Here is a 57,671-nt window from a genome sequence, read left to right as displayed (position 1 = left end):
TTAGTGTAATGTTAGCATTAGGGCTGGCAATTCTTGCGGCATTATCACTTTCTCAATTGCAGTTATACATTTCGCAGCGTTCTGGGTTTGGTGGGAAAATGTGGCATGCCATAGCTGCTATATTAATAGTAGTTGGTCTAGCCGAGAATACTAACCATTCGTGGTACTGGACAATGACTGAGGTAACTACGCCTGAAATATATCATACGATAGCAGCGGAACCGGGCAAATTCCTAGTAATGGAATTACCGCTTGCTCCTTTAAGTTTGCCAATGTATTACCAGATAGAGCATCAAAAACCACTGGTAGGAGGATACCTAGCCCGTAGTTCCAATCAAATGAGCCTTTCATTTGACCAGACCCCTTATTTATCTATTTTTAATCCTGCCGAGAGTAGTGCGGTAATGGATGGTTCCGCCGCCAAACTGGCTAACCCGGAAATATTTGCTATTGATAAAGGATTCAAACAGGTTTTGCAAGAGCGAAATATCCATTATGTAATACTACGCAGTTATGAGGGAGGGAACCGTTTTTATCGCTGGATGAGACCTTATCTTGAGGCTCAATTAGGAGCGCCAACCTGGATAGACACAACCACCGCTGAAGAAAATCCGCTTGTTACCTGGAAGGTTGATATGAACCCGGTTATCGAGCAACTCAAACCCGGACAATTAAGAATCAGGTTGGGTGAAGGTTGGAATGCGGGTTTGGCTAAAGGCGAAGATGGTCGCTTACAACGTTTTATGATTCAGGATAGCAAGCTGGAAATAGATGCAGTAAACTCTGGTAAATCTGCGCTTAGTCTTCGCTTTACCCCTGTCATCCGCCCACAAACTCTGCAGGTGCGATTAAACGGGCAAGTGATAGGACGGGTGGAAGGTGGCAAAGAATGGGCTAGTTTCACTGCCTCTTTCCAAAATCTAGCGTTAAAAGAAGGTCATAATACTCTAGAATTTTCTTCCCAAGAAGGGTGTTTGATAGTCAATCAATATATACCTTCCAGCCCAGACTCACGCTGTATTAGCTTGGCAATACAAGATGTGAAAATAGATTTAAGTTAACACAACTTTAATGGTTTTGAACAAAAAACCAGCATAATTTGTCAAGCCTCTAGGTCTTTTGCCAAATTTTTGGCACCAACCCAAACCTTTTTAGGTTTAACCAAGATGATTTCAGACAAGAGGCTTATGAGCCTTAACAATTAAATCCGTATTTTTCCAAAACCTTTTCTGAATATCTATAATAAACCTGTCCAAATAATCTAGGTCTTTTGGACAGTTGACAGAGTTTGGGGGCTTTGCTATACTCCATATAGTAAATCCATCTAAGCAAGTATTTGCACGGTTTTACTTGGACAATCACCTCATGTTAAAGGAGTGCAGTTGATGAGAGCTTTGCCATTTTTCCCGGAGTATCGCGATTAATTATCGCTGCCCGAAGGCATAAGCCGGTTTCCGGGTTATGATGCAAACCGAATTTTATATCCTGTTTTAGTTTGCATGCTTAACGTTGGAAATCACATCAAGCTAACGCACTCTTCTTTCAAGCCAGTTATTTTCAAACAAATTAGGCAAAGAAGAGCTTTATCCTTCAGACGGCGAATTTCAAACAAGCGCTGTGATGGATTTTTTGCGCCTGTTTATCAAGCACAAATCTCAAATTTTTGTAGATACATGAAAGCTAAATATATCCTCACGAGGTCTTATAAAATAGCAGGAGGAATTTTCAGAAAATGAAAACAATTATAGAGACACAGGATTTAACTCGCATTTTCCGAACCTATAAAAAGCGGGAAGGTTTGAAAGGTTCGGTAATAGGTCTGTTCAAGCGTGAATATACCGAAAAAAAAGCCGCTTATGACCTTAATTTTAAAATTGAAGAAGGCGAAATTGTAGCTTTCCTCGGACCGAACGGCGCAGGCAAAACCACCACGTTAAAAATGTTGAGCGGTTTACTCCACCCCAGCGGAGGCGATGCACAGGTTTTGGGTTATCGCCCTTGGAAACGCGAGTACGCTTTCTTGAAACAGGTTTCGTTGGTAATGGGGCAACGCAACCAGCTATGGTGGGACTTACCGGCAATCGAAAGCTTTAATCTGCAACGCGATATTTATGAAGTGCCGAACGAGGCATACCGCAAACGATTGGATGAGTTGGTCGAATTGCTTGACCTAAGCAAAATATTAAATACCGCAGTGCGTAAGCTCAGTTTGGGCGAGAGAATGAAATGCGAAATGGTGGCGGCTTTGTTGCATCGCCCTAAAGTATTGCTGCTAGACGAACCGACTATCGGGCTGGACGTAGTGATGCAGAAAAAGATTCGCAACTTTATCAAGGATTATAACCGTGAGCATGGCGCAACGATTTTGCTAACCAGCCACTACATGGAAGATGTAGCGGCGTTGGCTAAACGCGCGTTGGTAATTAACTTTGGAAGACCCGTTTATGAAGGTAGCCTTGAGGCACTTACCGAAAAGTATGCCCCTAACAAGTTGCTGGTGGTATCTTTCATGAGAACGGTTGAATCTGCCGAACTAGCCTCAATCGGGCAGGTTATCTCAAATGAAAGCGGGGTCATTCGGATTCAAGTGCCACGCGCTACAGTAGCAGAGCGTGCCAGCGTGCTGTTCAACCGTTTCCCGGTGGCGGATTTGTCCATAGAAGAGCCACAGCTTGACGATATTATACATGACCTTTTCACCGATACCAGTCATAACCAAGGCGAAAAGATTATTGAAACCGCCCAGCCAAGAGATCAACTGGCAGGAATAGCCTGAAAGGAAGACAAGCGTGTTGGTCAATAAAAAAATAGAACCATTAACACCATGGCGTTGGCGTTTTGTATTCCGACGCTACTGGACACTCTGCAAAGTGGCGTTTCAGGAGCGCATGGAGTACCGCTGGAACGTCCTATTCTATGCCATGTTGGCTTTGCTGCCCGTGATGGTGGGCATCTACCTGTGGACAACGATTTTCAACAATCGTAATGACCCGCAAGCAGTAAAGTATATCACCACCTATTATCTCGTAGCAGGCTTTCTGGGCTGGCGCATCGCACAATATCAGTGGACTATCATGTTTGAAATCCGCGAAGGGCGAATGGCTACCGGGCTGTTGCGCCCGATGTCCTACCCCGCTAAAACCTTCTGGTTCGAGGTAGGCGGACGCACGTGGAGTACCATAATCACGATTCCGGTATTTGTCCTTGCCGCTATTTTTCTGGGTGAGAACTTCCGAACGCCTGAAAACGGTTGGATATGGTTGCTGGTGTTGCTTTCTTTTATGCTGGCATACGTGCTGAACTTCTTCATTACCGCTTCTCTCGGATTACTGACAGTTTGGCAGAACCAACCGGAAGGCTTTTTCGCGCTATACGGCTTTGGTTCAGGAGCGTTGGGCGGCACTATGGTTCCACTCGCGCTAATGCCGGGCGGTATTGGCGATATTTTGCAATGGCTACCTTTTGCCTACATCTACAGTTTACCTGCCCGTATTTTTCTAGGCATTTCGGCGGAACAACTCGCGCAGGGGCTTGCTGTACAGGTGGTGTGGCTTGTCATAGCGGCCCTATTTTTCAAATGGATGTGGCAAAAGGCTATCAAAGGCTTTGAAGTTTACGAGGGATAAAATAAATGCGTGTTATTAAGCGTTATGTAAAGTTATATGGCTCTTTTGTACGCATTAACCTGATGCGTGAGATGGAAGCGCGGGGCAACTTCGTGGCAAGTTGTCTCGTTATACTTTGCTTCCCTATGTTCTCGCTAATCTTCGTGGGCGCAATATTCAGCCAAACCAAAAACCTAAACGGCTGGTCGGTTAACCAATATCTGGTGCTGGTAGGCTCATATATGATAGTGTCCTCGCTGGTGTTCACAATATTTTTCAAGAATGTGTTTGAACTGCCGGAGTATATCCGCAAGGGACAGCTTGATTTTATCCTCTTGAAACCGGTAAACAACCAGTTTTTCGTTAGCGCTCGCTATGTGTCATTCGGTGAAATGATGCAAGGCATCCCCGGCGCGGTTCTTATATTTGTGGGAATCAGCGGCGGCAATTTGAGTATAGATTGGTGGCGTTGGCTCTTATATCCTGTTTTCGTGGTATGCGGGGTAATAATTGCCTATTCCACTTGGTTTATAATGACTATACCCTGTATCTGGTGGATTAAGATGGATTTCGCTGAGTTCTTCTTCAACCTGTTTGACTTGGGGCGATACCATCCCGATATGTTCGGGGGCTTTGCGAAAACTATTCTCACCTTTGTAATACCCTTTGGAGTAGTAGCGGCAACTCCGGCGGATTTGTTGCTAAATAGGCTTGGGTGGCTGTCGGCGATTTGGGCATTGGTACTGGCGGGTGGGCTTCTTTATATATCCCACCGCTTTTGGAAATTCGCGCAAACCCGCTATTTTGGGGCAAGCTCATAAACGGGCAAACCCTACGGCTCTCCCTTAATCCGGGAGAGTTTTTTTATTTGTTCTTGTAACTACACAACCCGGACACAGAATTAGCGAAAAGGGTTGCAGGGGATTAGGGTGTGGATAGAGCTACTTTGTACTTTTTGTTATTCTCTGAATCGCTTTGTCATATTGGGTTGGATAGTAGAAAAGGTACTGAACTTGGGATATAATTAAACCGCAGTCGCATTATAGATAAACTATACTCTGGGAAAAACTGATGCCAAAGCTAGTGCGTAAACATTCTGAATGGTTATTGTTGGCGTTGTTACTGCTGTTTGCCTTTGCGCTGAGGGTTTGGCAAAGCGACAAAACCCCTCCTGGTCTTCACTTTGATGAAGCTGCTTATGGCTTAATTGCGGATACCATCCGAAAAGGCAATTTTGGCGTTTTCTTCTCCGAATTCACTGGGCGAGAACCCATTTATATGTATCTGGTAGCGCTGTCGCAATTGTTTTTCGGTAGCACGGTTTTGGGAGAGCGCCTACCCGCGGCATTTATCGGGATTGGCACTATTGCTGCTATCTTTTTTGCCTTCCGCAATATTTTTGCCGACCTGTCATCTGAAAATAAGGAAGGTAAGCACATCAGCAGGGAGGCGAGGCGGATTGCGTGGCTGGCGGCTCTGGCGGTGGCTTTTTCTTTCTGGAATTTACACCTCAGTCGGGAGGGCTATCGAGCTAATCTAGTTCCACTTTTCGAGGCGTTGTCTTTCGGGGCGGCTTGGCGAGCCTATCGCTTGCGAACTACTAGCGCAGTAATTCTGGCAGGGGTACTATGTGGGCTGAATTTCTATACCTATCTTTCAGCCCGCTTTATGCCCTTTGTGTTTGTGGCTTTTGGGCTATACTTTTTATTTTTCTGGTGGGTTTTCTGGCGCAAAAAAGCGGGTTTACCCCTCAATCTAGCCCTTTCTAAAAATAGGCAACTTGGAGGCTCACTTGATACGGGTGCCGAGAACCTTCTAGGAAAAAGGCTTAGTGTAATCAGGCTATTTTTCTATTGGTCAGGGGTAACAATTCTGGTGGTCGCACCTCTAGCAATCCATTTTGCCCTACATCGGGGCGATTTTTTCCAGCGTAGCGCACAAGTTAACGCCCTATCCATAGGCGGGTTAGAGAAGGTCTGGGAAAATACGAAGGTTGCAGTTCAGATGCTAACTTTCAAAGGAACAGACGACCTAAAATACAACCTGCCGGGTCGCCCGATTTTTGACCTTATTCCCGGACTGTTTTTCTATCTTGGGGTAGCGTTTAGCCTCTGGCGCAGCCTGAAACGTCCGGCTTATGGCTTTTTGTTGTGCTGGCTTGTGGTGCTGTTCCTACCCTCGATTTTGTCAGAGGATGGCAATCATCCCCTCCGAGCTTACGGTATTCTGCCAGCCGTAATGGGTCTGTGGGCAGTAGGAATGAACGAGGTCTGGAACTTTTTAGAAAATCGCTTTAAAATCAATGGGTGGCGCGTAGGGGCTGTGCTGGCAACGTTGGTAGTAACCTTGGCTTTTTACCAGTCTTATACCGATTATTTTGATAAATGGGCTAAATTTCCCCAGCTTTACGAGGCGTTTGATGGCGAATACCTTAACCTTGCTAATTATCTGAATAGCCTGCCGGAAGATGGCACAAGTCGCGTAGTAGCCTCCGAGTTGCTAGATTATCCCACCACTCTTTATTTGTCGCCGAAATCCATAAATTACCATTGGCTAGACCCCACTCAGGCGGTAATTATTCCAGCCCAACTGGCAAATGGCGGAGGCAAGTTAGATTATATTGTGATTGATCGGGTGGCGCGGCTTGGGCTTGCTCCTGATTGGTACAAAGCTTTGGAGGTGACTCCCAAAGTGGAAGAAATTAAGACCGCCGAGGGACGCATACTGGGTAAAAATTATAGTTTCCAACTAAAAGGCGGCTTTACTCCTGAACAATTAGCCATCCAGAAGCCTGCCTGTAGCGATGTGAATTTTAACAACGATGTGAAGTTGTTGGGCTGGAAAATTAATAATCAGGCAAAGGCGGGGCAATCGCTCTCTGTAACTTTATACTGGCAAGCTCAACGTGCCAGCGCAGAACCTTGGCAGATTTTTGTGCATCTGGTGGATAAACCAGACGCACCTAGCAGACTGGCACAGCAGGATGCCAATGGGGCTTTCGCTCAGGGTTGGTTTCCCGGCGATATTATTATCGGGCAGTATAATCTGGCTATTAACTCGACAACACCGCCCGGAAATTATCTCTTACAAGTGGGAATGTATAATGTGAATGACCCTAGCTACCCACGTGCTACGATTGTGGGAAAGTGTGAGAGCCTGAACTCAGCCCATGACTCATTCATCATTCGAGACATAAAAATCGATAGCCTTTAAGAAATTTGGGCAAACAGTTCATAGTGGCGACGCGCTACCTGAGATTGGGTATAGTTAGCGTTGACTCTCTCCAAACCGCGCTGCGCTAACTCTGCTCGCAAGGCGCTATCATCCATCAGCTTTTGGAGATTTTCCGCCAACGCAAGGGCATTGCCTTCAGGGAAAATTAACCCGGCATCGCCAATAACGTAGGGGATTTCACCGCTGCTGCTGCCCACTACCGGAGTTTCACAAGCCATCGCCTCCACCAGCACCCGCCCGAACTGCTCTTTCCAATTCGAGGTGGTAAGCGAAGGTAATACCAGCACATCCAGCCCACTCATATAAGCGGGAATTTCAATGCTACTGACAGCCGGAATAAATTCGACCTTCTTCTCAATACCAAGCCTTTGCGCCGCTTCCTCGATAGCCGCTTTTTGCGGACCTGAACCGATATATACGAGCCTGAAACCACCCTTTAGACGAGCGCACGCTTCAACCGGCGTAACCAACCCTTTTTCCGGCACAAGCCTACCGATATAACCCACCGTGAATACACCCGGCTTTTTGAATCCGACAGGCGGTTCGCAACGTTGGAATAGCGTGGTATCTACTCCGAATTGAGGGCAAACCGCCAACGCTCCGCTAAAACCTCTGCGCCGAAGTAGGGCGCGGGCTTCATCGTTTCCGGCGAACGCTCCGGCATTATGCTTGAAATTATAGCTCTCGAAGTTTTTGAAAGGAGAAGGATAATCTCTATAGGTGTTAGCCCAATTAAAAAAGACCGATGCCGCCCCATATTTATCGGCAAGCCAACTGCCATGTGCGGTGGCAAAATTAAACGACTCTTCCTCCATAAATACAATATCGGGACGGAGGCGTTTTATCCATTTTCCTAGACCGGGGTAAAAGTGGAGATGGAAATTTCCGTTGAGCGCCATCGGCTCAACAATAAGTTCATACCCACCGGTGTAAAGCTTTTCCAGATAAGTACGCCCAACTCTCGGTTCTTCCCAATAGGACGGAACAATAAGAGTAAGCTGCTCTACTCCGGGTATGGCGGCAAGTTCTTCGAGCTTGCGCTGCCCTACACCAAGCGCAGCTTTCGTAACAGTTAGAATTTTCATTAGGTCTTATACAGCAGCCAATTGTAGTGCCGGGACATGATGCGCCCTTTTACGGCGTATTATTTCGTTATGCACCAATTTGGCATAAGTTTGCACTACCTGTCGGGCTTTAGGACGCAATACATACCAGCCCATTTTGCCCAACAACCCGCCAAGACCTACTTCAATCTCAAGTGTAACCTTCGAGCGGTTTTCCCCCAAGGGCAAGGTTTGGGTTCTGGCATTAGCTTTAAAGTACGCCCCTGTCATAGAGTCATTTGCTCTTCCCTCAATATCAACCCGGCAGGTTTTATGATCAATTAGGATGATATGCATATTTCCGGTAAACATAAAAGTAAAAGGTCCAATATGAACCTTTACTGCCCCCAAATAGTGAAGCGGGCTAGTTTCGGTAACTTTAATTACACCGGGGATAACAAGAATAGGGGAAGGGAAATTAGATAAAAACTCCCAAGCATCCGCATGGGGACAATCAATGATGAATTCTTCCTTAACAATCATTTTGAATTTTCTCCAAAAAGAGTCTGACTCAACCGTTAATAACGGGAACCAGCTGAATTGAATCTGTACGGTTCAATCAGGCTGAGCCATTGCTATCCCGCTCCATGCTTCCTACTGGCTTTAAAGAGCGGATGGGCTTGGAATACCCCTTTGATAACCTACCATACTCCTTTGGATCCTAGAATATTTCCCTCTAACTCTAGTGTACTAGAATTGTCAAGATATTCACAAATAACTCTAGCAAGTGGGTATCCAAGAAAAATGGTAAGCACATTTGCTAACCTATAATGCTAACCAATTGAACTACTCATAAATACTTATGAACGGCACAATCCAAGAATAACCCAAATCAAGCGCGACTGCAACTTGACCAATTGCATTTTTGCTATCTTTTAACGTCAAGGAGTATCAAGTTAATTTTTCTCTAATCCTCAGTTCTTAAAAACTTCAACACTTCTCTATTGAAAACATAGCTTTGGTCAAACATCAGGCTGTGAGTGCCGTTTTCGATAAGAGCCAAGCGAGCATTCGGCATTAAAGCTACGGTGCGTTGTCCTAACTGTGGCGGCAATACCGAATCGGCAGTACCCCATATCACCAGCGTAGGTGTAACCACTTTTCGCAGGGTTTCTTCTACCTCCGAATCATTGAAAATTGCATAAATGCTCTGCCCCAATGCCAGCATATCGGTACGCATTGTACCAATCGCAATGGAAATGGTTTGGTTCAGCGGTACTTTCACTTTAGGCACTTTGCTAACATAACTTGACCAATCCTTAAAGGAAAGCGGTATGCCATTGGGAGCAACCAGTACCAGTTTTTCCAACATTTCAGGATGCTTCGCCGCTAACCTTGCCGCTATCTGCCCTCCCATGCTATGCGCTACCAAATGAGCCTTTTTTAATCCGATTAAATCCAGCCAACTTTTTACAAAATCTGCGCCCCGATTAATGGTAAACCTGCCGGACAACCTTTTGCTCCTGCCAAAACCGGGCAAATCCAGCGCGTAGGTGCGATAGAACTTGCTGAACATGGGCATGTTCTCATGCCACCAGTTCAACTTACCACCGATGCCATGTATCAATATTAGCGGGGGCTTATCCAACGCGCCACTGACCTGATAATGAATTCGTAGCTCAGCCACATTACAATAAACATCTTCTACCGGGTAGATTTGCCCTAGCGATTCCTTTATTTCTTGATTTAATGAAGTTTCATTGAGCGTCTGGGACATCTATACTCCAATTATCGGATACAATTATGCTATAATAAAGGGGCTGTGAATTTCTGTACAATATCCTCCATTAGTAATTATAGCGTAGGATACTTAATGTGTACTGTAGCAAATATATCAATAGCATTACAATTTTTTTATCTCAATGAAAGAGGTGAATAGCCTTGTCAAAAGTAATTGGAACAGCTTTATTGTTAGGTTTATTGTTCGCTGCCGTGTTAAGTTTGGTTTTGCTAGGAGTACAGTGGGTGCGTTATGCTGATATAAACTCCGCCCCTAAAAAAGCTGTTATCTATGCTCCTTCTTCGAGCGTAGCCGATTACACGCTAGTAGATAGTAGAATAGCTTACAATTGGAGCATTAACTAATCTCAATGCGGGTTGCAATAAACGGGCAGTTCTGGAATCAGGAATTTACCGGAAGCGGTCAATATACCCGTCACCTTTGGAACGAACTTTTAGACCTCAATACGGGGATTGAAGAAAATTCGTATTATCTGCTTGGCGATGGCGCACCATTTAAGGGAGTTGCCGCCGACCAACAATTCCAGATACAACCGCCCGCTTCGATACAACGCGCTGGGGATAATGTTCAAAAGGTGTGGTGGGAACAAATAGGCTTACCCACCCTGATACAACGCAATGCTACCCTCAAACAAACGCTCGATGTAGCGCATTATCCTTATTTTGCTGCCCCACTGCTCGGTTTAAAAAGAAATGCTGCTCTAGCAGTAACCATCCATGACCTCATTCCCCTTGCCCTACCGATTTACAGTTCTGGACGCGCTGCTTCGTTATACTTTCGTCTTGTAAGCGCGGCAGCCCGGCGTGCTGACCTAATCTTTGCAGACTCTGAGTACAGCAAACAAGATATTCTGAAATTTCTAAAAGTGCCTTCCTACAAAGTAGCCGTTGTCTATCTAGGGGTAGAAGCGCGTTATCAGGCGGGGCGTGTGCCTGAGCAAGAACGGCAAGCCCTCTTAAAACGCTATGGCTTGAACGGGGATGAGCGCATTATATTTTATCTGGGAGGCTTTGATGTGCGAAAAAATTTACCCATGTTGGTAAACGCTTTTGCCCGCGCTCTCCCCCGTTTAAAAGAACTGGAACAACAGGACGGCGGCGGACGTTGGACGTTGGTATTGGGTGGTAAGCGACATAGCAGCAATCCGATTATGTATCCAGACTTGCAAGCGCCTATCCGCAAAACTTTGGGTGAGGGCGAAGATGCCAAGCGCATCCATTTTACCGGGCTTATAGACGAAGCCGATAAGCCTTTGTTCTATCGCGAGGCGGATATTTATGTCTTTCCCTCCCGCTATGAAGGGTTTGGACTCGATCCGCTAGAAGCCTTAGCCAGCGGTGCGCCTGTTATCTGCTCAAATGCCTCTTCATTGCCGGAGGTAGTGGGACAAGCAGCAATGCTTGTTGCACCCGAAGATGAAAAGGGCTGGACAAACGCTATCATAAAATTGGCATCCAACCAAAGCACATGCCGGGAATTGTCAGAATTGGGAACACGGCAAGCACAAAAATTTACGTGGCGCAAAACCGCCGAACGTACCCTCGAACTTTACCACATGCTAGGGTGTATCAAAACCAGAGGTAACTAAAAAGCGGCGCATCCTAAAGAACGAGCCGCCTAGATTCCTATTGTGCCAAGAAGGTGAATTTACCGCCGCGCATAATCTGATTGCCATCTACCCAGATATTGCAGTTCTTAGCAATGGCATCCACATGGGTAGGTGCGCTCCAATCGGCGCCAGTCTGGCTACCATAGGGGTCGCCAAGCGCAATGTGCATACCCGGCAATTTCTCATCTTGCAACAGGTTGTAAATCATCTTCTTTACGCCGATATTAGCCCCGATTGCCCACTCCCCAATGCGGTCGCTATTCTCGCTCAGATGCACATAACGCCAGAACTCGGTTTGCAGGTACTTGTTATCGCAGTGTGCCGAACGTAGCCGATTATTTTCAATCTCCAGTGTAATCGGAAATTCTTCAAGATTGCCGTATTTCTGGGAAAAGTAATCGCCGATTGTTCCGTCCACTACATAGATGCCGTTCACATTCTGAGGGGCAGTGAAAACCTCTCCGGCGGGCAGATTCGACCAAATTTGCGGGGTAATCATCCCGCAGGTCTTGATCCACTTAATATCAGGGTCAAAGGTAGCTTCAATATCGGTTCCTGCATCGGTTTTACAATTGATAGTGTGGCAAGCAGATACCATAGTATGGATTTTAGTCCCAATACTATCTACCACAGTATAATCAGCCCGCATACCTTGCAGCATTATTTCGGGCGAAATCATCACCATATGGGCGTAGCGCACTTGGCGCTGCTCGATAACGTTTACGAACTGTCTGCGGGCAGGCAATTCGCCCTGCTGAGATTGCACCGCATAAAGCGCGACCTGACTTTTGGCAATAGCCTCAAGGATTGGCTGAGGCATGTTTACCAGCGAGCGCGTGCTATAATCCTCAATTACATAGGGCGTAACAATAGCCCCTGCTTTTACCGAAGCCTCAAAAAGCGATGCTCCGATTTCGATTGTCTCTTCATCAGTTACAACCGTCATTACCTCGCCGGGTTGAACCTTAAGGCAAGTATTGATCGCGTTAAGCGCGCCCTCACGATAATCAGGGTTAAAGGGTAATTCTTTCAGACTGTCGCTCAAATGGCGCGTAGGATAACGATTAATTTCTGTCAAACTTTCAAAACCTCGCATTCAGGAGTAGCCCCTACATCAAAACACATGCGGTAATTGAGGATTATTCTACCATATAAAGTTAGTTAACCAAACCCCCAATGATAATTCGCTACTCCCCGATTATTTTTATTATGATTCGTTTCTGGCGGCGACCATCAAATTCGGCATAATATATCTGTTGCCACGGTCCGAAATCGAGTTTGCCATTAGTAACCGGACAAGTTACGGAAGAATGTAGCAACAGGTTTTTAAGATGGGCATCACCGTTGGTTTCGCCGGTGCGATGATGAAGATAGTCTGAGCGAGCAGGCGCAAGCTTCTCCAACCACTGCTCAATATCGTGGATTAAACCATCTTCTGCATCATTTATGTAAACTGAACTGGTAATATGCATACTGCCCACATATGCCAGCCCTTCCTTAATACCGCTTTCACGAATTACATCCGCAACCTCACGGGTAATATTGATATATTCATGCTCGTTACGGGTATTGACTGTCAGATATTTTGTAAGACTTTTCAAGTTGGATAACCTCCTGCTGAATTCTAAATACAGCCTAATAAATAAAGGCGAGCCTATGACTCGCCCTCACTAAATTCTTGAGACTTTTCTACTTCTTCGCCACAAGGCGAGTTTTATCAAAGTGAAAATAGTCGAGTATGGGGCTGCCAATAAGCGGTTTGGCATAATCAAGAAAAGCTTGAGTAACATTATTGCCCGCGCTATTAATATAATCGGCAGGCATTTTGCGCTCGCTATGTGCAACATTCAAAAGAGGGGTTGTTCCGGTTGTTATTGCATATTCCTCGTTTGGCGCATTTACTCGCTGGATAGTAACCATCAAGTCTGATTGTTCCGAAATAGCCAAGCGTACTCCTTCAGTCCCTACCAACCAAGCTTCCTCTAAGTCAACCTCGCTCACACAGTTCATACTCATGCGCTGAAGTGTGCCGGGCTTATCAAAACGGCTGGTCAACCCCAGTTCCTTCATCACCAACCCGGTCAGATAACTGGCGGGACCTTGATAATAGCGATGACCGAAACTATCCACGAAATAAGGCTCACCCCTCCCGGACAGAGGCTTACCGTACTGGTCTTTGACCGTTTCGCCGATTACTGCCACACAATAGCCGTATAGCGCATAGGTGCGTTTTACGTCCCGCAGAAAATCATCGGGATTCAAGCCGCGTTCGGGGGTATAAATCAGATGCGGTGGGTCGTCCTCACGCACCCTTGCCATAGCCGCGCTGGCAGCCACCCACCCGGCATTGCGTCCCATCACTTCAAGCAACTTGACTGGATGTACCACTGCCGCAGCCGCAGTATCTATCGTGGTGTCGCGCGTCGCTTGGGCAATATAACGCGCAATACTTCCGTAACCGGGGCAATGATCCATATCAGGCAAATCATTATCAATGGTTTTGGGTATGCCGATTGCGAAAAGCGCATAACCTTCAGCTTTAGCCAGCATAGCAAGGCGGTGGCAAGTATCGGCGCTATCATTGCCGCCAATGTAAATGAAATAACGGATATTGTGTTTCTGCAGAATTTTCAATACCCGTTCGGTTTCCGCTTCGCCCAATTTTAAGCGGCACATCCCTAACGCTGCAGAAGGGGTGCGTTTGAGATGTTCAAGCGCGGCGGGAGTACCTACCTGCGCTCGCAAGTCAACAATGCGTTCGTTCAATAAACCCTGCACGCCTTCGAGCATGCCATAGATTTCGCCAACCTTGTCGTTGGTTAGAGCTTCACTGATTGCGCCCGCCAAACTGCTATTTATCACAGCGGTTGCGCCACCTGATTGCCCGATTAGCAAATTACCCTTTTTGCTCATTTAAGCTTTGCGCCTCTTTAATGTTATATAAAGCCTGATTAATCTCCGATTGCAACTCTAGGTCATCACCCGATTCCAAGCCTTTTAATGCTTCTAACGCCTCATCACCGGGATAGATAATTTCCCCTAACCGATGAATTGCCACTCTACGAGCATCCCGGTCTGAAGATTTAACTTCATTTAGCAAGAAATTGCGATATAAGTTCAGGTAATGATTCTCAAAAAGCGGTACACGACTACAGATTTCACGCAATGCTTCGCGGTCTTGTGCTTCCTGTGGTATTAAATAATGCCATAGGTTTCGACCCTTATAAAAAGCGTCCTCTACAAAACCAGCCCACTCATCTGCCACCAGTTCAAGGTATAACCGCAAGCAGTTTTCCTTGCCAATGGCAACTCTACCCGTTTTCATGGCGATAATTGCAGTAGCCATCCAGCCCACGGCTGCTACCATTTCTTTGATACTATGCACATGTTCACCATCCGGTAAGATTAGTTCGCGCTGCGTATAGCCATAAAATTCCTCAGCCGGATTTACCGCATCAAGCGGATAGCGCAAAAATTGGGGAACGCCACGCCAGAATAGCATGCGACTAATCGGGGTATGCGCTGCCCAGTGTACATATTTTTCGGTGGGTATTTCTAGAATTGCTTCCCGAATATCTTCACCATAGATAAAGTGTCCCCCCCACTTTATAAAATAGTTGACCTTTTCTTGCAAGGAACTTTCACCTTGAGGTTGTATATCTATGAATATCTGAGCGAGCAAAGAAAGTTCCGCGCTTATATCTCTAACTAGGTCACGCTCTTGAGAAGTCAAATCCCCTTTGAAAATTAGCTCTATATCTAGGTCGCTTGTTTCAACTTGGCTACCATCGGCGTAACTTCCGGTAAGGTAATAGCTCAAGATTCTACCGGGAAAAACAATTTCCAGCAAACCGACTACCCCACCTAAAATATTATCAATCCGGCGGTTACCGGTATTAGAAGCTAACTCTATCATATTCGAGCATCTCCCGGTTCTAATGGTCAGAAGTTAATCAAGCTAAAAGCCCTTACCGCTTATTCCGGACTCTTTTCGAGTGTCCCGGAGTTCTCATCCTCTGTCAACATATGATAAACGTCCGGCATACGATTGTAAACCACGTCCGTACCGGGTGCGCTTAATTTATTGCGGCTCAAGCCTAATATAAGCTGTGCGCTAACCGCCATCGCAGTATCGGGCAAAGCGGGGGCAATTACCGCGCCGGAGGGGTCAGCAATTAGCGAGGAACCGCGTATGCTATTTCCAGACAAATCTTTAAGCGTTTCTAAGGGAGTAGCTGCCAGCACATATACCCTGTTTTCAGAGGCACGCGAACGTACCAACTGTGACAGGCTGAAATCGTTAGTAGGCAAAACCGCGCGGGTTGGATACAAAATTACGTCTGCCCCTTTGAGCATCAAGCACCGAGCGACTTCCGGTCCATAGCCATCTGCGCCCAACATCACCCCTATACGCGCCGCGCTACCGTTCAACCTAACAACAGGACCAATCTCGGTGGCGGGTGTCCAATAACCTTCATCTTGCACGGTAAAATGGGTTTGCCGCCATACGCCCAGTTCCATGCCATTTTGGAATAGCCGTGCCGTTTTATAACGGCGGTTGCCTTCGCTTTCAACAGCGGTTGCCAGTATAGCCACCCCACGTAGTTTACTAAGAGTGCGATAAAAAGGGAAAACCAAATCGCCGCGCTGTGCCGCTTCTTCGGCAAAACCGGGCGCAATATCCGGTAACGCCACCAAATCAGCCGATTCACGCTCCAGTTGCTTAACCAACGTCCGCGTGACTTCGCCCATCTGCTCGGTGCTAGTAAAAGAGCGATATTGCGCTACCGCTGCCCGAATATGGGCGCGGTGTGGCACAAGCGCTTCTTGCAAAATAAAATGGATGGGCTGATTTTCAGTGGGTTCTACTAAATCGTGATAGAGCTTTGGGTAACGTGGGGCAGAAGGCAAGGGACGCGGCTTCAAATCGATTTCAGCAAAAACAATTTCTTCTTTATCGGATGAGCCTACCGCTACTTTCTTACCTTCAGGGCTAATAATGCTGCTCCGTCCGGCGTAAAGCACCGTGCCGCGTTCTAAACCAATCTTGTCCGAAGCCACACACCAAACGCCATTTTCAAAAGCGCGGGTTGCCAGCATAAAATCGGCTTGCGGGTTGGTAAGAGCTTGGCGGTCTGTGCCGTAAGTAACCCACGCCGTTGGGTCAACGATGATTTGTGCGCCTTGCAACGCCAATATACGGCTGATTTCGGGCTGCCGTCCATCGGCACAGACAATCATTCCAATACGCCCGATTTCCGTATCAAACACCGGATAACTTGTACCGGGGCAAAACCATTTGCTATCAAAATGCCATAACAGGCTCTTGGCAGTCCGCCCGATTACATCCCCAGCCGGGGAAAACAGTACCGCTTCATTATATAGCAGCAACTTGCCTTCCGGGTCTTCGGTGGGAGTGGCAAGACCCACTATGATATGGCAATTATGCTGACGCGCTTTCTCGGCAAAGTGGGGAAGCGGGTCGCCGGGATAATGTGTCTTGAATTCTTTCTCATTACCCAACACATAGGCGGGATAGGTACATTCGGGGGTAACAATCAGGTCGGGCTGATATTCGGCAGCGGCGCGGTCAATCAAAGCCAAAGCGCGTTGCAATGCCTCATTCGCCCGTGGGAGGTCGAGTGCCTCTAGTTGCAGGCTCGCTACCCGTAGTTTTCGCAGGTTATTTTCCGACATCAAGGCTTACTCTTTTGGTTTTTTGAAATAAAGGGAGTGATGTTCAGTACCGTTGTTACCAGCGCCTACCATCTCCCAACCTTCTAAGCCTAAGCGGGCTATTACCTTGGCGACATCATTGCCTTCGGTTTTGCTCTTAATATCCACGATTTCAATACCATCCTCACGAAAAAACCAGATTGCAGGAAAAGAAGGTTCGAGATTTCGCATTAATTTACCCATTCCAATTACGCAGCAATATTCCCATTTAGCCATTAGGAAAAACTCCTTATGTTATTTACCAAAAGTAACCTTGCAATTAGGAGGGTTAATGTTGGGCATAATACTTGCCCAACATTATATTCCGGCTTAACTATTCATCACTAAGCCTAATACTCTACCAGAGATTTTACATCGAAACGGCTTAACTTCTCACGCCCGTTGAGGAATCTTAGCTCTATCAGGAAAGTCATACCCTGCACTTTCCCGCCCAACTTCTCTACCAGATTGGCAGCGGCTGTTACCGTACCGCCCGTAGCCAGCAAGTCGTCCACGATTAAAACATTCTGACCCGGTTTGATGGCATCCTCGTGAATCTCAATCTTGTTGGTGCCGTACTCAAGGTCGTATTCCTCGAAGATAGTGCTGTAAGGCAACTTCCCAACCTTGCGAATAGGTACAAAACCTGCTCCCAATCTATCGGCAAGGGGCGCGCCAAAGATAAAACCGCGTGATTCAATACCAACTACCAAATCAATCGGTTGACCTTTGAATAAACCCGCCATCTGGTCAAAAGCGAACGTCATCGCTTTGTGGTTTTGCAGCAATGGCGTAATATCCTTAAAAAGGATACCCGGCTTGGGAAAATCTGGCACATCGCGAATCCAGTCCCTTAAATCCACGTCTCATTCTCCTTTGCTAAAAAACGGAGCAGTAGCGCCCCCATCAAACACTACCGTATTGCCTGCACGTTTATCTTATCACAAGTAATTGTAATTGACACCTTCGGCTCAATCCACTATTCTCAGATAACGCCGGGCAACGGTGCCCGGTTTAAAAAGACCATATAAAATCACATTGGAGAGTAAGAATGATTTCCTTTGCGCCAACTGAAGAGCAACAGGCAGTTATTGATACTATCCGCCGCTTTTCCCGCGACAAAGTAAGCCGGGCGCGTCATGATGCGGACGAAAATAATGCTTTTGCGCCCGCACTGGTACAGGAAGGCTGGCGACTCGGTATAGTAGGCGGCTGGCTACCCGAAGAATTTGGCGGTCTGGGTGAGCCACATTCCGCAATTAGCGCAGCTATTTACGCGGAAGAACTGGCTTACGGAGACCTTGCGCTGGCATTGCAAGTGCTTACCCCCGCGTTGTTTGGCTTGCCGATGCTTAAATTCGGCAGCGATGCCCAAAAAGCGCGTTGGTTATCACTGCTAGGCGAGGACAAACAACCCGCCCTTACCACCGCTTTCACCGAAAACGGCTGGAGTTTTGACCCTAATAGTATGAAAACCACCGCTCGCCGTGAGGGTGATGACTATATATTGGACGGCGTAAAGGTACGGGTTGCAAACGCGGAAGGGGCAGATGCCATTCTGGTCTATGCCAATGAAAACGGCGCAACCCAAGCCTTTATCGTAGAAAAAGGCACAGAGGGTTTGCAAATAAGCCAGCGCGAATCGCTGATGGGCTTACGCGCCTTGCCTACTTACGGCGTTACCTTGAATGGTTGTCGCGTTCCGGCAACGGCGCGGCTTGGTGAGGATAACGGGTGCGACATACGCCACTTGCTAAACGTTTCCCGCGTAACGGTAGCAGGCCTGGGGGTGGGAGTAGCCCGCATAGCCCTTGAGCATGCCCTTGAATATGCCAAACAGCGACAGGCATTCGGTAAATTTATCGCCCAGTTCCAAAGCATCGCCTTTATGCTGGCGGAAATGCAAATGGAAGTTGACTCGGCGCGACTGATGACATGGGAAGCCGCTTGGAATCTGGATAAGGGCAACGAGGCTACCCGCGAATGTGTGCTAGGCTTCAACTATGCCAATGATACGGTTATGACGGTGGCAGACCGAGCAGTTCAGATTTGGGGCGGGCATGGCTACATTCGTGAGAATCCGGTTGAGCAACTTTTACGCAACGCCCGCGCTTTTGCCAGCCTTACCGGCGCGGCAATGCTATAGAAAGAAAGAGGCAAAACGATGATTGATTTTGAAATTCCAGCCTCTTTAGGCAAACAGTTACAAATTCTAGAGCAGGTAGCGTTGAACGTAATGCGCCCCGCTTCCCGCCATTTTGATGTGCATGAGCATGACCGACCGTGGGATTATATCAAACTGATGTGGGATGGCGGCAATAACGCCGGGCATCGAGAACGTGCTAGTAGCGGCGATTTGCTCTCTATGTCGGGTGGCGAAAGTGGCGAAAAGGTCAGCGGTCCTAAAATCCGCAACCTCGCGCTGATGTACACCGTGGAGATGCTTTCCTACGGCGATTGCGGTTTGTACCTCTCCACCGCCGGGGGCGCGTTAGGGGCAGCAGCGGTAGAAGCAGCCGGAACCCCCGAACAGCGCGAACGCTTCCTAACTCGCTTCAAAGGGGGCGAACCTAAATGGGGCGCAATGGCGATGACCGAACCGCAAGCCGGAAGCGATACCGCCAACATTCGTACCACCGCCAAGCTGACCGAAGACGGCAAGGAATGGATTCTTAATGGCGAGAAGATTTTCGTCACCAACGGCTTGATGGCAGCCCAAGAATCGCCCGGAATCGTGGTGGTATGGGCTACCATTGCCCCCGGTACGGGACGCGCCGGGATGCGGGCTTTCGTGGTAGAAGGCAACACTCCCGGTATGACGGTGGCACGTTTGGAGAAAAAACACGGGATTCGCGCCAGCGATACTGCTGCCCTCACCTTCGCCGATTGTCGCATCCCCTACGATAATATTATCGGTAGCCCCGAACTGGCAAAAGCGGAGGGAAAAGATAGCAAAGGCTTTGCCGGCGCAATGAAAACCTTTGATGCCACCCGCCCCTTAGTTGCTGCCAGCGCCATTGGAGTAGGACGCGCCGCGCTCGATTTCACCAAAGATTTCTTGTTCAAACAAGGCGTTACTATTCGCTACGATGCGCCCCCTAATGTGCTGACGGCAGTTGAGCGCGATGTGATGCGGATGGAAGCGCAATTGCGAGCTGCTTGGTTGCTGACCATACGGGCTGCTTGGCAGATGGATAGCGGCATCTCCAATTCGCTGGAAGCCTCGATGTGCAAGGTGAAAGCGGGCGAAGCGGTAACGTGGGTTACGCAGAAAGCGGTGGAATTGCTAGGCGCAGAGGGCTACGATTGCAAACTGTTGGTCGAAAAGTGGATGCGCGACGGCAAGATTAACGACCTATACGAAGGCACAGGACAGATTAATCGTCTGGTAGTAGCGCGACGCATGCTCGGTTATTCCAGTAAAGAACTATAGGTGATTTCAGGCAAGGGGTTTAAACCCCTTGTCTTTACATTCTTACTACTTTAAGCAAAAGACCTATTCATCCGGTTTTTGAGACTCTAGGGCTTTCCACTCTTGGCGAACCTTCTCAATATTCCAAATCAAAATGCGATTATCGGTGGCGCAAATCAAGCGTTTGAGGTCGGGTGAGAAAATTACCCTAGTCTTACGCCCGGTTATACCCAATTCCAGCAAAGCCGCCAGACGCGGTGGATTAATCACGCTGCCTTCCGGCATAATATCCCACAGCTTCAAAACCCCTTCCTCATCAACCGCCGCGAGAACCAGATTGTCAGGGCTAAAAGCGAGGTCACGGATGGGGCTGGCTCCAACCACAATATCAATGTAATCTGCTGCCCGTAAGTCCCAGATTCGTACTACTGAATACCATGTCTTACCGGAAGAATCTGCACTACCGGGCGGCAATTGCTGGAGAACAGGTTGGCGGCTATATTTGGAACGTTTCGGAGGTCGGCGAATCGCATCTTCCAAAATCATTATACCGATAGCCATTTCAAACCCATCGTGATTGAAAGCAAACGTAGTCAGTTTCTCTACGCTTGTTTTTAATTCGGCAAACCAACGCCAGCCAGTATAAACATTTTGGAGCAATACGCCTTTCTTAGCAATAGCCGCAATTTTTGTACCGTCCGGACTGAAAAGCAAACCCCAAATTCCTTCTTCATTGCCAAGCTGTGCATTGTGCCGAATGGGATAAGAACGCAAAGGACGGGTCTGGTCGGCTACCACATCCCAGAAAAAGATTTGACCTGTGGCATCGCACCACGCAAATTTTGTGCCTTCAGGGCTGATAGCTACGGGCGCAAACCCCCCGTATCCCTTTAAGAATAGCTCACCTTCCGGCTTTAAAACTTTGACCGAATCATTTTGCCAGTCACCCAAATAAACCGTATTGGGAATAACCCAAACAAATTTCCCGCCCCCAGCCGGCACAAGAAAAGTATAATTAAGTAGCGATTCAGGTACTTGCTTATTTCGAGTTATAAAAGATTGGGTTTTGGCAAGAGTGGTAGTTTGTATCTTATTGGTATGCCAATCCCAGAACTTGATTTCGGGGGGGAATAATACCCCTTTTCTACCGCCTGCTTGGAAGTGTGGAACTGAGCCATCGCTGGCAGCGAAAATAACCGATGCATTAGCAGTAATACCCAAAGTATTTACGTGCCAACCGCCTTGCCCAATCATTGTTTTTTCCAGAGCGGGATGAACACCTACTTTTTCGTCATGGATAATAGCATGTAAATCTGACTCAAACGCCAACGGACCATGCAAAAGACGTTCTGATTGTCCCCTTGATAAGTCTCCAGAAATCATTTTTATTCTAAATTGATTTAGCCAGATAGCCCAATTCAAGAACCACGGTATTTTCTGCCTGTTCGGTTTATCAAACAGCATAAGAAACGGCTCAAAATTATATATAGCAGCAAGCAGTAAATAAATACCAAATACCAGTACCCCTATTGCCGTAATGAAACCCCACACAAACATTAAATCCTCAAGTGAGGTTGAGAACAAATAATATATCATCACTACCAAAGTAAAAAGGCTGAATAAAGAACCCAGCAAAAGAGTAGTCCCCATAACAACGGGAGCAGAGCTATCCAGCCATTTGGGCGGGGTTTTGGGAAGTCTCAAGAATATTTTTAGGGCAAACCGAAGCCCAAATACCAGCAAGCAGAGAAAAAAGAAACCGATGACAAAACCGGGTAAGCGGAAACTCAAAGGGGTAAACAAGTTTATAAAGTAGCCTACAAAGCCAAAATAAGCCCAAACAGGCACAGTAATAAGCCATAGCACGGCTAACAAAAATTCGTCAAGACGTGGGCGGGTTACAGAAGGCATATAATAACCCCAATATATTAAAATAAGAATGAAAGTAGATAGCTTCTAGCTTTTGGTACGATTGCTATTGGGTACGTCCCGCCGTACCTCAAGCGCATCCTTTACACCCTGTAGCTTGTGAAACACACGGTAGAGTTGGTCAACGCTGGTAACATCCACATTAAAAAGGATAGGTATAATGCCACGCGAATTGGTCGGAAGCGTCCGAAAATCGCTCATATTGATGTTTTCGTCTGCTACAAGTACCGAAATATCCCGCAATAAGCCTACTCTATCCATTGCTTCCATGCGTATAGGCACACGGTAGTATTGAACGCTTTTATCTCCCCAGTTTACCCGCATCAGACGACCCTGATCTTTCTCCGGGATATGGAGAATATTTGAGCAATCCGAGCGGTGTACTGAGATGCCTTTGGTCATAGTGACATAACCAACCACCTCATCACCGGGTACGGGATGGCAGCATTTAGCCAAGCTGGTAAGTAACCCATCCATCCCCGATACCTGCATATTAGCAGTTAGTATCGGCGCTTTGTCATTGCCGCTGGTAACAATGCTATTGGGTTGAGCAAATTCTGGAAGGCTCTGTTGAGTTTTCTTTTCTTCCAACAAACGATTAGCTACGGCATTTATCGTGATACCACCATAGCCGAGCGCAGCCAGAAAATCATCTGTTTTATCATACTTGGGGAAATGGCTGGCAACATTCTCAAAGCTGATGTTATCCAAGCCAAGCCTTTTGAGTTCGGTTTCAAGTATATCCCGACCGTGCGCGAGGTTATCATCACGCTCTTGCTTGCGGAACCACTGTTTAACTTTATCCCGCGCCCCAGCCGTTTTGATGTAGCCTAGCGCCTGATTCAACCAATCACGGCTAGGTCCCTTACGGTTCTTCACCTGAACAATTTTTACCACTTCGCCGTTTTGCAACTGATAGCTGAGCGGTACTAAGCGATCGTTAACCCTTGCGCCGCCGCAAGTATGCCCAATATCGGTATGAATCCGGTAGGCAAAATCAATCGGAGTTGCCCCGGCAGGTAAATCAATTATATCGCCGCGAGGGGTAAAGACATAAACCTGATCCTGAAACACATCAGACTTGAGGGTTTCAACAAAATCCATTGCATCCGAGTTATCGCCGGAATCCTCGCGCCAATCTATCAGGCGGCGTAACCAAGCGATTTTTGCCTCAAACTCAACATCCCGTTTGCCACCCTCTTTATAGCGCCAGTGTGCCGCAATACCGTATTCTGCCACTTCGTGCATCTGTTTAGTGCGTATCTGCACTTCCAACGAACGCCCGTCCAAAGCCAGCACCGCCGTATGAAGCGATTGATACATACTCTCTTTGGGGTTAGCTATGTAATCATCAAACTCGCCGGGTATAGGTCGCCAGAGCGTATGAATCACACCAAGCGCGGCATAACAATCGCGCACATCCTCAACCATAATGCGAATTGCCAGCAAGTCATAAATCTGGTCAAAAGGACGATTCTTACGCATCATTTTTTTATAGATGCTGTAAATGTGCTTAGGTCTGCCCGTTACTTCCAGAACGTGGATACCCTGTTCTTCAAATGCCTTTTCAACCGTGTTTATAACCTTCTCAAGATAGCTTTGCAGAGTCTCGCGCTGGTCATATATAGCAACAGTTATTTCTTTGTAATTGTCAGGATGTAGATAGAAGAAGCAAAGGTCTTCTAGTTGCCATTTAATATTCCAAATACCAAGGCGATTGGCGAGTGGAGCGAAAATTTCGAGGGTTTCGGTAGCAATTTTTATCTGTTTTTCGCGTGACTTAAACTGGAGAGTCTGCATATTGTGAAGGCGGTCAGCCAGTTTTATCAACACAACCCGCACATCATCTACCATCGCCAGAAACATTTTACGCAGGTTCTCAGCCTGTTCCTGTTTCTCATGCATAGCCTTAGTGGTATGCTCAGTGCCGGGATCCCATTTGATTTTCCCTAATTTGGTTACACCGTCAACAAGCTTGGCAACCTTTTCGCCGAAAACATCATGGATTTGTTCGATGGTAACGTGGGTATCTTCTGGAACATCATGGAGCAGCGCAGCAATTACCGAATCGCGGTCGAGTTTCATTTCAGCGATAGTGATTGCTGCTGAAATTGGATGTGCTACATAAGGCTCACCGCTGGCGCGAGATTGCCCGGCATGCGCGGCAGCAGCAAAATGAATAGCTCGTTCTATAATTGCAATGTCAGACTGAGGCAAACTGGCAGAAACAGCCGCTATCAATTTAGTAGTATCAGGTATCTCTACCGCAGTTCCGCCGACTTTTTTTTCAGTTGAGCGACCATTCTGCTCTACCTGAAGCTCAATAACGCCGGATTTTACAGTTGGAGGCGTTTTATCAGAATCATACATCAACTATAATCCTTCCGCTTCAGCCGTATTTATCAGGGGGAAAGCTCGGAGTAATTATCAATTAAAAGAAGCCCGGCTACAAACTATTAACTCTGCCGAGCAACTACAATAGTAATACCACCCTAAGTTCGGATGCGGCAAAAGAGGCAAATATCTCAACCTAGCATATTTAACCGAAAAATGAACCCAATTAAAATTATATTCTTCACCTTGTGATATGTCAATTGCTTGGCGCATTATTCCAAAATAGGGTATAATTTACTTTATTGCTGAATATTACAATACTAAAAATATATGAGCTTCAATTCGGAGTTGACCACTAATAAATGTCGGCGGAGATACTAGCTAAAATAGCGGAGGAGGTGGCAGAATGTACCAAATGCCATCTTTGCAAAGGACGCACTAAAACCGTTCCCGGAGAAGGAAGCCCCGAAGCAAAAATTATGTTTATTGGGGAAGCACCCGGTTATCATGAAGATATTCAGGGCAAGCCTTTTGTTGGGCAATCCGGGCAATTGCTGGAAAAAATGCTGGTTGCGCTTGGCTATACCCGCCAAGATGTGTTTATCGCCAATGTCATTAAGTGCCGCCCGCCCGATAACCGTGACCCGCAGGACTCTGAAATAGCCGCTTGCAAAAGTTTTCTCGACCGTCAGATTGCCGCGCTCAATCCTCGCTTAATCGTTACTCTCGGTAGATTTTCGATGCGGCGTTGGTTTCCCAATGAACGAATCAGCCAGATTCACGGCAAGCCTAAAGAAGATGATGGGCGTATTGTTATGCCGATGTTCCATCCCGCTGCCGCCCTGCGCGACCGTATCCGCACTTACAATATGTTCAGAGAAGATGCCTTTACCATTCCCGATTTGCTAAAAAGAGCAGAGGAATTAGCCCTTACCGAATTATGGAGCCAAACCTACACACCCATAGAAAAAGCCACTCCTGAAATATCGGTACAAATTGCAGAACAGCGGACAGAACTGACCACCCAAAGCGTTAACGCGGAAATCGTAGCAGATATTGCTAAAGAAGAAAAACCTCCTAAAATCGCGAAACCGCGCAAAAAAAAACAGGATGAGCCACCCGCCGAGCAGTTAACCCTGTTCTGATTGAAACGAGTCAAAGTTATGAAGGTGTACAGGGTTTCAAACAAAGGTAAAGTACGGGCAGAAATATTGCTGATAACAATCGGAATTCTTTTCTTGTACACCGCACGAAAAACGCTTGGTCTATGGCAAAACTCACAAAAAAAAGATACCGATTTATTGCTTTTTGGCATAAACCTGAATAGCACCTTCCCTGCTCTATTATTGAGCCTTATCGCACTTGCCTGTATTCCGGTGTGTTGGTATCTGCTAGTAGAACTCTTTACCCATATCGAAATTTCTGATAGTGGAATTGGCATCTCCGCTCCCGGTTATCGAATTTACTATCGCTGGTCTGAGGTCAGCAGAATTGATGTGCTGGAGTCAATTCAAGAAGATGCGGTTGCACGACTCGGTATTACCACTAACGATATACCCGGTATAGCCTCAGAAGAAAAGCACTCAGATACATTTCTGAGTGAACCGGATCGCAATTCAATTCGCGAAGAGCGCAAGCTAACTCGTCAGCGACACAAGCAACGCTTGTCTCTTATTCAAACACACGCTACCCGTGCGGATGGGCGAGCCTTAAGCCCTTGGACTCGATTGCTCTACCCGCAAGCGCGTCGCCCCGACCAGATGTTGTTATACCCGGCTTTGAACAACCGGGCTGACCTTCTTGCCGAAATCAAGGGCTATCTCAAGCAATAATCAGGTAATTCAAGGTAGTTGGGCTGCCACCTGAAAGCTGCTTGTTCTTGGAAATTGGAGGTTAGTAACCTCACATTGTTTTTTTTAACCCTTATTTTTATATTTTGGAGGTACTTAAACATTTTGGATACAACTGATCGAATAAAAGTTATTCCACTTGGCGGTGTTGGAGAAGTGGGTAAAAATATGACTGTCTTCGAATATGGGGACGATATAATTATTGTAGATGTGGGTTTGGGATTTCCCAGCGAGGAAATGCATGGTATTGACCTCGTAATTCCTGATATTGCCTATCTTGAAGATAAAAAGGAATATATCAGAGCAATTATCCTTACGCATGGTCACGAAGACCATATCGGGGCGTTAGCTTTCCTGCTTCCCCAACTTGGGATAGAAATTCCAATCTACTGCACCACTCTAACCGCCGGGCTAGTCAAAGTAAAACTAAAAGAGCGCAAATTAATTGAAACCGCTAATCTGCGCGTTATAAGCCCAGATGACAAAATTATAGCGGGAAGTTTTACGATTGAGCCATATCGGGTAGCGCACAGCGTGCCGGATGGGGTTGGGCTGGCTATTTCCACTGCGGCTGGAACAATTATCCATACCGGAGATTTCAAATTCGACCAGACTCCAGTGGATGGCAGAATCACCGATTTCGGCAAAATCGCCGAGTTTGGACGGCGCGGCGTATTATTGCTGATGAGCGATTGCGTTCATGTAGAGAGCAAAGGCATCACTCCTAGCGAAGCCGCTGTAACTCAAACCTTTGACCAGATTTTCCGGGAAGCAGAAGGGCGCATAATCGTGGCTACCTTTGCCTCGCTTATCAGCCGTGTGCAACAAGTGGTGGATGTAGCCTACCGTTACGGGCGAAAGGTAGTCGTAGTAGGGCGAAGCCTTGAGAACAACGTTGCAATGGGGCGTGAGTTGGGTTATCTGGATATTCCCGAAAACACCTTGATAAAAGCCGGAGAAGCTTCCAAATATGACCAATCGCAATTGACCTTTGTTGTAACCGGGGCGCAAGGCGAGCCAATGGCAGTTTTGAGCCGAATTGCCAACCGCGAACACAAGAACTTAACGATTCAACAGGGCGACATGGTTATAATCTCCGCCACACCGATTCCCGGCAATGAAACGGCAGTTGGTAATTGCATAAACAATTTAATCCGGCAGGGGGCAGATGTAACTTATAGTACCATCCAGCGCGTCCATGTTTCCGGTCATGCCAGCCAAGAAGAACTCAAATTGATGATAAACTTGGTGCGTCCGCGTTACTTGATGCCAATACATGGGGAACCACGCCACCTAGCCCTTTATTCCAAACTGGCGCAAGAATTAGGCTATACCACCGAAAATATCTTCATCTCTGAAAACGGCAAAGTGGTAGAAGTTGGTCCAAACTTTGGAGGGATTACCGGCACCGTACCGTCAGGCGCAACCTACATTGACGGCAATAGTATTGGAGAAATCGGCGATATAGTTATCAAAGACCGTGGCTTACTGGCACGCGATGGCGTATTGATGGTGGTGCTGGTAGCAGACCAAGAGTCCGGTTTGCTGGTAGGACCTGCCGATGTGGTGAGTCGCGGCTTTGTCTATGTGCGGGAAGCCGGAGAATTGATGGACTTCGTAAAGCAAAAAGTAGAGCAACGCTTCGGCGATGAAGACCTGCTGTCTGACCAAGCTGGCACAATCCGCAAGGTTAAAGATTTTGTTGGCGATTTGCTCTATATGCAGACTAAACGACGACCGGTTGTTTTGCCTGTCGTGATGAAAATCTAAGCTAATGCAAAATAACAACGAACCTCCCAACCAGACGAACGCTGGCAGGAAACCGCCGCGTTGGGCTAGAATTGCCAGTTATATTCTGGTGGGATTGGCTTTATTCCTCACTCTAGTTTATGACCGACTAACTGACCAATTGGGTATTCCTTCCACCATGTTAGAGGTATCAGCCTTAGCTTGCTTGGTGGTAGGAGGGGCGCTTTTTCTTTTTGTGAAAGAGCGCCACCCTGTTGACCGCTCAAGCGCATATAAAGAGATATTTCGCCGTGAAATAGAAGATACAAAAAAGAACGAGCCAAAATAAAAAGAGGATGGTCGGGTTATATGCCTGACCCCTCTTTTATTTTGCGTAATTACGGTTAGTTAGTTAGTTGCCCATGGCTGCTTGTTAAATAGATTTGGCAAGGTGCCAAACATATATTTAGGGCGCGTATAGTACATGGTCATCATCCGGCGTTGCGAGAACTCTACCTCACTTGGAGATAGGTTATCTAGCTTCATCACACTGTGATAAACATCGTAATGCCGCCAGTTTCTGTCAAAAATGCGATCCTGATACAAATCCCAATCATCTGTACCAATATAGGGAGTAAGAATATTAATCCAGAGCATTTCAGGGGCAAGCTCCATCAAATAACCGAAGTTACGGTTAATTGATTCATGGGTTTCTTGAGGTGTCCCCACAATAGTAGATGCCAAGCTGATAATATTATGCTTCTTGAGATTCTTTACCGCTTCAAAGTTGTGGTCAACAGTAGCGCGTTTGCGATAAAGCGCAAGAGCATTTTCATCCATACTCTCTACTCCCAACAAAACCGCTTCGCAACCCGCCCTTGCCATCATTTCTACCATATCTGGATGTTTCGCTATCGAGTCGCATGAACACTGGCAAGTCCAAGAGAACTTCATGTTCCGGCGCAAAATTTCCTCGCAAAACTCCATAGTCCGCTTGTAATTGATGCTAAAGATGTCATCGGTAAAAAAGATATTTTCAAAACCGAGCCTCAAAGCTTGTTGAACCTCATGCAAAATACTATCGGGGCTTCGATGCCGCCATTTCGCTCCATAAATCGAAGTAACGATGCAGAAAGAACATTCATAAGGGCAACCCCGACTGCCGGAAATCTGGAATTGCGGCTTGCCAAGTTTACCGAAACGGTTAAAGCCTTTCTTGCGATACAGTTCCATATTGTTCAGGATGCTGTGATCCGGCAATGGCAAAGCGTCGAGATCTTGAATCCAGTGACCGGCAGGGTTGTTCACAACCACATCCTCTTTTTTGTTGTACCAACTTATGCCATTAATTGTGCTAGGGTCACAGCCATCTTTCTGAGACAGGGCATTAACCAAGTTAAGTATGGTTACATCGCCCTCACCGCGTACAATGAAATCCACAACCCCGGTTCGCAAGGTTCTTTCGGTGTCAAAAGACACATGATTTCCGCCCATAACCACGATTTTGCCCATCTTTTTAGCAAGTCGAGCAATGGCAATAGCATCGTAATAGCGCACAGTATCGGTAGTGATACCCACAATATGTGCGCTGCGCGGAATCTGAAGCTTTTCACCGGATTTCACATCGTTAATTGTCACATGGTGTCCGGCTCGCTTGAGAACTGTAGCAGGATACAATAACCCCAACGGAATAGTGTTGAAAGTGAGTAACTTTGCATAACTTTTATCTAAAGAAGGCACAGGCGGGTTAATGAAATGTACATGTAAAGAACGAGCAGGTTTGCTATCGTCCAATAGAGAAGCCAAAGGTAAGCTTACATAATGGGAATGGTTTTTCATATAATCTCCTTGAGACAAATACCACGAACAAGGTTTATTTATGTGAAGTGGAAGAAACAACATTACTTATGGTTTATCTTAAATCCTTAAAATAGCATTGTAAGTAGCTATAACTACACTTGTACGGTATTTAGTTATAAGTGTAGTTATAGTGGGTTCTAAAGAGGCTTTTCGATAAACACGCGGGTTTTTAAGTCAAGCGGCATTTTCAGCCCAACCCAAACCCCTTTCAGATTAGCCTTCAAAGCGCGTAAGCCTAAAGGTCGTTGCCTTTTTAGCAGGCGCAACGTCAGATAACTTACCGAATTCCACAGCAACCCAGTAAGCAATAGCATGCCCTTTAGCTCTCCTGCCCTTACATACTTCATGCACACCGCGCTACCGCTTAGTTGGTAGCCATCTATCAGCTTTGAAAGTTCTTCTCCAGCACGAAACCCGTCATGCCAGATAGTACAGGCAGGTGATTGGAATACCAGAAACCCGTGACGTACCGCTCTGAAAACCAAATCAAAATCATCGGAGGCAGGGATAGGAGTACCGGGACCGATTTGTTCATCAAACAACCCGGACACTTCAAACACTTCGCGGCGAGCAATCATATTTGCACCCATACCCGCGCCTCCCGGTTCTAATAAACGTTGCATGCCACAATAACGCGCGTGAGGTAGCAGAAAGCAGGGAATGTAACCCAATTGGGGGTCATATGCGGAAGGTAACACTTGCCCTACTAGCATTCCCACTTCCGGGCGGTTGCGGAAAATTGCCGCGATATTGTTTAGCCAGCCTTTTTCAGGTCGGCAATCATCATCAATTATACCGATTATAGAATGACGGGCAAGCGAATATGCGGTGTTAAAGGCTCTACTCCTGCCCTTGCTGTCGAGCTTAAGGTAACGTACTCTGCTATCGGTGGAAAATTCTTGAAATACAAACCCTGAGTGATTATTATCGCTCTGGTCAATTACCAGCAAATCAAGTTCGGGATATTCATCCACAAGGATTGAGGAAAGGCAAGTTTGGAGAAAAGCGGGACGGTTGCGAGTGCAAAGAATAAGGCTGATACCCGGAGTAGAGCCTGAATTTTCGATTGGAAGAGCCTTTGCATATGTTCTGAAGGCTTCAATAGAACCTAGACCTACCGCCATTCCTCGATAAAAGCTAATCGTCTCAGCCAATTGGCGGGTTTTGCCTTCCATTGCCATTAGCAAGAACAAAGTAAACCGATATAGACTTTTGAAGGATATGATTTTTAATAGCAGAAAGCGAAGAATAGGAGAATAGAGATTAAAGCTCTGACAGATTCGCCAGAGTTTTGAGCTTCCAGAAGTAGCCGCCGCCAAATCCTCACATGCTAAATTCAGCCCTTCCTCGTATTTACTTTCACAACTATGTTTATAAGTAGTTAAAATAGTCAAAATCATCCACGAACCTATAGCATTACTGTTTCTGGAAACACTTCCGGCACGTAAGTTGCGCCGATAACATGTGCCAGCACTCTATCCTTGAAATGCCCCACCGTCATTACTTCATTTACTACCAAACTAGCATTGCGTCCAATCTCTTTTGCCTTTTCAGGGTTTTCTAATAAATACGCGATAGCCCTTCGGATTTCCTCAACTTCACCGGGGTTCACATAAAACCCGGTTTGTAACTCGCTGAGTTCATCTGAGGCAAACATACGAAGGAAGGTGCTAAGTGAAATTCGCTTGAAATCGCCTCTACTATGGGAACGTTTATCGTTTATTACATCCGATTGTCCAACGCTACGAGTAGAAATCACCGTTTTCCCCATCCCCATAGCTTCGAGAATAACAGTGATACCTGCCGCATGGTCAACATCGCGGGTAGGCACTACCACTAAAGCAGCGTTTGCATACAATTCGCGCAATTCGGTGTAATTATAGAATTTCACTTTAACATTGGGTGGCAATTCGCCTTCCAAACCCGCGCCTGTAGTATGCGACCAGTGGCTACCAACTGCCAGTTTTAATTCAATATCAAGACCCTCAATCGCTTTGATTAGAGTACCATAATCACGACATTCCAACCCGGCGCTGCAAATATAAGGCTTCTTAGGTATAGGTTGGGTGCGGTTCTCTTTTGCCAATTGCGCTTCGTAGGCTTGCTGGCTCCAGAAAGCGGTATCAATCTGGTAAGGGATAAGTTGGATTTGTTTGGAGGTAAAGCCGCAGCGAGCTATAGCGACAGTTTGCTGTGCTAAGGTATGTACAAAAACGGTATCAATTTGCTTCTGCACTTTTAAATAATCAAGGAACACAGTCCGAGAGAAGGGAGTAAGCCAATGGGCGATGAATAAAAGTCTTTTTTTTCTTTTTGACAATTTGAAAAGGAAAGCAAGAGGTAAGCCAATTGGTTCACAATCAGCATAAACTGTATCGTATTTTCGACTCTTCACAAAAGCCACCAATACCAAAGCCACTGCATAGCCCACAAAGCGTCGTATCAGCCTAGCCCACAAAGTAGAGTCAACTGTTTCTCTATCAATGTAATCAACATCAACATTTTCGGTCAACGCAATATAATCAGAATACGGAACAGCACCCCTGCCATGTTTTTGAAGTTGCTGTTTACGTTCTTTTACTTTAGCATTGAAAACCATCAATACACGGTTTTGACGACTCATTGAAATTTATAACCCCTTTTAGTTAGTAAGTAGTAACATTGATTAACATATATCCTCAAACAAACGCGGTTTGTGTCGGGAAACCCAGCGCCTAGATTTCATTTTAAGGTTTTTTGGTGGCAGTTAACGCTGTTGTCGTTTTTGGCGCAACAGTAGTAGTTGCCAACTTACCCGTAGGACTTGCGGGGGGCATTGTAACAACACGAGTCGGCGCGGGGGTCGTTGAAGCTACTGTAGTTGCAACCGGCTCAGTTGTGGCAACGGTGGTACTTTCGATATTAGGCTCAATCGTTGCCACAGTAGTCTGCACAGGAGCAGGTGTGGAGGGCGCTACTTCTTGCTGAACAGGCGGCAATCCCTGATTAGGGGGTGGCGTAGGAGTAGCCCGTTTAAGGTCATTAGTTTGTACTGTATAATCAAGTAGCTTAGCACTATTGGTAAGCATTTCTAATCCAACCTGAGTAGCCCGCGCAATTACAGTAGCTTGTTGGATTTTAGCCTGATTCAATTCCTGACCTATCGCAGTTCTGGTAGGCTGATTTTTAGCCCGGCTATCGGCATTATTCAAATTCGAGATGTTAGACGCGCCTACGGTCAAATCCCCAATCGAGACATTTCTGGTCAATTCAATATCGGTTGTAATTCTCAATTGGCTGGGTGTATGCTCATTAACAATCGCAGAGATATAAGCCACCAGCAAAAATAAAAACAAAGCTACTATCATAATCCCCAAAGAGACGGGCTTAAAAAAATATCGAAGTCCATATCCAAAAAGATTCAAAACCCAACCAAAACTAAACCGCCGCTTTGAAACGACAAACTCCTTAACCACCATCGCAAGCGTGCAACGGTCATTCCAATAGCGTAATACTTCTGATTTGAAGTTGACTTCTTCAACGCCAGATTTTTTTATTTGCAATTCAGGCGTGCGAGAGGGAAAGCCAGCAGCGCAAGAAAAAGTTAAAAGATAATTCTCATAACCGGCAGGTTGAATTTCAAGCCTGAAAAACTCTTTCAATTCTTCTTTTTGTACTATGTGGTGTCCATTTTTTTCAAGCTTGCTGATTTCATTTTTCAAGCGCAGGCTTGAAGGAGTCGTTTCGTACCACCTGAAATGATTGGCGGAAGAAATCAAAGGTTCTTCGACAGGGATATATACTTTATTTTCTGTCTTATTCAATCTTCAAAATCCTACTTTTATTACTCGCTCAATTAGCCCTAAATATCAATCACCACCTACATGACAGCAAAATGGTTACTAAGAAAAGTATAATTTGCACGATTAATAAGGATGTGACATAGCCAATATGCCAGATTACATTTCCGAAATCTAGCTAAAATCTGAGCTTGCCCCAGTTCACCGGCATATTAACCGGATTACAATACCATATAGTACCCATGGCGCAAGCCTTAAAGTGTTTTAAGCTAACTACTAAGGAAATAATTGGACTATTTGGTTGTTACTGCAAAAATGATACCCTTAGTTATAGCCTTATAGAAGGGTTTATGATATTCTCATAGAAATCAGATTCAAGTATGTACAAATACAGGAGAGGGAAAATTGAACGGACATCAGGCACTAGGTTATCTTTCTCGCAATGATAAATGGTTTCTGGGTGGCGGTAAAATGGTCATCTGGGCTCCTGAATTTCCTTTGTGGCTGGATAAACCCGGCTTTTGGGATTACGCTTGTTTTCTGGATTATCGGGTGGGTCCGATTTTTACGCTGGCAATTATGGACGATAAGCGACACGAAATAGAACCATCTTTTGTTGAGCGATTCTGGCAACCCGATCACAGCAGCCATCTATATAGAGTCAAAAGCCACGACTTGATAATTACCGAACGGCGTGCGCTGCTACCGTGGGATGTATTAGTCAGTACCTTTGAATTTGCCAATTCGCTCAAGCAAGAACAAAGCTTTGACCTAGTGTTATGGAGCGCACAAGATAGCGAAGGCTCGGTGCGAGGCGGTAGCCTTAGCGAGATAGAGAGCTTACGCGCCCGTAAAGAAGACGGCTCGATTGTCTGGCAACGTAGCGTGCGTGACCCCCAAATTCCAGCAAACGCCGATGACCCCGAAGCAGGCGTAATGATGCGCTTCAATGTAGCATTGGGTGGGAGTATTCGCGCCGAAAGTTACAGCATCAAACTAAGTGACCGACAACCCAATTACCCGCGCTTCAAGTATTCGCCTTTCTATGAGAAGCTTTCAGAATTAGGTAATCTGGGAAACGAAGAACCATCCGTATGGGTTCGCAACCCTAATGGGTTAGTTTATCTTGGCTTGCATTACAAAATCAGTTTGCCACCCGGCGGGAAAGTTACTTTTAGCGCGTATGCCAGCATCGCCGCCAACGAAGAAACCGCCCTGACCGGATTAAACCTCGCCCGTCGCTCCGATAGCCTTATGCGCGACAAACAACCCGATGCTGCTGCGCCCGTTCCCGACCCCTACAATCTTGGAGTCGCCGCCAATAATCTGGCAGAACCGCGCTATGCCGAACCGATACAAGGACGCGCCGCCGAACGAGAGCGCCGCCCTACCTTCCCAGCCAAAAAGCATTGGAGTGAGTATTTTGAAAATTTGCCTGATTTCACTTGCTCTGACCCCTATCTTCAGAAATATTATTGGTATCGCTACTACGGTTTGAAGCTTAATACTATTAGTGCAGGTTCGGACGAGCGTTTAGGTTTGTCCTACCCCTGTGTTTTCGAGGGAATCAATCTTGGCTGGTTCCGACAACATATAACCTACAGCGCACAATGCCACATGCTAGAAGCGCGTTGGATGCACAACCCCGCGCTGGCGCAAGGTTCGCTGCTCAATTTCATTCAAAATCAGCTACCGGATGGCGCATTTCCCGGCGTTATCAAGAATATTTATCGGGGCAATCGCGAACTAACCTCCAATGTAGCCTTCTATCATGCTAATTGGGGTATGGGAGTGCGAGAGCTTTACCGGGTTCATCCAGACCGTAGTTTTCTTGAAAAAGTGTTTCAACCGCTTTCTCGTTACGCCGCATATTTCGATAGTGAGCGCGACAAAGAGCAAAGCGGTCTTTATGATGTCATAAACCATTGGGAAACCGGGCAGGAATTTATGAATCGCTACCAGCAAGTTGACCCGCAAAGCGATTCGGGTAGTAACTTACGCCTGAAAGGATTGGATGCCACCGTTTACATTTATCAGTTGCAAGATACACTGGCATGGATGGCGGAGGAACTTGGCAATTCCTATGATGTCGAACGCTGGCGCAGCGCAGCCGAAAAAACCCGGCGTGGTATCCTAAGTATGATGTGGGATTTACAGCAAGAGTTTTTCTTCGATGTTAACCCTATTAATATGCACCGGATTACTGCTAAAGCGGCGGTTGGTTTCTATCCCTTTATGGCAGGCTTGGGCGGCAAAGAGCATCTTGGCGCATTTTACAAGCACCTGTTCAATGAAAAAGAATTTTGGACACCCTTCCCCGCCCCTTCCAGCAGCCGCGATGACGAATATTTCAGCCCAGCTGGAGAATGGAAAGAGCGCCGCTTGGTTTGTCCTTGGAACGGGCGCACTTGGCTTATGACTAACAGCCATGTGGCAGAGAGTTTGTGCCGCGCCTCACAAGAGCTTGACCCCAATCTTCAGCCCAAAGCAGTAGAGTTCCTGAACAAATTTATCCGCATGCTCTTTCTTGATGGCGATGTGGAGCGTCCCAGTTCCTATGAGTATTACAACCCTCTTACCGGACAAGCTCCTTTCTTTCGCGGCACTGAAGATTACATGCACAGTTGGATTGCCGACTTAATTATCAAATACGTAGCAGGGGTGCAACCGCAAGATAAAGGACGTGTCCTGATTCGTCCGTTACCTTTTAACCTAGAATATTTTACGCTTGACCGGATTAAAATTGCGGGGCATTGGTTGAAAATAACTTGGCGCAAAGAACCAAATATGCCCGAAAGCCCACTACGTAAAGCAAGCGCACCTGCTCCGGTTGGGCTGGCAGTATGGGTTGATGGGACCCTAGTGGAGCAACGACCCGCTTTGCAACCGATTGAGATTCAACTCTAGGGAGAGTTTATGAATAAGGATAAGCCCTCGTACAATTATAAAAAATATCTTGACGAGAATTACCTGCCAAACCAGCGCAAGAAGATTCTTAATACCTTTTCAATACTAACTATAATTGGAAATGTAACTCCACTTGCGGTAAACTTCTTAAATAATGACGGGTCTATAAATATAGGGCGTATTTCCGGTTCATTGGGAATAGTATTTATCGCAATACTGGCGATTATCCTTATTCGGTACAACCGGGTTGAACTGGCTGGTATTTTTTATTGTACCATCGGGCTTTTAAGTGTCACTTTTGGAGTTTATAATGGCGGGCTTAGCTCTAATATACCAATACTTTATTTTGTCATAATTGTAGTGGCAGGGGCAATAATAAGCCCTATTGCTGTATTTATTGTAGGTATTGCTTCCAGTCTTGCTTATCTAGTTGTGGCGATATATTTGCTTAGCCAAGTTCAAAATCCGGCTCCAAGTTATGGTATAAGCATTGCTCTAGTAAGCTCTATTCTAATACTGGGTTCAGCAGTCTTGTATATTTTTAGCTTTACCCTTGACCGCATTGCTACCAGCGCCCGGCATCAGGCTAACGAATTAAAAGATGCCAATGAACGTTTGCTAGAGCAACGCAAGCTAGAAATTGAAACCAGCTTACAGATAAATGTCTTATCCGAAGCGCTTGCCGAACTTTTCAAACGGCAGAACACGGCAACAGAGGAGCAAGTTTTATTGGTAAATGAGGTCGCCAGCACTTCAAACGAACTCGATGCAGCCGCGCGGCGCATTGCCAATAACGCCCTCAGTGTTTCAGTGATTGCAGAAAAAGCCTTAAAAAGCGCGCAGACCGGACAAGAAGCCGCGCAGGATGGGGTTACTGCTATCGCCACCTTACGCAATAACGTGGAAAATATAACTTATAGTGTACGCTATCTAAATACGCAGATTGAGCGTATCGGCGAGGTTACGGATATTATTGGTGAGGTAGCAGATGAAACCAACCTCTTATCACTCAATGCAACCATCGAAGCGGCAGGCGCGGGTGAGTATGGAAAGCGGTTTGCCGCAGTTGCAGACGAAATTCAGAGGTTGAGTCGCCGTACAACCATAGCGGTTGAGCAAATTCAGGAAGTAGTTACTGAAATCATACAGGCAAGTGAAAAATCCCTTCAAACTACCGAAGATGGTTTGCGACAAGCACAACAGGGCGAGTCATTAGTTGTCCGCTTGATAGATGCTAACAACAATATTATAACTATCGTAAATCAAACAGCCGAGTTGGCAACCAACATAGCCAACAGCACTTATGAGCAGCGAAACGCCAGCGGAGTAATTGTGGAAAGCGTACAGCGAATCAGCATAGCTTCAAAGGAACTGGCAAGTTTTACCACGCAGGTTTCGGAAGTTATCCATAAGCTGGAAAAAAACGCCGCGCTACTAATAATTCAGTCACAACCGGAAAAACAGCAGGCTAATAATCAAGAGAAAATCCTATTTAGTGAGCTTTTCGCTGACGATGCAGAACTTGAAGAATTTGAGCAAGCGGGGTTAAGCCTTAGATGAAGGTTTTGTTGGTACAACTCCCTGTACCTAACAACCGCCTGAATAATTTACCGCTTGCGCTTGGCTACCTCAAAGCTAATGCCGACGCTGCCGCTCTGCCCGGTGTTCAAATTCAAATTCTAAGAGGCGAAGCGCAAAACTTTGGCGGTGATGCTTATTTATTGGACGCTATTCTGTCTGAAGCGCCCGATTTGGTAGGCTTTTCGCTCTATTCTTGGAACTTCAGCCGAACGCTTGAACTGACGCGCCGCATCAAAGAAGTTTCGCCCGAAACCCTTCTGCTAGTCGGCGGACCCGAAGTTAACCGCGATAACCCTTTTATCCTAACCGAACCCGCACTGGATTTCCTCATTTTCGGGGAAGGTGAAACCGCGTTTTTGACGCTGCTGAGAAGTTTCACCGAACGTCTGCCCCTGTCGCAAATCAATGGATTGGGTTATCGGCAAGATGGGTTTTTGCACATCAATGCACCTAGCCACGCTACTTCTGACGTAAATCTGATACCATCGGCTTATCTGGGTGGCGCTTTAAACAATCACCTTAATAATTTTATGTTTATCGAACTTAGCCGCTGGTGTCCTAGCAAATGTACTTTTTGCAATTATGGGCGACAGGATATACCAAAGGGCGGAAAACGCTATTTCGACATTGCGCGTATCCGTAAAGAGCTTGAATATGGCATGGCGCGAGGGGTAACTTCGGTTCATTTTGTGGAAGCAAATTTTAATACGCTACCCCACCTCAGCCAGTTATATCAGACCATTCAGGAAACAGGCGCAAACCGCCATATCCGCTTCTATGCCGAAATGCGCGGCGAAGCGATTAACGAGGCTGAGGCTGATTTGCTGGCAAGTTGCAATTTTGGAGTGGTCGAAGTAGGTTTGCAATCAGCCATGCCGGAAGTGCTGGCTAAGGTGCGTCGCAAGAACCATTTGCCGCGACTGGTAGCGGGGGTACAGCATCTGCGCCAACGCGGTATCGAAGTGTTTCTCGACGCAATTTTAGGCTTGCCCGGTGACACCGTTGATAGCTTTCATCGCACTATTGATTTCATAGAAGCAAATAACCTTGCGCCTTACGACTTGTTCCACTTGCAAATTCTGGGCGGTACTCAATTAAAAACGGAAATAACACAGGGTTTGCATGGTATCGAATTTCAAGCCGAACCTCCCTATTTTGTGCTGAAAACCGCCGAACTAAATTTCGCCCAACTCTGCGAACTGCGGCGCGAAACTTTGCAGCGTAAAGGGGACAATCCAGCCGACATACAAGGCTTGCCGCCGCACAATCCGTTCGCAATGTGCCGAATTGGAACTGAGTTTGCCATTAATCCGGCTAACATACCGCCTATAGAGCATCTGGAACTGGATTTGAGCCAACCTGTGCCGGAAATTTCCCGCTTGCTGGCTAATGAAGTTACTATTTGGCTACATAGCGGAGATATTGCAAAAGCGAGGCAAGCCTTAGCGCAACTATCAGCCCCCAATCCTACCAACGTTTGGCATATATTCATAGAATCAGAACAGCCTCTGGCTGATATAGAATTGCTAGAATTAAAACGCTCAATTCACCATAAAAGCGGCTACCTTGATAGGCTGGCGGTTTTTGCGCTTGGCGAATCCAACCCGGAAAAGTTTTCCTCTCATCCTTCGATACAATGCCATAATCTGGTGCGATGGAATCCTGAACTAACTTATCATGCGGGAAAAGCTATCATCTGGAAAATAGATTGGCGCAAGGATGCGAATGTATCAGAATGGCGGGAGGGTTTGCGTAACGCGCTTGAAACAAACTCGCAAGGTGTTTTTGTGGAAACCGCCCCCGATGTTTCCTATGATAAAGTCAGAAGCGCGTTGGCTGAACAGAAAATAGAGGGGAAAGCTATCTGGTGGAATGACCTAGCTATTGCTGCCGCTTTTGCCATTGATGAAGCAATTCCCCATTTTCCAAGCTGCTATTCGCAAGGGCAGTTTCGCCAAGTGGATAAAGCCACACTGGAAAAGGCATGCTTACGCTGGGAGCTTTCAAAACGGCGAAATGTGCGTTAGAAGGTTTTTTGTATTTGTTGGTATCCCCCTTCCCCATCAAGGGAAGAGGGATAGATTATAAGGGTGGTATTAACCGCCAAAGTTTTTAGCTAAGTCGCTACCGTAGAACACAACCAATATCGTCTTCTGCCCCTTCAGTTGACCCATATACTTCTGATAGGCTTCTGGTGACATACCAGGATAGTTTGACATCGTAAGCAAAGTGGAAGGATCTTCTGGAAGATCAATCGCTTGCAGCAGTATATCAGGCGAACCAGCCAGCGTATAAAGAGCAATGGTAAAAACGCTCTGCTTCAGAGGCTTAGTATTGCCCGGTAGCGCAAACTTATAACCCTGCGCCAACAACGCCTTTTCTAACGAAGGAAACAAAGTCTCCGCATCATAGGTTGACACCTGTACAAGCGAACTAGTCACCGTACCAGCCTTGAGAACTAGAGTTGCCTGAACAGCCGGATCAACCTCTATCGTATTAATAGTAGGTGTTCCACCTACTGCCGCAGTTGTCGCTGGGGCAGAACCGGGAGTATCAGCAGTCGGCGCTGGTAAATAGTTCGGATTCTTGTACTGGAACTGCGGGTCAAGGTTCGGCGTAGGCTGCTGTAGAGTTCCCTTTGGCTTTACCGAACCGGGTGTCAGGTTCGACAAACTGGCTTTACCATAACCATAGACCGGGTCGGGACCACTACTAGATGAGCCTGTTGGCTTAATGGCGCTCTCGAACAACACCTGCGTAAGCTCGTCCGGGGTCAGAGTCAGGTTGGCGCTTTTCAGCACGGCAGTCATGGACGAAACGTTAGGCGTAGCGGCGCTAGTACCGGGGAAACGAGCCTCCGCCTGACCTTTGGCTTGATACGCCGCGCTACTAACACCGGCAGGTCCAGAGATGTCCGGTTTATTACGTCCATCACTCAGAGGACCTTGGCTGCTGTAACTACCAATCTCGTTGCCTTCCGGCGGGTCAATCGCGCCTACCGCAATCGCACCGCGGGAATCGGCTTGGGAACCGACAGTCTGGGTGGGCGTGAGAATCTGCGGAGAGAGTCCCCCGGTCAGGAACACATGCAAGTTGAAAGGTTTGGTCGGAGCGGGTGTTCCGGCTTTCAACTTCGCGCGAATGTAGAGCAGCGTGTTAGCAGGCAAATTCAAGCTCAAATGCTCAAGCGGTTGGCGTTCCCGCTGGTCAGACTCACTGGAGGCTAAAACCTTGCCCTGCGCGTCCTCGATAATCAAATCTAGGTCAGTGGCAGTCGGGTTAGGACCACCATCTAAGAATTGGTCCCAACGCATAATTACGTTGCTGGCAAGAGGATTAGCGGTCGGATTGCCGAGAGCCATCCGGGTAATGCCCGGTTGCCACTGGTGGTAGCCGTTCGAGTCCGGGTTGAACTTACCGCCGTAATGCTCGGTACCCTCATTTCCCGAAGCCAAGAAGAACAGGATACCCTTATCCTTGCGTACTTGCTCAACCTTTTTGCTCAGTGGGCTGTTGCCATCCTCGGAAGAGCTATTGTTACCCATAGAAATAGAGATTATGTCAACTTGTTGAGAAACTAGATAATCAATGGCTTCGGAGAACTCAGCCCCGGTGCCTTTGATAGAGGTGGGAAACAGCTTCGCGCCCGGCGCAACCGAATATATAATCTCGGAAACGGCGGAACCGTGTACCCCATTATCTAAGCTATTTTCGCTTAACAACTTCTGTGCAAAGTCCATCACCTGAAAATCGTTAGGCAAGAAACCCTGCGTTTTTAGCTGGTCGGCAAACTGGTAGCCACTATCAATAATGCCGATTTTCACCCCGGTACCATTGAAACCCGCCGCGTGCCATGTGTCCACGCCCATTGCTTTGACACCCTCGTTTTTAGAGGTGGTGGCAAGCATAGTCAGGGCATCCAAGTTACTGGGTAAAGACCGCAACTCTTGGGTACTCTCGTCAACTGGCAGGTTAATCAAACTCACTTCTTTGAGCGAACCCAGCGCGCGAATGAAGTTGTCGCCAGTGGTGGGTTGCGTGTAGGTCACGAATTGCTTGACCTGAACAGTAACCAACGCTATTTTAACACCTCCAGCATCGGCGACATCCTCCACCGTACCACCCATCGCCTTTAGCAAATCGGTTACGGGCTGTTCGTTAGCCCCTTTGGTGAGGGTTAGCTCGAAATAGAGTTCGTGACTTTCGTCAATCACGTCAATGGAGCTGGCAAAATCGGTGGCTGCCTTCAATTTCTCATCGGCGGTGCCGCTGGTTTTGCTATAGGTAGTAATAATTTCCAGAAGTTCGGGTTCGGCTTTCCCAGCCGGGTCTGGAGCAGGTCTGGTTGCTGCTGCGGTAGTGGCTACCGCGGTTGTAGCGCTAGTGGTCTTCGCTACAGCAGTAGTTGTGGATGCAGCGGTAGTCGTAGCAGAAGCAGCAGGGGTCTTCGCTACGGTAGTTGTAGCGGCAGCGGTAGTCACGTTCGTAGTGGCAACGCTGGTAGCGGTAGGGCTATCGCCACAAGCTGCTATGATAATACTTAGCAACATTAATATTACTAAAGAAAAACCTAATTTAAATTTGTAACGCAACTTGTAATCCTTTTCCCCCATTTTAAGTTCGGGAATACCATTCATAAAGAGAACATACCACAAGATGCAAAAAACCTAGTCGCTTTGACAAAAAATTCTTGGGCTAGATTAATATGTAGAAATTACAGAATTTTAGTCCTCTAACATATTGAGGCGAGAATTTATTTTACCTTATTTTTACCTTATTCACAATATATTAACCTTATCGTGAAACGGTTTTATATGTAGAGGGATAATTTTCGTTACTATTCAGCCAAATTGAACTAAAATGGGTCTAGGGGAGAGGCACATAATTACAGAGTGAACCAGCTATAAAAAAAATGATGCCGAGAACCAGACTTGAACTGGTGACCCTGCGATTTTCAGTCGCATGCTCTACCAACTGAGCTATCTCGGCATTGCACATCAGATTTTTTAAGGCGAGAAGAAGAATACCACATATGCCGGAAAATTTCAAGCGGATATGCAGGTCAATTTAGGGCGATTATTTAACAATGTGAGCTTGCTGCAATATCTATAATTTTACAAGCGGCAAAAAGATTGGTTTTGCAAATGGCTAAAAGAGTTATTCTATGAATCGCCCTGAATCTTTAGAACTTTAGATTAGATGCCTTGACAACCTTTAGATGCTATGATTAAATTAAGTTAATACTTTGAGCAGGAAATCGCTATAAACTTTCGCTACTTCAAAATTTACTACAACAAGCCAATAAAATTATTTAAGTTCGCCGCTTACTAACATGAGCTATTAGCAACTTTTTTTTGTTCTGTTCTTTTGGTAGGAGTTCTCTCCTAACACTGGTAACAAGATAGTTTTTGCTCAGCTAAAATTTATGCCTATTTAATATTGCATTCACTTAAGGCAGTTTTTGATTTTACTCCTACTGCTTCTTGTATTGTTTTACCCAAATTAATTTCCATATTAAGAAATTAAGAATGGCTAAAACTCTTACAATAAAGCAATAACCCATATCGCCATTTTGGCTTTTGTGTTTAATTTTAGCAATACGGGAGGTTTCGTGTGACATCGAAAAAGTTGGGTTTATCATTATCTGTTTGGATAATGCTTTCACTTTTATTGACAGCAAGCTTCACAATTACGCCAGCAGCAGCAGTGGCTAAAGGTCAGTCTGGTCGCTATATAGCCAAAGCGAAGAGTGCAGCAGATTATAATGAGCTACGGAATGAGGCTACAAAATCTGGAGCAACAATTGTGACAGATTTACCGGAGCTAAACACTTTAGTGGTGCAAGCTTCTGCCGATTCGCAAGTCCAGCTATCCGGCAGCTTGCATTTGGAAAGCCTTGCCAAAGACCAAGTGCGGACTCTAATTCAGCCTGAAGGTATGCAAACTGTTACCGCTCTTAAGCAGGGTAAATTGCCTGAAAGAACTCGTATTTCACTTGATCCGGCTTCCTCATTACCCGGTTTGATGTGGAACCTTGATCGCATCCATACTCAAGAAGCTTGGAAATACACGACCGGTAAACCCTCGGTTATAGTAGGAGTTGCCGATACTGGTCTGGATTATACCCACAGTGAATTAGCCAGTCAGGTGTTAGACGTAGTGAATTTAACCGATCCTACACTTTGCAAAGACTACTATGATCTTTCCGACTCGGATTTGCCTGCCTATTTCGGTGTCCCTGCCAATATTGCCCCTGTAAATGGTGATTGGAACGGACACGGTTCTTGGATTGGCGGCAATATAGCCGGAGCTTTGGACGGGAAGGGTATTAACGGGATTGCCCCAAATACAAAACTTGTTGCTCTAAAAATTTCCGAGTGGTGTGGCTCCGCATATGACTCATCAATTCTAAACGCTTTCCTCTATGCTGCTGATCATGGAATTGATGTGGTGAGCATCTCCTTCGGGGGCTATCTGGATCGCAGCGACCCAGAGCAGGATGCTATATATAAAGCCTACGAAGATGTAGTCGAATACGCTTGGCAAAAAGGAACCGTTATTGTTGCTGCCGCCGGAAACGAACATCTTCGGATTGGAGAGGGTGGCAAAGTCCTTAGCCACGGGCCACTAACTACACCCGGTACTAGTGTCGGTAATTTTTATGACTACTATGGTCTATATGAGGTTCCCGGCGGTATTAAGCATGTGGTAGATGTTTCAGCAACCGGCAACCTAGTTAATAAATCGTCTGCTTCCTGCCCGACTGGAAGCACTACTTATCCTAACGCTGTTTGCAAACCGACAAGCGACTCGCACCAGCCAGCTGGGGCTGGGAAGAAGAATCAACTTACTTACTACAGCAATTACGGGTCTCGTATTGATATTGCCGCTCCCGGAGGCGCGCGTAAGTTCAATTTGCCGAATTATGATGGAGGTGGTACACCGGGTTATCCCGTAACTACCGCTGATGGTACAACCGCATGGGAAGATTTCAGCATCACTTCAAACTGGGCAACGCAAATTCCCTGCGATTGGATTGATAACCCAAATTTCTACCAGAATGAGTGTTACTCTACCATTCAGGGAACTTCAATGGCTACGCCGCATGTCTCAGCCGTTATTGCGCTGACGGCAAGCTACAACCCATCTATCAGGCACAATCCTGCCAAACTAGTAGCAGCAGTTAAAGCTGGCGCAACAGAAGTTGAGGGTAACACCACGCAACCATTGAGCGCTACCGACACGTCTGCTGGTGACCTAACTGGCTTGCCTTGCCCTACCGGATATTGCCACCTTGGCGGCAAAGCCATCTCTGACCGTGAAGCTTACGGCGCAGGGTTGGTAAATGCGCTTGGGGCAATTCTGGAAAGCAAGCGGTACAGCGGCAGAAACAGCGACTAGCTGAAAAGCTTTGAGGCAAGGGGCTTATATCCATTGCCTGAAATCGCCTCTGTAGCGAAAGCCCTGAAATGAAAACCTTCTGTTTTAAAATCGGTAATATCAGACCGGAAAAACAGAAGGTTTTTGTAAATCATTTATTTTGCAGGATTAAGACTGGGATTAAACAGATGCGCCATTTTACCAGAATAAAAATCGCGGTTTATATTTAGTTGCTTTATTATTACAAAATCATCGGCAATAGATTTTAACAAAAAAGCCATCACACCGAATATGATGGCTCGTAATGTTGGTCACTTGGTTCTTTAGTTTCGCAAGGGTTTGCCCTTCATAAGGATATGTTGCATTCGTCCCTGTGTTTTTGGCAGCTTGCAAAGTTCTATAAAGGCTTCCCGCTCAAGGTCTAGCAAATACTGTTCGCTAACTTCTCGCACCGGGCTTGCCTCACTACCCCCGGTAAGCACATGCAACAATTTTCGGGCTATAACCCCATCGTGTTCACTGATAGCTTTGGTCATTTCCAGCCCTTCAATTAATTGCTCACCCGCGAGGTAGCCGCCCTCCCCCGGTAATTTGAAGCTAAACGGTTGGGGCGGTTTGTAGCCGCCCTCTTGATTTGCCAATTCCAACACATCTGCTTTAGCGTCTGAAATCAAGCGTTCTTTGTTTAGGGTAATTCGGTCGGTTTTACGCAAAAAACCAATGGAACGAGCATCCTCCGCGCTGGTACTGACTTTTGCATAGGAGATTGCTTCAAAGGTTTTCTGCACTAGCGGGAAGGTGCCACCCATTCCGCGCATGCGCTCAATATTACGAATGAGCAACTCTTTATTGCCGCCCGCACCCGGAATCAAACCGGGACCAACTTCAACCTGCCCAATGTAGGTTTCGGCATAGGCGCGTACCCGCGCTCCCGCCATAGTGATTTCGCAGCCACCGCCGAGCGTTCTGCCAAATGGAGCAACTACCACAGGTTTCTGCGAATACTTGATAGCCATGCACCAATCCTGAGTAGCTTTAACCGCTTGCTCAATCTGACCAAATTCGCCGCTATTTGCTCCCATTACAACTAAAAATAGGTTTGCTCCGGCGCAGAAATCGCTGCCTTCGTTGCCAATAACCAACCCTTTCCATTTGCTATCATTATTGAGCTTAGTAAGCGACCACATACCCAATTGTGCCATTTCAGCATCAATGGTATTCATTTTGCTGGTAAATTCAAGACACAAAACACCATCACCAAGGTCAATCAGGCTGGCGCTATCATTGGAGCGCAAAATATTCGCCTTATCCTTCTTCAACCGCGCAAGGCTAATCAAGTCGGTACGTTCTGGAGCAGCCACATAACGCCCCTCTTTGAAATCCCACATGTGCTTGCGCCCATTTTGCTCTATATAGAAGTAATCCTGCCCTCGATTAGTAAAATCAACCAACCATTGAGGGATTTCGCGCCCTTCCGCTCTCATTTTCTGGATACTTTTGAGCGGTCCGATTGCGTCCCAAGACTCAAAAATCCCCAAATCCCAGTTATAACCCCACTTCATCGCTTGATCAATCGTTTGTATGTCATCGGCAATCTGCGGCGCGATTTTGGCTGTATAAAGCAACGTATCCGCCAGCGCCGCCCACCCGAATTTACCGGCTCGGTCATCCAGATAGGCAAGCGTCTCAAGGCGTTTACGCGGGTCACTGCGCCGCGCTGCCTCAGCAAGTTTGGTATCGGCAAGAGGGGTTTCCAATTGCGGTTCATATTCCAGAGTCTGGGAGTTCAAGGACAGAATCGCGGATTTGCCTTTCTCATCCTTTACTTTTTTGTAAAAGCCCTGCCCGGTTTTGTCGCCAAGCCAACGTTTATCTGCCATTTGCTGAACCCAATCCGGTATTAGAAAAAGATTGCGCTCTGGGTCGTCTGGGGCGTTATCATACACATTACGAGCTACGTGCAAACTGGTATCGAGTCCTACCAAATCGCTGGTGCGAAAAGCCGCGCTCTTGGGTCGTCCGCTGGCGCGTCCTAATATTGCGTCCACCTCTTCTACTCGTAGGTTATTCTGCGACATGCGTTTCAAGGTGGACATCATACCGTAAATCCCGATGCGATTGCCTATAAAGTTGGGAGTATCCTTGCAGATAATTACCCCCTTACCGAGCGTATCCTCACCAAATCGGCGCACAAACTCGATTAGCAAAGGGTTGGAATTTGGATGCGGCACAATTTCGAGTAACTTCATGTAACGCACCGGGTTGAAAAAGTGCGTCACCATAAAGCGTTTCTGAAATTCTAGGGGCAAGTCTTCCGCCATCGCCCGAATAGAAATACCGCTAGTATTTGAACTGATAATGGCATCAGGGCGGGCTATTTCTGCCACTCTTTTAAAGACTTGCTTTTTTATGTCAAGTCGCTCAACCACTACCTCGATTATCCAATCGCATTCGGCAAGCTTTGACCAGTCATCCTCAAAATTGCCAGTAGTGACCAAAGCAGCCCCTTTTGGTACAAAAAAGGCGGCAGGGTTGGATTTTAGCGCGTTTTGCAAACCCAAATTGGCAAACCTGTTTCTAACAGATAGGTCGTTAAGTTTTAACCCACGCTTCTCCTCATCAGAGGTTAATTTATCCGGCACAATGTCCAGCATCAACGATGAGATACCGGCGTTTGCAAGGTGAGCGGCAATACCGCTGCCCATCACGCCTGACCCCAGCACTGCCACTTTCTTTATTTCAAGCATCGTATTCTCCTTGATATAGTTGCTAGTTCAATCTTTCGACCAGCGTGGCGTAGCCTTGCCCGCCCCCTACGCACATAGTTTCAATTCCGATATGCTTGTCAAACTGATGCAAATCGTTAACCAGCGTAGCCATAATACGCGCCCCGCTACAACCCAGAGGATGCCCTAGCGCAATCGCCCCGCCTTTCGGGTTGAGTTGCAAATCTATATCAATTTTTAATTGGCGGCAAACTTCGTATGCTTGAACCGCAAACGCCTCGTTCAATTCTACTATATCAATATCTTCTATTTTCAAGCCAACACGGCTGAGTAATTTCGTAACAGCCGAGACAGGACCAATTCCCATTATTTCCGGCTCTAATCCAGATACAGCAAAGCTTACTATTCTTGCTAATGGCTTCAAACCAAGCTCACGAGCCTTACGCATACTCATCAAAACCGTAGCAGCTGCACCATCATTCAAAGGGCTGCTGTTCCCGGCTGTAACCGAACCGCCCGCGATAAAAACAGGCTTTAATTCAGCCAGCTTTTGCAAGGTAGTGTCCGCCCTAGGTCCATCATCTTTAGTAACTACCGAACCATCGGGATTAGTAACAGGGATAATTTCGGCATCAAAATAGCCCTCTTTTTGCGCCCGTGCTGCCTTCATATGGCTGGCAAGCGCAAATTCATCCTGTATCTGGCGGGATACTTCAAAACGACGCGCTACGTTTTCGGCAGTTAACCCCATCGGTATATAGACGTTAGGAAAAGGAGGAGTTTTACCGACCAGTTTTCGGTTAAAGCTAGGATTCAAACCCCCCATAGGTACACGGCTGGTACATTCTACGCCACCCGCCACGTACACATCACCGATGCCAAGCATAATTTGTTGAGCCGCAAAAGTAATAGCTTGCAAGCCGCTGGCGCAAAAGCGATTCACTGTTACACCCGGCACTACATCGGGCAATCCGGCGAGAATAGCAGCGCAACGGGCAACATTCAAACCTTGTTCGCCTTCCGGCATAGCACATCCGAGAATTACATCCTCAATATCGGCTTTATCTAATCCGAGTACACGCTCCACCGCTCCCTTGATTGCAATTGCGGCAAGGTCATCGGCACGCATATCTTTTAGTGAGCCTTTACTGGCACGCCCTACCGGGGTTCTTACTGAACTAACAATAACCGCTTCATTATCACCCAATTCATTGAGGGGTGTTCCGATTTTAGCCACATTGCTCATTTTTTTAATTGCTCCTTATTTAAGTAATTCGGGTAGTTAGAGGAAACTTTGGGATAAGAAAACTTGTAGCCATATACAACGGAGAATCAACTTGATTGGGTAAATATGAGCTTATTTTAGCAGTCTTTGAAAAAACTGGCGAATCTTTTGCCGTTTACTGCTTGGCACACATGAATTTATATGAAAGCTGGTTTTTCCCGCAATTTGTGGAATAAAACTAATGGTCGGTGGATAAGCTGTGCATATCTAAATATTTTTAGTGGATAAATGTGGGGATAACTCTTGCAGAAAAAAGATGGTGTGATTGCGGTAAATCAGCGAGTTCCGACTTTTACTTTATTGATAAAATCCTGCATGGTGTCGTCTCCGGTAACACTTATCGTAGGCTGCTTGTACATATTATTCAAGAAGAAATTATATCCCCCATCAGTGGTAACCGCCATTTCAAAACCGCTATCGGTAACAGATTTGATAATAGCGTCACTATATTTACCATAAGGATAAGAAAAAGTGCGGGTTGGATGCCCGAGCATAGCTTCTAGGTCTTGCTTGCTGCCATTTATTTCCGAATTTAAATCGCGTACAGTACGCAAATCCGGGTGAGTTCGGGTATGTGGAGCAACTTCAAAACCGGCTTGGTCAATCTCACGCCATTGTTCCGGCAATAGCTCAAGCCGTTGTGTAATGACATAGAACGTAGCGGTCATTCCACGCTGCTTTAAGGCAAGATAGGCTGTCCACATATCGGAATGCCCATCATCAAAGCGCAGGTTAACAGCTTTTTCGGGTAATTGAACCCCATATTTAAGCGAATCCATTACTTGCTCAAGCGTAACAGTATGGTAGCCGTTATCCTTGAGCCAGTCCAAATATTTATCAAAAGTTTCGGGAGTTACCGAAAGACGATAGCCTAGCAAATCCTTTTTGCGATCCACCGTTCGGACATAATGGAACATTAACGAGGGTATTCTTATTTGGCGTTGTTCAGTCAAACGCGCCAAAGGGGCAGTGACAAGAAACTGCGGTTCAAGCTCAGCCTCTGCTCTTTTTAGCCCGGAATGGGCAATTTGAACCCCATCAGAATCCGGGTGATATTCGAGTTTGGCATACTCAAAGTATTGCACCAGTAGTTTAGAATCGTCTGGCTGCGTTTCTTCAAAAGGTTCGCTCAAAGGCAGACCAAGAGATAGGCGATCTCCATTATTTCGCCAGAAAGACAAGAACTCCCCCGACATGCTATGTGAAGTTTCCGGGAAATACCAACGCTCGGTTGTGCTTTCAAAAACTGGAACTGTCGCATTATTATTAATATTATCGGCTTCAAATAAGGGTAAGGGGGTAACTTCTTGGGGTGTATCACTGTAATCCGGATGAAACTCCAGAACACTACGCTCAAAATACTGGAAATAACGCCCATCTCGCAAAAAGAGTTCAGTAATGGGATAACCGTGACGGGTAATTCCGCCGGTACTTCGATAATATCGCAATATCGGACCGCTTACACTATGCCCTGTTTGGTTATAATACTGGAATTGGCGAGGGTTACGAACATTAACTGCTGCTGCAATTTCTGCGAGGTGCGAAAATCCATTTTCAGGACTTGCTGCGGTTACGGGCAATAGATTAGCAAAGAAAATTAATATAATAGCAAGGCTAGACCCAACTAAAATATTTTTTGGTTTTCTCTTCACCTATATAATCCGTATCTCTAGAAAGTTTGGTGTAACGTTAATTAATAGACAAAATTCAGCTTATATTTCAGACCAAAAAAATAATGCTCACAGCTATGCTTGCAATCCGAGCTATTATACCATAATAATCAAACCTATAAAATTCAATATGAATTAAAATTCGTGTAGCAATTTTGCTTTTAAAGACTAGTCATCTCTGTCACGTTAAAGCCTAACTTATTTTACGGCATGTGAGAGTAGGCAGTGTTTGGCAGAACTTCAATTTTCTTAACTTCTTACTGTATCTATGAATTCATACTCTCAGCAAATTTCTTGACAAAGCCCTCGCAGAATAGTAGCATTTTCCAAATTCAACTCATCAGAAAGGTTAGCCGCTATGGACTACAATCGCCCGTGGGTTTCTCCAGAATCTCAAGAGTTTTACAATAAATATGCCTTACTCTACCGTAATATCTCGCCCACAGGCTTTGAGTCTGAGGTTGAGCAAATGCTAGAAAAGCATGCAAGTTTTATGGATTATGAGTGTATCAGCCTGTACGCCGGTACAAACATCATGAACCCACGCGCTGCACGCTTTCAAGCTGCCAGCGTGGGAAGCCGTCCCAGCCTCGGTTATCCCGGTGATAAGTATGAAACCGGGCTACAGTATGCTGAACAACTGGAAATAATGGCGGTTGAAATTCTCCGGCGTATCTTTAAATGTGATTTTGTTGAATTTAGAGTGGGAAGCGGCTCACTTGCTAACCTTTACGCTTATATGGCTTGTACTAATCCGGGCGATAGGATTATGGCGCTTTCAAACGCCGCCGCAGGGCATGTCACACACCACACACCGGGTGCGGCAGGCTTATACGGGCTGGATGTTCACGACATTCCTTTTGACAGCGAACGAATGGCAGTTGATTTGGAAAAATTGGAAACAGAAGCGTATCGTATCAAACCAAAACTTATCATTCTGGGTGGTAGCCTTGCATTATTCCCCTATCCGGTAAAGGAAGTTCGGGCTATAGCTGATAACGTTGGGGCGTGGTTGATGTTTGATGCGGCACACCTCTCAGGTATTATTGCAGGTGACGAGTTTCAGCAACCTCTGGCAGAGGGCGCACACCTGATGACCTGTTCCACTTATAAATCTTTCGGAGGTCCTGCAGGCGGTCTGGTGCTAACCAATTCTTCTAAACTGGCAGAGCGGTTGGACAAAATAGCTTATCCCGGCTTAACCGCCAACTTCGACCTGAGTCGTACCGCTACTCTGGTGGTAGCTGCATCAGATATACTGGAATTTGGAAAGGAATATGCTCGCACCTGTATTGCGAATGCCCAGAAACTGGCTGAGGAATTGGCAGCAGGAAACGCGCCGGTTCACAGCGCGAAGGGGCGCGGCTTTACTATGTCGCATCATGTGGCAATCCAAGCGGCAGTTTATGGTGGAGGCACAACTGCCTCACGCCACCTTGAAAGAGCAAATATACTTACCAGCGGTATCGGTTTACCTTTACCGGAACTCCCAAATGATTTTAATGCGATTCGCATCGGCACTCAGGAAATTACCCGTTGGGGCTTCAAGCCTCAAGATATGCCCGAATTGGCGCAACTCATCAATCGAGTGCTGGTCAAAGGAGAAACGCCGGAGAGCGTGAAGTCAGATGTAATCGTTATGCGTCAACGTTTCCAGCAATTGCACTTTATAAGAGCTTAGCGTTATGGCGCTAATAACTCTTACCACCGATTTCGGTACGCTTGATGGCTATGTGGGCATGATGAAAGGGGTAATTCATGCTATCAACCCGCAAGCTACCGTAATAGACTTGACTCATGAAGTAGTCCCGCAAAATATCCTGAACGGAGCGTATCACGTCTTTAATGCCCATCGGCACTTCGCGCCCGGTACTATTCATATAGCAGTGGTTGATCCGGGTGTAGGCACAAATCGCCGGGCAATTGTTATCAAAATACCGGAAGTCGGCTACTTTATCGGACCGGACAATGGACTTTTTTCATATATCTTCAATAATTATGCAGAGTTAGAAGTGCGAGAGTTAAATAACCCAGCTTTCCAGCTTTCTGAAATCAGCAAAACCTTTCATGGGCGTGATATTTTTGCTCCGGTAGCAGCTTTTCTTTCGAGAGGCGAATCATTTGAGCATCTAGGTGCGCTACTCGACTCCTCAGAACTCGTAAGGCTGGAAAACCTCTTGCCAGAATGGCATACCGCACCCGATAATAAAAAAATTCTCAAGGGGCGCGTGCTACATATCGACCATTTCGGCAATGTCATAAGCAATATCAGGCGCGAACATCTTTCCCATTTAGGTCAAAAGGCACTTATTACTTATGCACGTATATCTGTTCCCGGTCAGCTTTTAGCCACAGGTATTCGCGAAACTTATGGTATAGCGCAAAAGGGAGAAATTATTGCATTGTTCGGAAGCGGGGGTTATCTAGAAATAGCGCAAGTCAACGAGCAAGCGGCGTATGTTACAACCTTAATAGATAATTCGGTTTATCTAACACAGCGCGTAGTCCAGATAGGCTTTCCATTTGAAGTTGAGTTGCCTTACTAAGCTTCAAATCTGCGCTTATGTAGCAGCCTTCTAACCCGAAAATTATCTTTTGATATTGTAATAAATATATTTCAATGTTATAAATATAATTATAGCTCAAACAAATTCAAGTCTTCACCTTTGTACTAGCATATTATTTTGCAGCAGAGAAAAGCGCGAAAGTCAGTTGCACTCTAGTTATCCACCATTACTCTAAAGACGAAATTCACTACAAAAAGTTTCTATCAAAAGTGCGTTAATCAATCTTTAACACCTAACCGGGTGGTTAATCCCGGCAAAGGAAAAGTCTATGGCAGATAAACTAGAACTCCTACTTGCAGAAAGGATTTATCAGGAACTTACGCGCCCCGGAGAGTTACAACCCTTCGAATACAACGGCTTTCCTATCTCCATTGCGGATTTGCAAGGGCTTCAAGCCGAAATTGACGAGGACCTAGCCCCGCTCGTTGGGGTAAATTGGATGACGAAAAAGGAAATCAAGTCTATACACTGTCATTTATTGGCAAAAAGAATTATTGGCAGCACCGTCAAAAAAGCCTGATAAATACCCCCCCATATTACCAGCAAATAAGCAGTTAGAGGAGAAATAAAATAAGGGCGAGGGATATTGTACCCCCGCCCTTATTAATTCTTCGAGAATTAGTTATCCAAGGTGCTGATGTCGCCGATTGGCTCGCCCAGTTCCTTAGCGCGGATAACACGGCGCATAATCTTGCCGGAACGAGTCTTGGGCAGCGAAGGCACGAATTCAAGTTCGTCCGGTACTGCAACGGGTCCTACGTTGCTGCGAACATGCAGTTTCAGTTCCTTCTCCATTTCGGGAGAGGCTTCGTATCCGTTCTTCAGAATTACGAACACTTTAACATGCTCGCCCTTCATCGGGTCGGGCTTGCCGATTGCCGCCGCTTCTGCTACCGCCGGGTGACTTACCAAGCTGGATTCGATTTCCATCGAGCCGAGGCGGTGACCGCTAACCTTGATTACATCATCCACCCGACCTTGAATCCAGTAATAGCCATCGTTGTCACGATGTACCGCATCACCGGCGAAGTAAACGCCCGGAATAGTATTCCAGTAGGTTTCGTATCGAGCAGCATCGCGGAAGATAGTACGCATTTGGCTAGGCCACGGGTGACGAATAACCAAGAGTCCGCCCTTTTCGTGTCCAACCGAGCTACCGTCCTTATCCACCACATCAGCTTCAATGGTGGGGAAGGGCCAAGTCGCGCTGCCGGGTTTCAGAGGCAAAGTCACGTTAGGGGTAATCATGTGAGCGCCAGTTTCAGTCTGCCACCAAGTATCCATAATCGGCAGTTCATTTCGCCCGATTACCTCGCGATACCAAATCCATGCTTCGGGGTTGATAGGCTCACCCACCGAACCGAGCAAACGCAGGCTGCTAAGATCGTGCTTCTTGGGCCACTCATCACCAAAGCGCATTAAGCTGCGAATCGCGGTAGGAGCGGTGTAGAAGATGGATACCTTGTATTTGGCGCAAACTTCCCAGAACCGATCCGGGTTGGGGTAGGTGGGAATACCTTCAAAATAGACGCTAGTGGCGCCAGTCATGAGCGGTCCATACAGCAGGTAGCTATGACCAGTTACCCAGCCAGCATCGGCAGTACACCAGAACACATCCTCCGGCTTAACATCGAAGGTGAACTTCATGGTAGCGTAAACGCCCACTGCATAGCCGCCGTGTACGTGTACAACGCCTTTGGGCTTGCCGGTGCTACCGCTGGTGTAGAGGATATACAGCATATCTTCGCTGTCCATCTCCTCGCAAGGTACAACCACATCTTCGGGAATGTCGGCAACGAGGTCGTGCCACCAAATATCGCGCCCTTCCGTCATAGGAACTTCAGTGCCAAGACGTTTGTACACCACCACATGCTCAAGAGTAGGCACTTCGGCAGCCGCTTCATCGGCGGTCTTCTTCAGATCAACCAACTTGCCGCCGCGATAGTTACCATCGGCAGTAATAATGAGCTTGGCTTCGGCATCCACGCAACGGTCTCGCAAAGCGTGAGCAGCGAATCCTGCGAATACCACCGAGTGAACCGCGCCCAAACGCGCTACCGCCAACAAAGCTATCGCTTGTTCCGGTACGGCAGGTAGGTAAATACCAACCCGATCGCCCTTCTTAACGCCCAGTTTCTGAAGACCGGCAGCGAAGCGATTCACCTGCTGGTACAGGTCTTTGTAGGTAAGAGTGCGAGTGTCGCCGTTATCGCCTTCCCAGTAATAAGCCACTTTATTTTCTACCGGGGTTCCAATATGGCGGTCGAGGCAGTTATAAACGATGTTAAATTTGCCTTCGGTGAACCAGCGGAAGAAGGGCTGCTGAGTCCATTCAAAGGTGTTTTCCCACTTCTTGAACCAGTGAAGCTCATTCGCCATATCGTTCCAGAACTCGAACCGATTTTCAACAGACCATTTGTGGAATTCGTGGAAATCGGTGTAACCCTTAGAGTTCATGTAAGCCATAATATTGGCGTTGTCCACCACTTCTTGAGAAGGGGTAAAGACCCGCAATTCATTTAATACATGGTCAGTAGCCTCGGATTTGATGTCGCTCATCCGGTAAATCCTCCTTCATTAAGCGGCTTGCGCCCGCGCAGCAGCCTTAACCTAAAACAACGTTGTTCGTGTCTCAATTTGTAAACCCCATAAGCAGGGATTAAGAAGAGTGATAAATGTTCCTATTATATCAAAGCCAATCGCGGTTTGGCATCAGAACATAGTAAAGCAGACGAATGATACTAACACATCTACCCGCTATTATAATTAATGGAAAGGAGGTGGTCAATTGCTAAAATGCGCTCTAATCAGCTTTTCAACTACCTGATTCGACATTTCACAGATTTGTGCAATTTCTCACATGTATAGAGAGGTGATTCTCACCTAGTTAGTATTGAGTTATGTCAAGTTAGGAATTAGCATTTCTACACTTAGCCACCAAACCGCTGCTTCGCTTCCAAAGCCCGTACCAGTTGGGTTAAAAGCCGATTGACCGGAACAGGGTAGCCCAACCGCTCGGCTTCCGCTACTACCGCACCGTTCAACGCCTCTATTTCGGTAGTTTGCCCCTTGCGTAGGCTTTGGCACAGCGAAGAAACATTAGCGCGGTTAAGCGTGATAATGCGCCGAAATTCGACTTCAGGGTCAGAATAGGGCAGCACAATGCCCTTGAGTTGCGCCAACCCCGCTACCTCGTGTACAACTTGCGTGGCGATTTCCCAAGCATGGGTGTTAGCTAAAAATTGCTCATTCGAGAAATCCAGAATCGCAGAAATGGCATTCCCGGAGCAATTTATCAACAGCTTGCCCCATACAAGGCTCTCTAACTCGCCGCTAAAGCTGACCGATAAGCCCAATTGCTTGAGCTTGTCACCGAACCATTCCAACCGCCAATTGCTTGCCGCGCTTTCCAGAATGGGAAGGGAGGTATGCCCCGCCCCGTTGAAGCGGATATGCCCACCCGCAATCTGCGCCGCCCCTATAGTAGTCACACCTTGCGCCAGAATTTGCCCTGAGAGCGCGGGAATGCTTGCCAGCGCATCAAGGTTGCCAAGTCCGTTCTGCAAGCTCAAGACCAAGCCATCCTCAGCCAGCAAAGCGGCAGCTTGCTCTCCAGCCTCGCGCGTACGGTAGCTTTTAACCAGCACAATGGCAAG

42 protein-coding genes and 1 tRNA gene (1 of these 43 running past the window's edge) are annotated in these 57,671 nt (G+C 46.6%); 20 read left to right on the top strand and 23 right to left on the bottom strand.

What is annotated here, in order from left to right; translation table 11 throughout:
• The 5 genes from WCK19_RS06870 to WCK19_RS06850 all read left to right on the top strand — a co-directional run.
• Positions 1-1,061: the 3' portion of a hypothetical protein gene (locus WCK19_RS06870; protein ID WP_342396638.1), read on the top strand. The gene continues 901 nt to the left of window position 1, outside the view; only the last 1,061 of its 1,962 coding nucleotides appear in the window; the start codon falls outside the window, past its left edge; it ends in the stop codon at positions 1,059-1,061.
• A 671-nt stretch (positions 1,062-1,732) separates the two neighbouring features.
• On the top strand, positions 1,733-2,776 hold the full coding sequence (locus tag WCK19_RS06865; protein WP_342396637.1) for an ATP-binding cassette domain-containing protein: 1,044 nt from the start codon (positions 1,733-1,735) through the stop codon (positions 2,774-2,776).
• A gap of 13 nt (positions 2,777-2,789) precedes the next feature.
• Positions 2,790-3,626 carry an ABC-2 family transporter protein gene (locus WCK19_RS06860; RefSeq protein ID WP_342396636.1) on the top strand — a complete coding sequence of 279 codons (837 nt, stop codon included), beginning with the start codon at positions 2,790-2,792 and terminating at the stop codon, positions 3,624-3,626.
• 5 nt (positions 3,627-3,631) lie between these two features.
• Complete coding sequence (locus WCK19_RS06855) at positions 3,632-4,426, top strand: ABC-2 family transporter protein (RefSeq protein ID WP_342396635.1); 795 nt, start codon at positions 3,632-3,634, stop codon at positions 4,424-4,426.
• Positions 4,427-4,676: 250 nt separating this feature from the next.
• Positions 4,677-6,818 carry a hypothetical protein gene (locus WCK19_RS06850; protein WP_342396634.1) on the top strand — a complete coding sequence of 714 codons (2,142 nt, stop codon included), beginning with the start codon at positions 4,677-4,679 and terminating at the stop codon, positions 6,816-6,818.
• On the opposite strand, the gene WCK19_RS06845 is transcribed toward WCK19_RS06850, so the two are convergent.
• The 3 genes from WCK19_RS06845 to WCK19_RS06835 all read right to left on the bottom strand — a co-directional run bounded on the left by WCK19_RS06845 (position 6,815) and on the right by WCK19_RS06835 (position 9,659).
• Positions 6,815-7,924, bottom strand: coding sequence for a glycosyltransferase (locus WCK19_RS06845; RefSeq protein WP_342396633.1), 1,110 nt, complete (start codon positions 7,922-7,924; stop codon positions 6,815-6,817). The two genes, WCK19_RS06850 and WCK19_RS06845, sit on opposite strands and share 4 nt — an antisense overlap.
• A gap of 6 nt (positions 7,925-7,930) precedes the next feature.
• A complete protein-coding gene (locus WCK19_RS06840; RefSeq protein ID WP_342396632.1) occupies positions 7,931-8,425 on the bottom strand; it encodes an SRPBCC domain-containing protein in 495 nt (164 codons plus the stop codon).
• A 424-nt stretch (positions 8,426-8,849) separates the two neighbouring features.
• Entirely contained in the window at positions 8,850-9,659 is an 810-nt protein-coding gene (locus WCK19_RS06835; protein WP_342396631.1) for an alpha/beta hydrolase, read from the bottom strand.
• Between the two features lie 164 nt (positions 9,660-9,823).
• Between WCK19_RS06835 and WCK19_RS06830 the strand changes: the two genes are divergently transcribed.
• Positions 9,824-10,027: a hypothetical protein gene (locus tag WCK19_RS06830; protein WP_342396630.1), complete on the top strand. Its 204-nt coding sequence runs from the start codon at positions 9,824-9,826 to the stop codon at positions 10,025-10,027.
• 5 nt (positions 10,028-10,032) lie between these two features.
• Positions 10,033-11,271, top strand: a complete 1,239-nt coding sequence (locus tag WCK19_RS06825; protein WP_342396629.1) for a glycosyltransferase family 1 protein — start codon at positions 10,033-10,035, stop codon at positions 11,269-11,271.
• 37 nt (positions 11,272-11,308) lie between these two features.
• On the opposite strand, the gene WCK19_RS06820 is transcribed toward WCK19_RS06825, so the two are convergent.
• From WCK19_RS06820 to WCK19_RS06790, 7 genes are all read right to left on the bottom strand, one after another.
• Positions 11,309-12,388 carry an aminopeptidase gene (locus WCK19_RS06820; RefSeq protein ID WP_342396628.1) on the bottom strand — a complete coding sequence of 360 codons (1,080 nt, stop codon included), beginning with the start codon at positions 12,386-12,388 and terminating at the stop codon, positions 11,309-11,311.
• Positions 12,389-12,479: 91 nt separating this feature from the next.
• A complete protein-coding gene (locus WCK19_RS06815; protein WP_342396627.1) occupies positions 12,480-12,893 on the bottom strand; it encodes a secondary thiamine-phosphate synthase enzyme YjbQ in 414 nt (137 codons plus the stop codon).
• Between the two features lie 88 nt (positions 12,894-12,981).
• Positions 12,982-14,205 carry a 6-phosphofructokinase gene (locus WCK19_RS06810; protein WP_342396626.1) on the bottom strand — a complete coding sequence of 408 codons (1,224 nt, stop codon included), beginning with the start codon at positions 14,203-14,205 and terminating at the stop codon, positions 12,982-12,984.
• Positions 14,189-15,208, bottom strand: coding sequence for a nucleotidyltransferase domain-containing protein (locus tag WCK19_RS06805; RefSeq protein WP_342396625.1), 1,020 nt, complete (start codon positions 15,206-15,208; stop codon positions 14,189-14,191). The genes WCK19_RS06810 and WCK19_RS06805 overlap by 17 nt, the downstream gene beginning before the upstream one ends.
• Before the next feature lie 59 nt (positions 15,209-15,267).
• Positions 15,268-16,989 (bottom strand): carbon-nitrogen hydrolase family protein, encoded by a 1,722-nt coding sequence (locus WCK19_RS06800; protein WP_342396624.1) that lies wholly within the window; start codon positions 16,987-16,989, stop codon positions 15,268-15,270.
• A 6-nt stretch (positions 16,990-16,995) separates the two neighbouring features.
• Entirely contained in the window at positions 16,996-17,244 is a 249-nt protein-coding gene (locus tag WCK19_RS06795; protein WP_342396623.1) for a hypothetical protein, read from the bottom strand.
• 113 nt (positions 17,245-17,357) lie between these two features.
• Positions 17,358-17,870 carry an adenine phosphoribosyltransferase gene (locus WCK19_RS06790; RefSeq protein ID WP_342396622.1) on the bottom strand — a complete coding sequence of 171 codons (513 nt, stop codon included), beginning with the start codon at positions 17,868-17,870 and terminating at the stop codon, positions 17,358-17,360.
• A 188-nt stretch (positions 17,871-18,058) separates the two neighbouring features.
• Here WCK19_RS06790 and WCK19_RS06785 point away from each other — a divergent pair, with 188 nt between their 5' ends.
• Together WCK19_RS06785 and WCK19_RS06780 are read left to right on the top strand one after the other, a co-directional pair.
• The gene (locus WCK19_RS06785; protein ID WP_342396621.1) at positions 18,059-19,153 is read left to right on the top strand and encodes an acyl-CoA dehydrogenase family protein; all 1,095 of its coding nucleotides are present in this window, start codon (positions 18,059-18,061) and stop codon (positions 19,151-19,153) included.
• Between the two features lie 18 nt (positions 19,154-19,171).
• The gene (locus WCK19_RS06780) at positions 19,172-20,440 is read left to right on the top strand and encodes an acyl-CoA dehydrogenase family protein (protein ID WP_342396620.1); all 1,269 of its coding nucleotides are present in this window, start codon (positions 19,172-19,174) and stop codon (positions 20,438-20,440) included.
• Between the two features lie 63 nt (positions 20,441-20,503).
• Here WCK19_RS06780 and WCK19_RS06775 read toward each other — a convergent pair whose 3' ends face one another.
• Together WCK19_RS06775 and WCK19_RS06770 are read right to left on the bottom strand one after the other, a co-directional pair.
• A complete protein-coding gene (locus WCK19_RS06775) occupies positions 20,504-22,330 on the bottom strand; it encodes a WD40 repeat domain-containing protein (protein ID WP_342396619.1) in 1,827 nt (608 codons plus the stop codon).
• Between the two features lie 45 nt (positions 22,331-22,375).
• The gene (locus WCK19_RS06770; protein ID WP_342396618.1) at positions 22,376-24,718 is read right to left on the bottom strand and encodes a bifunctional (p)ppGpp synthetase/guanosine-3',5'-bis(diphosphate) 3'-pyrophosphohydrolase; all 2,343 of its coding nucleotides are present in this window, start codon (positions 24,716-24,718) and stop codon (positions 22,376-22,378) included.
• A gap of 326 nt (positions 24,719-25,044) precedes the next feature.
• Between WCK19_RS06770 and WCK19_RS06765 the strand changes: the two genes are divergently transcribed.
• The 4 genes from WCK19_RS06765 to WCK19_RS06750 all read left to right on the top strand — a co-directional run bounded on the left by WCK19_RS06765 (position 25,045) and on the right by WCK19_RS06750 (position 28,609).
• A complete protein-coding gene (locus WCK19_RS06765) occupies positions 25,045-25,827 on the top strand; it encodes a uracil-DNA glycosylase (RefSeq protein ID WP_342396617.1) in 783 nt (260 codons plus the stop codon).
• Positions 25,828-25,845: 18 nt separating this feature from the next.
• The gene (locus WCK19_RS06760; protein ID WP_342396616.1) at positions 25,846-26,514 is read left to right on the top strand and encodes a hypothetical protein; all 669 of its coding nucleotides are present in this window, start codon (positions 25,846-25,848) and stop codon (positions 26,512-26,514) included.
• A gap of 123 nt (positions 26,515-26,637) precedes the next feature.
• Complete coding sequence (locus tag WCK19_RS06755; RefSeq protein WP_342396615.1) at positions 26,638-28,302, top strand: ribonuclease J; 1,665 nt, start codon at positions 26,638-26,640, stop codon at positions 28,300-28,302.
• Between the two features lie 4 nt (positions 28,303-28,306).
• Positions 28,307-28,609, top strand: coding sequence for a hypothetical protein (locus WCK19_RS06750; RefSeq protein WP_342396614.1), 303 nt, complete (start codon positions 28,307-28,309; stop codon positions 28,607-28,609).
• Positions 28,610-28,668: 59 nt separating this feature from the next.
• Here the strand turns inward: WCK19_RS06750 and WCK19_RS06745 are convergent, their stop codons facing one another.
• From WCK19_RS06745 to WCK19_RS06730, 4 genes are all read right to left on the bottom strand, one after another.
• Positions 28,669-30,099: a radical SAM protein gene (locus tag WCK19_RS06745; RefSeq protein WP_342396613.1), complete on the bottom strand. Its 1,431-nt coding sequence runs from the start codon at positions 30,097-30,099 to the stop codon at positions 28,669-28,671.
• A gap of 158 nt (positions 30,100-30,257) precedes the next feature.
• Positions 30,258-31,520 carry a glycosyltransferase gene (locus WCK19_RS06740; RefSeq protein WP_342396612.1) on the bottom strand — a complete coding sequence of 421 codons (1,263 nt, stop codon included), beginning with the start codon at positions 31,518-31,520 and terminating at the stop codon, positions 30,258-30,260.
• Between the two features lie 8 nt (positions 31,521-31,528).
• The gene (locus WCK19_RS06735) at positions 31,529-32,743 is read right to left on the bottom strand and encodes a glycosyltransferase family 4 protein (RefSeq protein ID WP_342396611.1); all 1,215 of its coding nucleotides are present in this window, start codon (positions 32,741-32,743) and stop codon (positions 31,529-31,531) included.
• Positions 32,744-32,846: 103 nt separating this feature from the next.
• Positions 32,847-33,923: a hypothetical protein gene (locus WCK19_RS06730; RefSeq protein WP_342396610.1), complete on the bottom strand. Its 1,077-nt coding sequence runs from the start codon at positions 33,921-33,923 to the stop codon at positions 32,847-32,849.
• A gap of 381 nt (positions 33,924-34,304) precedes the next feature.
• Here WCK19_RS06730 and WCK19_RS06725 point away from each other — a divergent pair, with 381 nt between their 5' ends.
• Genes WCK19_RS06725 through WCK19_RS06715 form a run of 3 tightly spaced genes read left to right on the top strand, consistent with a single transcriptional unit; the run spans position 34,305 to position 40,414 of the window.
• The gene (locus WCK19_RS06725) at positions 34,305-36,806 is read left to right on the top strand and encodes a trehalase family glycosidase (RefSeq protein ID WP_342396609.1); all 2,502 of its coding nucleotides are present in this window, start codon (positions 34,305-34,307) and stop codon (positions 36,804-36,806) included.
• Between the two features lie 9 nt (positions 36,807-36,815).
• Positions 36,816-38,366 (top strand): methyl-accepting chemotaxis protein, encoded by a 1,551-nt coding sequence (locus WCK19_RS06720; protein ID WP_342396608.1) that lies wholly within the window; start codon positions 36,816-36,818, stop codon positions 38,364-38,366.
• On the top strand, positions 38,363-40,414 hold the full coding sequence (locus WCK19_RS06715) for a radical SAM protein (RefSeq protein WP_342396607.1): 2,052 nt from the start codon (positions 38,363-38,365) through the stop codon (positions 40,412-40,414). Before WCK19_RS06720 ends, WCK19_RS06715 begins: the two co-directional genes overlap by 4 nt.
• Before the next feature lie 69 nt (positions 40,415-40,483).
• Here WCK19_RS06715 and WCK19_RS06710 read toward each other — a convergent pair whose 3' ends face one another.
• Positions 40,484-43,024, bottom strand: a complete 2,541-nt coding sequence (locus WCK19_RS06710; RefSeq protein ID WP_342396606.1) for a S8 family serine peptidase — start codon at positions 43,022-43,024, stop codon at positions 40,484-40,486.
• 279 nt (positions 43,025-43,303) lie between these two features.
• A tRNA-Phe gene (locus WCK19_RS06705) sits at positions 43,304-43,376 on the bottom strand.
• Positions 43,377-44,000: 624 nt separating this feature from the next.
• Between WCK19_RS06705 and WCK19_RS06700 the strand changes: the two genes are divergently transcribed.
• On the top strand, positions 44,001-45,788 hold the full coding sequence (locus tag WCK19_RS06700) for a S8 family serine peptidase (RefSeq protein ID WP_342396605.1): 1,788 nt from the start codon (positions 44,001-44,003) through the stop codon (positions 45,786-45,788).
• Between the two features lie 302 nt (positions 45,789-46,090).
• Here WCK19_RS06700 and WCK19_RS06695 read toward each other — a convergent pair whose 3' ends face one another.
• The 3 genes from WCK19_RS06695 to WCK19_RS06685 all read right to left on the bottom strand — a co-directional run bounded on the left by WCK19_RS06695 (position 46,091) and on the right by WCK19_RS06685 (position 51,430).
• A complete protein-coding gene (locus WCK19_RS06695) occupies positions 46,091-48,514 on the bottom strand; it encodes a 3-hydroxyacyl-CoA dehydrogenase/enoyl-CoA hydratase family protein (protein WP_342396604.1) in 2,424 nt (807 codons plus the stop codon).
• A 22-nt stretch (positions 48,515-48,536) separates the two neighbouring features.
• Complete coding sequence (locus tag WCK19_RS06690; protein ID WP_342396603.1) at positions 48,537-49,739, bottom strand: thiolase family protein; 1,203 nt, start codon at positions 49,737-49,739, stop codon at positions 48,537-48,539.
• Positions 49,740-50,053: 314 nt separating this feature from the next.
• A complete protein-coding gene (locus WCK19_RS06685; protein WP_342396602.1) occupies positions 50,054-51,430 on the bottom strand; it encodes a polysaccharide deacetylase family protein in 1,377 nt (458 codons plus the stop codon).
• A 376-nt stretch (positions 51,431-51,806) separates the two neighbouring features.
• On the opposite strand from WCK19_RS06685, the gene WCK19_RS06680 reads away from it, so the two are divergent.
• The 3 genes from WCK19_RS06680 to WCK19_RS06670 all read left to right on the top strand — a co-directional run bounded on the left by WCK19_RS06680 (position 51,807) and on the right by WCK19_RS06670 (position 54,535).
• Positions 51,807-53,129 (top strand): aminotransferase class I/II-fold pyridoxal phosphate-dependent enzyme, encoded by a 1,323-nt coding sequence (locus tag WCK19_RS06680; protein ID WP_342396601.1) that lies wholly within the window; start codon positions 51,807-51,809, stop codon positions 53,127-53,129.
• A 4-nt stretch (positions 53,130-53,133) separates the two neighbouring features.
• Complete coding sequence (locus WCK19_RS06675; protein ID WP_342396600.1) at positions 53,134-53,994, top strand: SAM-dependent chlorinase/fluorinase; 861 nt, start codon at positions 53,134-53,136, stop codon at positions 53,992-53,994.
• 289 nt (positions 53,995-54,283) lie between these two features.
• On the top strand, positions 54,284-54,535 hold the full coding sequence (locus WCK19_RS06670; RefSeq protein ID WP_342396599.1) for a hypothetical protein: 252 nt from the start codon (positions 54,284-54,286) through the stop codon (positions 54,533-54,535).
• A gap of 98 nt (positions 54,536-54,633) precedes the next feature.
• Here the strand turns inward: WCK19_RS06670 and acs are convergent, their stop codons facing one another.
• Both acs and WCK19_RS06660 read right to left on the bottom strand, forming a co-directional pair.
• The gene (gene acs, locus WCK19_RS06665) at positions 54,634-56,574 is read right to left on the bottom strand and encodes an acetate--CoA ligase (protein ID WP_342396598.1); all 1,941 of its coding nucleotides are present in this window, start codon (positions 56,572-56,574) and stop codon (positions 54,634-54,636) included.
• 371 nt (positions 56,575-56,945) lie between these two features.
• On the bottom strand, positions 56,946-57,671 hold a 726-nt coding region (locus WCK19_RS06660; protein WP_342396597.1), incomplete at its 5' end, for a 2-dehydropantoate 2-reductase.

Origin of the sequence: Candidatus Chlorohelix sp. (assembly GCF_037138995.1) — a bacterium.
Classification (GTDB): domain Bacteria; phylum Chloroflexota; class Chloroflexia; order Chloroheliales; family Chloroheliaceae; genus Chlorohelix.
This window is presented reverse-complemented; position numbering and strand designations above follow the sequence as displayed.

Coding starts and splice junctions, on each gene's coding strand:
- WCK19_RS06865 (WP_342396637.1), top strand. CDS start 1,733: ATGAAAACAATTATAGAGACACAGGATTTAACTCGCATTTTCCGAACC.
- WCK19_RS06855 (WP_342396635.1), top strand. CDS start 3,632: ATGCGTGTTATTAAGCGTTATGTAAAGTTATATGGCTCTTTTGTACGC.
- WCK19_RS06850 (WP_342396634.1), top strand. CDS start 4,677: ATGCCAAAGCTAGTGCGTAAACATTCTGAATGGTTATTGTTGGCGTTG.
- WCK19_RS06845 (WP_342396633.1), bottom strand. CDS start 7,924: ATGAAAATTCTAACTGTTACGAAAGCTGCGCTTGGTGTAGGGCAGCGC.
- WCK19_RS06840 (WP_342396632.1), bottom strand. CDS start 8,425: ATGATTGTTAAGGAAGAATTCATCATTGATTGTCCCCATGCGGATGCT.
- WCK19_RS06835 (WP_342396631.1), bottom strand. CDS start 9,659: ATGTCCCAGACGCTCAATGAAACTTCATTAAATCAAGAAATAAAGGAA.
- WCK19_RS06825 (WP_342396629.1), top strand. CDS start 10,033: ATGCGGGTTGCAATAAACGGGCAGTTCTGGAATCAGGAATTTACCGGA.
- WCK19_RS06820 (WP_342396628.1), bottom strand. CDS start 12,388: ATGCGAGGTTTTGAAAGTTTGACAGAAATTAATCGTTATCCTACGCGC.
- WCK19_RS06810 (WP_342396626.1), bottom strand. CDS start 14,205: ATGAGCAAAAAGGGTAATTTGCTAATCGGGCAATCAGGTGGCGCAACC.
- WCK19_RS06805 (WP_342396625.1), bottom strand. CDS start 15,208: ATGATAGAGTTAGCTTCTAATACCGGTAACCGCCGGATTGATAATATT.
- WCK19_RS06800 (WP_342396624.1), bottom strand. CDS start 16,989: ATGTCGGAAAATAACCTGCGAAAACTACGGGTAGCGAGCCTGCAACTA.
- WCK19_RS06795 (WP_342396623.1), bottom strand. CDS start 17,244: ATGGCTAAATGGGAATATTGCTGCGTAATTGGAATGGGTAAATTAATG.
- WCK19_RS06785 (WP_342396621.1), top strand. CDS start 18,059: ATGATTTCCTTTGCGCCAACTGAAGAGCAACAGGCAGTTATTGATACT.
- WCK19_RS06780 (WP_342396620.1), top strand. CDS start 19,172: ATGATTGATTTTGAAATTCCAGCCTCTTTAGGCAAACAGTTACAAATT.
- WCK19_RS06775 (WP_342396619.1), bottom strand. CDS start 22,330: ATGCCTTCTGTAACCCGCCCACGTCTTGACGAATTTTTGTTAGCCGTG.
- WCK19_RS06770 (WP_342396618.1), bottom strand. CDS start 24,718: ATGTATGATTCTGATAAAACGCCTCCAACTGTAAAATCCGGCGTTATT.
- WCK19_RS06765 (WP_342396617.1), top strand. CDS start 25,045: ATGTCGGCGGAGATACTAGCTAAAATAGCGGAGGAGGTGGCAGAATGT.
- WCK19_RS06760 (WP_342396616.1), top strand. CDS start 25,846: ATGAAGGTGTACAGGGTTTCAAACAAAGGTAAAGTACGGGCAGAAATA.
- WCK19_RS06750 (WP_342396614.1), top strand. CDS start 28,307: ATGCAAAATAACAACGAACCTCCCAACCAGACGAACGCTGGCAGGAAA.
- WCK19_RS06745 (WP_342396613.1), bottom strand. CDS start 30,099: ATGAAAAACCATTCCCATTATGTAAGCTTACCTTTGGCTTCTCTATTG.
- WCK19_RS06740 (WP_342396612.1), bottom strand. CDS start 31,520: ATGATTTTGACTATTTTAACTACTTATAAACATAGTTGTGAAAGTAAA.
- WCK19_RS06735 (WP_342396611.1), bottom strand. CDS start 32,743: ATGAGTCGTCAAAACCGTGTATTGATGGTTTTCAATGCTAAAGTAAAA.
- WCK19_RS06720 (WP_342396608.1), top strand. CDS start 36,816: ATGAATAAGGATAAGCCCTCGTACAATTATAAAAAATATCTTGACGAG.
- WCK19_RS06715 (WP_342396607.1), top strand. CDS start 38,363: ATGAAGGTTTTGTTGGTACAACTCCCTGTACCTAACAACCGCCTGAAT.
- WCK19_RS06710 (WP_342396606.1), bottom strand. CDS start 43,024: ATGAATGGTATTCCCGAACTTAAAATGGGGGAAAAGGATTACAAGTTG.
- WCK19_RS06695 (WP_342396604.1), bottom strand. CDS start 48,514: ATGCTTGAAATAAAGAAAGTGGCAGTGCTGGGGTCAGGCGTGATGGGC.
- WCK19_RS06690 (WP_342396603.1), bottom strand. CDS start 49,739: ATGAGCAATGTGGCTAAAATCGGAACACCCCTCAATGAATTGGGTGAT.
- WCK19_RS06680 (WP_342396601.1), top strand. CDS start 51,807: ATGGACTACAATCGCCCGTGGGTTTCTCCAGAATCTCAAGAGTTTTAC.
- WCK19_RS06675 (WP_342396600.1), top strand. CDS start 53,134: ATGGCGCTAATAACTCTTACCACCGATTTCGGTACGCTTGATGGCTAT.
- WCK19_RS06670 (WP_342396599.1), top strand. CDS start 54,284: ATGGCAGATAAACTAGAACTCCTACTTGCAGAAAGGATTTATCAGGAA.
- acs (WP_342396598.1), bottom strand. CDS start 56,574: ATGAGCGACATCAAATCCGAGGCTACTGACCATGTATTAAATGAATTG.